Origin of the sequence: Brucella oryzae, assembly GCF_041929965.1 — a bacterium.
Lineage (GTDB): Bacteria > Pseudomonadota > Alphaproteobacteria > Rhizobiales > Rhizobiaceae > Brucella > Brucella oryzae.
The window spans coordinates 1-56,231 of sequence record NZ_JBHEEO010000002.1 but is presented as its reverse complement, the minus strand read 5'-3'; the positions used below and the strand labels follow the sequence as shown (position 1 = coordinate 56,231).

The window sequence follows — 56,231 nt, the reverse complement described above, 5'->3', positions numbered from 1 at the left end:
ATTGCGGGAAATCGCTGCGCTGGTGAAGCCGGAATGTTTCGGCATGGACCCGATTGCCGTATTCGAGGAAATGGCCCGATCCGAAATCGCCTGCTCGCCGCTCATCTATGGCTATGTGAACTATGCCATGCCGGGTTTCCGTGATCGCCTGATCCGCTTTGCCGATATTCCAGCGGGCGCGGCGGGTGTTGCAGGCTCTGCTCTGGGCGGTACCGGCATTGCAGTTTCAGCCTTCAGCAAACATCCTGAAGCCGCTATCGATTTTGCCTATTGGGTGGCAAGCGGTGACGTGCAGAAAGGGCTTTACGCGGCTTCCAACGGTCAGCCGGGACATGCGACAGCCTGGGAAGATGACACTGTGAATGCGGCAACCTCAGGCTTCTACCGCGACACGCGTGCGACGCTGGAGGGCGCATGGGTGCGTCCGCGTCACGATGGCTATATGCCGTTTCAGGAAGCGGCCTCCGAGCGCATCAACAAGGGCTTGCTGGACAATGACAAGGCGGAAGATGTCATCGCCGACCTCAACCGGCTTTTCCGCGAAAGCTTCTGACAGCTGGCAAATCGATACGCTGCCCCCTCAACCCTTCGAGACGCCTCCTTCGCAAGCTCAGGCGTCTCCTCAGGATGAGGGGAGGCGTTGCTGGCTTAAAGTTTCCAGAGACGCGTTGCATTCTCGGAGAGAAGCAGCGCTTTTTCGTCTTCACTGCATCCTTCAAGGAGTGCATGGGTTGTCGCCACCCATGTTGAAAGCCCGGCATCGACATTGCTGGCTAGTGTGCAGACCGGCCAGTCGCTTCCCCACACGATCCGCTCCCAGCCAAATGCATCAATGACATGCTCAACATAGGGGCGCACGGTGTCGACGGTCCAGCTTGCCGGGTCGGCATAGGCGACAACCCCGGAGATTTTGGCGACCACATTCTCGCGCTGCGCAATCTCGCTGATCCCCTTTTGCCAGCTTTCCAGCGCACCTGATTTGATATCCGGCACGCCGCAGTGGTCGAGCACGAATTGCACGTCCGGTGCGAGATCGGCAAGCGCCGTCACCTTGTCGATCTGGTGCGGCAGTGCGCAGAGATCGAAGGTCAGGCCGGTGCCTTCCAGCCGCTTGATATTCTCGCGGAAAAGGGCACCCTCAGAAACGTCGTCAGGCACGACATGCAGCACACGGCGAAAGCCCTTGACGAAAGGATTGCTGCGGCTCTGTTCAAGATACTCGGCAAACTCCGGCTCCTCCGGGCGGCAGGAGGCGATTGCGCCCTTGATGAAGCCGCCCGATCTTCTGGAAATCTCCTGAATATGGTCCGTTTCAGCCTGAATGGCATCGGCTGCCACATCCACTTCCATATGCAGCGCCGCCTTGATGCCGCAGCGCTCAGCCTGCTTCCGATAGGTCTCAAACAGAAAGTCGCGGTCAAGCGCCGGTACATCTCCCAGCCATGGGTAGTTCAGCGCGCTTTTGTCGATCAGATGCAGATGGGTATCGATAATCATGAAAACTCTCCTCCGACACCATTTTTTCAAAAAAGAAGAGAGTTTTCAAATAAGAATTTCGATGATCTTTAATCAGTCGTTCCGATATCGGACCCCACCAGCTTTGAGAGGTCTTTGACAGTTTTTTGCAGCAGGCTGATGGTCTGCGTAATGTCGGGCGCTGAAGCCGAATTGACGAGTGTTACATAGGGACAGGTCAGTGAGGCAATGCATGTGCCGTCCGGACCGAGAATCGGTGCCGAGAGGTTGTAGACGCCCGCCACCTGGGCGCTGGGCATCATTTCATATCCGCGTTCGCGAATCTGGTCGAGGCGCTCGTAGAAACTCTCATCGAGCTTGAGACTTTCCCCGTCTTTCGCATATTCGGCAATCATCATCCTGCGTTCTTCCGGTGACCGGAAGGCAAGAAGCACATGGCCGGAACCGGTGTCGAACAGGCTGATATGCGAACCGACGCGAATTGAGATGCCCCAATAATCCGGAGCTTCCTGCTGTGCAATGACAACAACAGATCCCCGGTCAAACACGGCAAGCTGGTTGGCCTGTTTCGAGCGGTCGGCAAGTTCGCGCATGAAAGGCGTGGCAAAGGATGCAAGCCTGCGCACCGGTGCATGAAGGTGTGCAAGGCCGAACAGCTTGAGCGTCAGTGAATAGCGGTCGCCTTCGAGCTTGGTCACGTAACCGCGCTTCACCAGACGGTCCAGCATCCGGTAAAACTCGTTGGGGCTGCGATCGAGGTGTTTGGCAATTTCCGCCTGCGTCAGGCCGCCATCGACGCCTGCCAGCAATTCGAGGATATCAAGTCCCTTGTCCAGCGCGGGCGCGCGGTAGCGATCGTCTGTTTCCAAGTTGGCTCCCCTTATGAATATGATTCTTCATATACGAACAATACTGAAAGCGAAAGTCGCAAATGTGCGGAAACTCGCCTTGACCGGTTTTGAATAATATGTTTGCATATAAATACCAAATTCACAATTGGGGGCGGACCGGGGAAAAGTCCGTCGTGAGGAGGAGAAGCATGATGAGTTTCAAAGCGTCCTGCCTGGCGGGAACGGCTCTATTGGCATTGACAATGGGGTCCGCTGGTGCCGCCGATCTGCCGGGTAAATTTGAAGGCGTGACGGTAAACGCCAAGCTGATCGGCGGTCAGCAATATGAAGCGCTTTATTCGCGCATTGCCGAATGGGAAAAAGCGACTGGCGCCAAGGTCAATATTCTTTCCAAGAAGAACCATTTCGAACTGGACAAGGAAATCAAGTCGGACATCGCTTCCGGTTCGATCAACTGGTGCGTCGGCTCCAACCATTCGTCTTTTGCGCCGCAATATCCTGATCTTTATGCCGATTTGAATGGTTTGCTTCCTGCGGGCGAAATCGAAGGCTTCGTGCCATCGGTCATCAAGGCTTCCACGCTGAATGACAAGCTGGTCATGCTGCCGCGCGCGCAGTTCGACGTCTCGGCGCTCTACTATCAGAAGAGCCTTTACGAAGACGACGCCAAGAAGACCGCGTTCAAGGAAAAATACGGCTACGATCTGGCGCCGCCAAAGACCTGGAAAGAGGTTTCCGATCAGGCTGTGTTCTTTGCCGATCCACCGAATTTCTACGGCACGCAGTTTGCGGGCAAGGAAGAAGCCATCAATGGCCGCTTCTATGAAATGCTGGTTGCGGAAGGCGGTGAATATCTCGATGGCGAAGGCAAGCCCGCTTTCAATTCGGAAGCCGGTGTGCGTGCGCTCGATTGGTTCGTCAATCTCTACAAGGCCAAGGCCGTTCCTGCAGGCACCACCAACTACCTCTGGGATGAGCTGGGCGCAGGCTTTGCTTCGGGCACCATCGCAATCAACCTGGATTGGCCGGGCTGGGCGACCTATTTCAACGATCCAAAGTCGTCGAAGGTCGCAGGCAATGTCGGTATTGTTCCGCCTCCGACAGGATCTTCCGGCAAGCGCACCGGCTGGTCGGGGCATCACGGCTTCTCGGTCACTGAATCCTGCGACAACAAGGAAGCTGCTGCTTCGCTCGTCTGGTTCCTGACCAACGAGGATTCGCAGAAGCAGGAATCGGCTGCGGGCACACTGCCAACCCGTACCGCTGTCTGGGATTACGTCATCGAGCAGGCTGCGTCCGATCCGTACAAGAAGGAAGTGCTTTCGGTGTTCCAGGAAACGGCAAAGACCGCTTTCCCGGTTCCGCAGACCCCCTCATGGATCGAGATTTCCAACGCGGTCTATCCTGAACTTCAGGCAGCAATTCTTGGCGACAAGACTTCGCAGCAGGCACTTGACGATGCAGCCAAAAAGGCAACGCAGATCCTTGAGGATGCCGGCGAGCTCTGATTTCGCTTCGTGAACATACGGCCCGCCTTGAGAACCATCTGGCGGGCCATCCAAGCGCAAGATGCGCGTGTGCCTTGCTGCCAGTTCCACCGCTTCGGAAGAACAATGTTTAGACGAATTTCTCCACCGGTTATGCTTCTGCTTCCGGCTATCATTATCCTTGCAGCGGTGGTTCTGTTTCCCCTCGCGCTTTCGCTTTATTCAAGCTTCACGCCGTTTCGGCTGACGCGCCCTGACAGCCTGTTCAAATTCATCGGCCTGCGCAATTATCAGCGCATCATGAGCGACTGGGTGTTCTGGGCTGCATTCATTCGCACGGTGATCTTCCTCACCATCGCGCTCAATCTGGAAATGCTGCTCGGCCTTGGTCTGGCGCTGCTCATCAACAAGGCGACCCACGGCCAGCGCGTTTTGCGCACGCTGATGATGTTCCCGATGATGTTTTCGCCGGTTCTGGTCGGCTTCCAGTTCAAATTCATGTTCAACGACAATATCGGTCTTGTGAACAATGCGCTGCAGTCGTTGGGTATCACCGATACCGCCATTCCATGGCTGATTGACGGCAATCTGGCGCTGTTTGCGATTTTGCTGGCAGAAGTCTGGATGTCGACCTCGGTATTCGCAATCCTCATTCTGGGCGGTCTTCTGTCCATGCCGCAGGATCCGGTGGAAGCGGCTCGTGTCGACGGCTGCACGCCATGGCAGACCTTCCGCTATGTCATCTGGCCCTATCTAATGCCCTTTGCCTTCATCGCAATGACCATTCGTTCGCTCGACGTGGCGCGCGCCTATGACATCGTGAAGATCATGACCGATGGCGGACCGGCACGCCGCACCGAGCTGATCTGGACGCTGGTTGGACGCACCGCCTATTCGGATGCGCAGATGGGCCTCGCCAATGCCATGGCCTATGTTGCGATCCTGCTCTCGATCCTATTCACCGTAATGTTCTTCCGCAAGCTTGCAGCCGCACGCGCGCAAATTGGAGCGGAGTGGTAATCATGGCAACAACAACGCTCTCCAACAGCCAGCATCGCCTGCTGCGCCGCGTCAAAAAAGTCGCCTATCTCGTCGGCCTGTTTCTGGCGATGGCGATCATCTGCCTGCCCGGCCTGTGGATCGTGCTGTCCTCGCTGCGCCCGCCGGTCGAAATCATGGCAAAGCCGCCGGTCTGGATTCCGCAGGAAATCACGCTCGATGCCTATCGCGCCATGTTCTCGGGCGCAGGCGGCGGCGGTATTCCGGTCTGGGATTATTTCCGCAACTCGCTCATCATCTCGGTCACGTCCACCATCATCGCGCTGGTTGTCGGGGTTTCGGGCGGCTATGCCTTTGCGCGCTTCCGCTTCTGGGGCAAGTCGACCACCTTCCTCGGTCTCATGCTGACGCGCTCGGTGCCGGGCATCGCGCTTTCGCTGCCGCTCTTCATGGTCTTTTCCCGTATCGGCATCATCGACACGCATTTCGGCCTGATCCTCACCTATGTGGCGCTGAACGTGCCGTTCACGATCTGGTTGATCGATGGCTTCTTCCGTCAGGTGCCGAAGGATCTGGCAGAGGCCGCACAGATTGACGGTTGCACGCGCTGGCAGGCTTTCTGGCAGGTGGAATTTCCGCTGGCCGGTCCCGGCATTGCGACCGCAGGCATCTTCGCCTTTCTCACCTCATGGAACGAATATGCGCTGGCTTCCCAGCTCACCCGTTCCGTCAATTCCAAGACCCTTCCTGTCGGTCTTCTCGATTACACCGCTGAATTCACCATCGACTGGCGCGGCATGTGTGCGCTGGCGGTCGTGATGATTATTCCGGCGCTGACCCTCACATTCATCGTCCAGAAGCATCTTGTTGCTGGTCTGACGTTCGGCGCGGTTAAAGGTTGATAGAACAATGGCTCAGCTTTCCATTAAAAATCTCGTCAAGCGCTACGGCAATGTCGAAGTGGTGCATGGCATCAATCTCGAAATTGCCGACAAGGAATTTGTAGCGCTGGTCGGTCCGTCCGGCTGTGGCAAGTCCACGACGCTGCGCATGATCGCAGGTCTTGAAAGCATTTCCGACGGCGCGCTCGAAATTGGCGGCAAGGTTGTGAACGATCTGCCGCCGCGTGATCGCAACATCTCCATGGTGTTCCAGTCCTATGCGCTTTATCCGCATATGTCGGTGCGCGAGAATATGGGCTTTTCGCTGAAAATCGCCAAACAGCCGCAGGCGGAAATCGACCGCCGCGTCAACGAGGCTTCGGCGATCCTCGGTCTGGAAGCGCTGATGGAGCGCCGCCCGGCGCAGCTTTCGGGCGGCCAGCGCCAGCGCGTCGCCATGGGCCGCGCCATCGTGCGCAACCCGGAAGTGTTTCTGTTCGACGAACCGCTGTCGAATCTCGATGCGAAATTGCGCACGCAGATGCGCACCGAGATCAAGAAGCTGCACGCCAAGGTGCAGTCCACAGTCGTTTATGTGACGCATGATCAGGTCGAGGCCATGACGCTTGCCGACCGCATCGTCATCATGCGCGACGGCCATATCGAACAGGCCGGAACCCCGGATGAAGTCTTCAAGCGCCCGGCGACGCAGTTCGTCGCCGGTTTCATCGGCTCCCCGCCGATGAATATGGGCGAGGCGACGGTCACGGGTGGCGATCTGGTCTTCGCAAACGGCGACCGCCTGCCGCTGCCTGCGCAGTTCCAAGGCAAGGCCAAGGACGGTTCCAAGGTGACGTTTGGCCTGCGCCCGGACGATATCTTCCCGAAAGGTCACGGCATTTCCACTAGTGACGCCGTGCATGAAAAGGACATGCGCGTTTCGATCACCGAGCCGCTCGGCAATGAAACGCTGGTCTTTGTCGAATTCGCGGGCAAGGAATGGGTGGCACGTATGCTCAACCCGCGTCACTTGCAACCGGGCGAAACCATCACCATGCAACTTGATCTGTCGCAGGTGCATCTGTTCGATGCGGCAAGCGGCAAGAGTTTGGCGGTTTAAACATGGCGCGTATTGAAAAAGTCGAACTGCGCATGGTCGACCTTCCGCCGAAGGTCAAGCGCACCGACGCGATCCAGAGCTTTGTGAGCCAGGAAACGCCGATTGTCACCATCACCGACAGTGATGGGGCGGTGGGGACGGGCTACAGCTACACCATCGGCACGGGCGGCTCATCCGTCATGCGGCTATTGAACGACCATTTGGTGCCGCTTATCCTGAATGAGGAAGCAGATTGCATCGAGGCGATCTGGCGTAAGCTCGAATTTGCAACCCACGCCACGACTATCGGGCCGATCACGGCTTTGGCGCTTGCGGCCATCGACACGGCATTGTGGGACTTGCGTGCGAAGAAGCAGAACCTACCGCTGTGGAAACTTGCGGGCGGTGCCAAGGATCGCTGTCCGCTTTACACGACCGAAGGTGGCTGGCTGCATATCGAGAAAGAAGCGCTGGTCGAGGATGCGCTTGCCGCCAAGGCCAAGGGCTTCTCCGGCTCCAAGGTGAAGATCGGCAAGCCGCATGGTTCGGAAGATTATGCGCGTCTTTCTGCCGTTCGTGCAGCCGTTGGTGACGGCTTTGAAATCATGACCGATTGCAATCAGGGCTTTACGGTGGATGAAGCAATCCGTCGCGCCGAGCGCCTGAAGGAACTTGATCTGGCATGGATCGAAGAGCCGCTTCCGGCTGACGATCTCGACGGTCATATCCGCCTGACCCGCTCCACACCGACACCGATTGCGGTGGGTGAATCGATCTATTCGATCCGCCATTTCCGCGAATATATGCAGAAGGGCGCTTGCTCCATCGTACAGGTGGATGTGGCGCGCATCGGCGGCATCACGCCATGGCTCAAAGTGGCGCACGCCGCAGAAGCCTTCGACATTCCGGTTTGCCCGCATTTCCTGATGGAGCTGCATGTCAGCCTCACCTGTGCCGTGCAGAACGGGCGCTATGTGGAATATATCCCGCAGCTTGATGACCTGACCACCAAGGGCATGGAAATTCGCGATGGCCACGCCATTGCGCCGTCCGAGCTGGGCATCGGTATCGAGTGGGATTGGGACGCCGTGCGCGCCCGGTCGATTTCGGAATTCACCCGCGAGATCGTGAGGGCGTAATGGTTCAAAGCCAGAAACAAAGAATGGGCATGGTGATCGGGCTTCAGCCTGAAAAGATCGCAGAATATAAGAAGCTGCACGCTGCCGTGTGGCCGGAAATTCTGGCGCTCATCTCGGAATGCAACATCACCAATTACACGATCTTTCTCAAAGAGCCGGAGAACCTGCTGTTCGGCACATGGGACTATGTCGGCACCGATTTTGAAGCCGACATGAAGAAGATGGCCGATAACCCGAAAAATCAGGAATGGTGGTCCGTCTGCATGCCGTGCCAGAAACCACTTGAAACCCGTAAAGAGGGTGAGTGGTGGGCGATGATGGAGGAGGTGTTTCATCATGACTGAGCTCTTTGATCCGAAAACCCTGCGTCAATGGTGGCCGAAGCCGAGCACACCGAAACCAATCGTGATTTTCGGCGCGGGCAGCATTGTCGGCGACGCGCATCTGCCCGCCTATAAGAAGGGCGGCTTTCCGGTTGCCGGCATTTTTGATCCCAATCTGGACAAGGCTAAAGAGCTTGCCGACCAGTGGGGCATCAAGGCTTTTGCCAGCGCTGAGGAAGCGATTGCCGTCGAAGGCGCGATCTTCGATCTTGCTACGCCGCCTTCAGCCCATGCTTCGATCCTCGCGCAATTGCCGGAAGGTGCGGCGGTTCTGATCCAGAAGCCGATGGGCAGCGATCTGGCCGCGGCAACGGAAATTCTAAAAGTCTGCCGCGCGCGCAATCTGAAAGCAGCGGTGAATTTCCAGCTGCGTTTCGCGCCGATGATGCTCGCCCTTTACGACGCGGTCGATAAGGGCTGGCTGGGCGAAGTCGTGGATTTCGACGCATGGCTGGCGCTTGCGACCCCTTGGGGACTGTGGCCTTTCCTCAAAGGTTTGCCGCGTATCGAAATCGCCATGCACTCGATCCATTATCTGGATTTCGTGCGTGGTTTGCTTGGCAATCCGCAAGGCGTTCACGCCAAGACCATCGGCCATCCGAACCATGAAGTTGCACAGACCCGCACCGCAGCGATTCTCGATTATGGCGATCGTGTGCGTTGTGCTCTGTCGGTCAATCACGACCATGATTTCGGCCGCAAGTTTCAGGCTTGCGAGTTTCGCATCTGCGGCACCGAGGGCGCTGCCTATGTGAAACTTGGCGTCAATCTCGATTATCCGCGTGGCGAGCCGGACGAACTCTGGATCAAGCCCAAGGGCGGTGACGATTGGGTTTCCGTGCCGCTCGAAGGTGCCTGGTTCCCGGACGCATTCTTGAACCGCATGGCGCAGTTGCAGCGCTTCGCGACCGGCGAAGATGCAGAGCTGATCGGCTCGGTCGAAGATGCCTGGCACACCATGGCGCTGGTCGAAGCGGCCTATCAGTCGAGCGCAGCCCCCGCCACGCCGCTTGCCGCAAAACCGGAGGTCTGATCATGGCCGAACAGAAAATCTACTACGAAGACTATGAAATGAACCATGTGCGCCTAACCTCAGGCCGCACGATCACCGAAACCGATTTCGTGGTTCACGCCGGCCATACGGGCGATTTCTTCCCGCATCATATGGATGCGGAATTCGCCAAGATCCTGCCGGGCGGTCAACGCATTGCGCATGGCACGATGATTTTTGCAATCGGTGTCGGATTGACCGCGACGCTGATCAATCCGGTTGCATTTTCCTATGGTTATGATCGTCTGCGGTTTATTCGTCCGGTACATATTGGAGATACGATCCGCACGCGGGTTACGATCAGTGCGAAGGAAGACGATCCCAAGCGCGCCAATATGGGACGCGTGACGGAGCGGTGCGAAGTGCTTAATCAGCGGGATGAAGTGGTGCTCGCTTGCGACCACATCCTGCTTGTCGAACGGAAGGCTTGAACATGACGATACGCTTTGATGGAAAAACCGCGCTGGTGACAGCCGCAGCACAAGGCATAGGCCGCGCCAGCGCGCTGGCTTTCGCGGAAGCGGGTGCCAAGGTCTATGCGACTGACATCAACATGGATGCTCTCAAGGAAATCGAAGGTGTCAACGGCATCATCACCCGCAAGCTCAACGTGCTTGACGAGGCTGAGGTGAAGTCGCTTGTCGCTGAGATCGGCCAGGTGGACATCCTGTTCAACTGCGCAGGCGTGGTCCATGGCGGCTCCATCCTCGAAATGAAGGACGAAGACCTCGACTTCGCCGTCAATCTCAACATTCGTTCGATGATCCGTACCATCCGCGCCGTGCTGCCGGGCATGCTGGAACGCAAGGACGGTTCTATCGTCAACATGGCGTCCGTCGCGTCGAGCGTGAAGGGTGTGCCGAACCGCTTTGCCTATGGCGTCACCAAGGCCGCTGTCATTGGTCTGACCAAGGCTGTTGCTGCCGACTATATTACCAAGGGCATTCGCTGCAACGCCATTTGCCCCGGCACGGTTGAAAGCCCGTCCTTGCAGGATCGTCTGCGTTCGCAGGGCGATTATGAAGAACAGCGCGCAGCCTTCATCGCCCGTCAGCCGATTGGCCGCATCGGTCAGCCGGAAGAAATCGCCGATCTCGCGGTCTATCTCGCTGGCGCGACCTATACGACCGGACAAGCTTACAACATTGATGGAGGCTGGACGATTTAGGGCAGTCGATATTCAGGCTCTGGCGGCCTGCAAATGGCATTTTTCTTCGCTTGCCTAGGCTCATGTACCTTTAAGTACACTCCGCTCCGGTTCTCGAAAAACACCATTTTCGGCACGTCATAGCCAGAATCTCAACCACCCTCAGCCCCATCTTTCATCCCTTTAAAGGAGTAAACTCATGAAATTTCTTCGTTACGGTGAAGCCGGTCAGGAAAAGCCTGGCATTCTCGATGCCGATGGCGCAATCCGCGATCTTTCCGCCCATGTAGGCGATCTTTCCGGTGCGGCCCTTGCCCCCGATGCGCTGGCCAAGCTTGGCGCAATCGACATCAATTCGCTGCCGAAGGTCGAAGGCAATCCGCGCCTTGGCCCGTGCGTTTCAGGCACCGGCAAGTTCATCTGCATCGGCCTCAACTATGCCGATCACGCTGCCGAATCCGGCATGGCCGTGCCGCCGGAGCCGGTCATCTTCATGAAGGCCACATCCGCCATTGTCGGCCCCAATGATGACCTGCTCATCCCGCGCGGCTCTGAAAAGACCGACTGGGAAGTAGAGCTTGGCATCGTCATCGGCAAGACCGCGAAATATGTCTCGGAAGAAGACGCGCTGGATTATGTCGCCGGCTACTGCACGCTGCATGACGTTTCCGAACGCGCTTTCCAGATCGAGCGCGCCGGTCAGTGGACCAAGGGCAAGTCCTGCGACACGTTTGGCCCGACCGGTCCATGGCTGGTGACGAAGGACGAAGTTGCCGACCCGCAGAATCTCAAAATGTGGCTCACCGTCAATGGTGAAACCATGCAGGACGGCTCGACCAAGACCATGGTTTACGGTGTTCGCCACCTCGTTTCCTATCTCTCGCAGTTCATGTCGCTTCAGCCGGGCGATATCATATCCACCGGTACGCCTCCCGGCGTCGGCATGGGCATGAAGCCGCCGCGCTACCTCAAGGCTGGCGACGTTGTCGAACTGGGCATTGAAGGCCTTGGTTCGCAGAAGCAGAACGTACGCGCTGACATCTAGGCTCTTTAAGCATGATCCCAAAACCGCTTGCCGCCTTTTGGGATCATACCCTGATCACGGATATATCATGACGAAAATCACTGACCTGCGCGTCTTCGATCTGCGTTTCCCGACTTCGCAAAGTCTGGACGGCTCGGATGCCATGAACCCGGACCCGGATTACTCGGCGGCCTATGTCATCCTCGATACGGATGATGCGTCGCTGAAGGGCCACGGCCTTACCTTCACCATTGGACGCGGCAACGACATTTGCTGTCAGGCGATTCTCGCCATGCGTCATCTGGTCGTGGGCGCTTCGCTGGAAGATTTCCGCGCGGCTCCCGGCAAGTTCTGGCGCTACCTGACCGGCGACAGCCAGCTGCGCTGGATCGGCCCGGACAAGGGCGCCATGCATCTGGCCACCGGTGCCGTCGTCAACGCCTTCTGGGACCTGGCTGCAAAGCAGGCTGGCAAGCCGGTATGGCGGCTTGTGGCCGACATGTCGCCCGAAGAAATCGCCGACATTGTCGATTATCGCTATCTCACCGATGCGCTGACGCGTGACGAAGCCGTCGCGATCCTGCGCAAGGCGGAAGCCGGTAAGGCGGAACGTATCGCCACGCTCGAAGCGGAAGGTTACGCCTGCTATACGACCTCGGCTGGCTGGCTCGGCTATGACGACGACAAGCTGCGCCGTCTTTGCCAGGAAGCCATCGATGAAGGTTTCGACCACGTCAAGATGAAGGTCGGCCGCGATCTCGAAGACGATATCCGTCGCCTGACCATCGCGCGCGAAGTGATCGGCCCGGATCGTTATCTGATGATCGACGCCAATCAGGTATGGGAAGTCGATCAGGCCATCGAATGGGTCAACAAGCTTGCCTTTTCCAAGCCGTTCTTCATCGAAGAACCGACCAGCCCCGACGATGTGGCAGGCCATCGCAAGATTCGCGAAGCCATTGGTGACGTGAAGGTTGCGACCGGCGAAATGTGCCAGAACCGCATCATGTTCAAGCAGTTCATCGCGGAAGGCGCTATCGACATCGTGCAGATCGATTCCTGCCGCATGGGCGGTCTGAATGAAGTTCTGGCTGTGTTGCTGATCGCTGCCAAGTTCGGCAAGCCGGTCTGGCCGCATGCGGGTGGCGTTGGCCTGTGCGAATATGTGCAGCATCTGTCGATGATCGATTATCTGGTCGTTTCGGGCACCAAGGAAGGCCGCGTGATCGAATATGTCGATCATCTGCACGAGCATTTCGTCGACCCGTGCGTCATCAGGAACGCGGCCTATATGCCGCCGTCTCTGCCGGGCTTCTCGATTGAAATGAAGCCGCAGTCGATTGCGGACTATACGTTCAAGGGTTGAGAGCCATCATATTCAAATGCAGAAAGGCCGCGCCGAAAAGCGCGGCTTTTTGCTTTACAGAAAGCGGATCATGAGCGCGCCGGTCAGCAGCAAAACGGCACCGGCGACGCGTCCCGCAGTGATTTCACGCACGGCAACGCCCATGAAGCCGATACGGTCGGCAGCCAGCCCGGCCATCAATTGTCCAGCAACAGCAAGCCCCATCACGGCAGCAGCCCCGATGCGTGGCGTCAGCAACACCGATGCGGTCACATAGATACAGCCAAGCGCACCGCCCACGACAAAGAGCCAGCCCGCAGGAACATTGAAGGCTGGCATTGCACCCGTCGCGCGCGCTGTAATTCCGGCAATAATGGCAAGGATGACGGCGCCGGACAGAAATGAAATTGCAGCCGCCGTTACCGGCGATCCCAACCCGCGAGCCAATGCCGCATTGATGGGAGCCTGAATAGCAATACAGGCACCGGAAAGGATGCCGAACAACGTCCAGAGCATGGATATTTCCTCGCTGGGTGAAGTGCTTGAATAAGAATTTGTCGAATGACCAGTCCTTGCAGAGGAAAACCGTCAGGTCAATATTCGAGCACGTTCATGTTGTCAGCGCATATTGGAAACAGTTTTGCATAGATGAGACCTAACAAAACGCAACAGAGCTGTTCAGCGACTTCGCTTTAACTGGAGAAGCTCCAGAATAAAGAGCGCACAAATCTGATCAACAAACATCATCATTGGAGGCTGTAGAAAACTGAATGGTGCCCGGAGGCGGATTCGAACCACCGACACGCGGATTTTCAATCCGCTGCTCTACCAACTGAGCTATCCGGGCATCCGTAACAAGCATTTGCTTGTTCGAGGCGGTGTTGGTTCCCGCCGGAAGTGGGTGGGTTATAGCATTAAATTCCGCGCTGTCCAGCACCGTATCGCAATTTTTATCAGCTTTTCTCACAGTTTCGATAAATAGCTGATTTTATTGCAAGAAGATGCTTTGAAACCGTCTAGTTTCCCTCTTCTTCCTCTTCATCAAGCGGCTTTCCCGGCAAGACATAGCTGCCCGACAGCCAGCGATTGAGGTCGATGCTTTTGCAGCGCGGCGAACAGAACGGATAGGATTCGCGTGATGAAGGCTTTCCGCATTCCGGGCAGGGGCGCGTCGGACGCAAGGGCGTCACGCGGGCGCCCGCTGCTGCTGATATGTCCTTCTTGTCGCTCATATCTGTTCTCAGACTTTCCCGCTATTCCAGTTAGCATAAACCGGATAGTCGACGTCGCTCAGCAGGCTTATGGCCTCCTGCAGCGGCAGCCCCACCACATTGGTATAGGAACCGACCAGCTTCACGACAAAACTGCCCGCCAGTCCCTGAATAGCATAGCCGCCCGCCTTGCCCCGCCATTCACCGGATGAAAGATAGGCATCCATCTGTTTTCGGGACAGCCGCTCGAAACGCAGCCGTGTTTCAACCAGCGTCTGGCGCAAGTTCCCGTTCGGCAGGACAAGACTCACCCCGGTGAAGACCTTGTGCGTGCGCCCCGAAAGCAGACGCAGGCATTCCCTTGCTTCGTCGGCAATCTCCGCTTTGGGGAGAATGCGACGGCCAACCGCCACAACAGTGTCGGCTGCAAGAATGAAGGCACCCGCGAAACTCGCATCGTCCTTCAATTGCTCCTGCGCCTTGCGCGCCTTTTCCCGCGACAGACGTTTCGCCAGCGAGCGCGGATGTTCGCCACGCTGCGGCGTTTCATCTATATCAGCCGGATAAATATGGTCCGGTTCGATGCCTGCCTGCCTCAGAAGCTCGATCCTGCGTGGAGAACCGGAGGCAAGAACCAGCTTGTGTTGCGCGCTCATCGAATAGACATTTCCTGGAACGGGAACGGACTGCTTACTTGAAGCGGTAGGTGATGCGGCCCTTGGTCAGATCGTAAGGGGTCATCTCAACCAGAACCTTGTCACCGGCCAGAACGCGGATGCGATTCTTGCGCATACGGCCTGCCGTATGGGCGATGATTTCATGTTCATTTTCGAGCTTCACGCGGAACATAGCATTGGGCAGCAGTTCCGTAACAACACCCGGAAATTCGAGGACTTCTTCTTTCGCCATGCGATACCTGTTTCTTTCTTTGGTAAAATGCCGCTCTCAAGCGGTCTTTAGGTCTGAATTTGCGCGGAACCTATATGATTAGGCGGCATTTGTGAACAACGGAATTCCGCGAACTTATTGCTTATGGAAACGCTGCGTGATTTGCCGCTTCAGACGGTCCCGCACATCGCGATATGCCGCCAAGAGCTGCCCCCTGCTGCCCGTTACAAGCGTGGGGTCCGGCGTCGGCCAATATTCGACATCAACCGAGAAACCCCGCATGCGTTCCAGCACAGTATGATGGGCAAGCGGTGTCAGCGTTACGATCAGGTCGAAATAACCGTCCGCCAGTTCTTCGAGGCCGCGCGGCTGCCGGTTATCGAGTGATAGGCCCTCTTCCTGAAGGACGGCATCGACAAACGGATCGCGTTCGCCTCGCATCACGCCTGCCGACGCTACATAAATATTGGGTGGCAGGGCTTTTCTTGCCAGTAATTCCGCCATGGGCGAACGAATTGCATTCTTGCCGCAGACGAAAAGCAGCGATTTTGGCAAGCGCTGTTTATGATCTTCGTTGTCATCGGTATTCACACTTGTCGAGGGGGCATCGGTGATGACCATCAATGATCAGCCTCTCCAGTGCAAAACGCAGACAAGTGTGAAAAGCCGCCGTGCCGTGTTGAAATCAACCTCGATCTTACCTTTTAGCCGGGCCTGCAGCGTTTGCGATCCTTCATTGTGCAGGCCGCGCCGTCCCATGTCGATTGCTTCGATCTTGCTTGGGGTCGCGGATCGGATCGCCTGATAATAGCTTTCGCAAATCATGAAATAATCACGCACCACACGACGCAAAGGCGTGAGGGAGAGGATATGGGTCGCGACGTCTTCGCCTGTTTCCCGTGCAATAGCGAAGATCAGCCGTGATTCCATCAGTGAAAGTTTCAGCCGGTATGGCCCACCCGTATCGTCTCCGATGGGATGGAACGAGTTTTCTTCGATGAGGTCAAAAATGGCCACCGCACGCTCATGCTCGACGTCAGGCGTCGAACGCCCGATGGACTCATCGAGCTCGACGTCAACAAGGCGGGCATTTGGAACACCGGCAGTCATGTCACCTCATAGATTCAACCGGATGGCGACAGACTGCGCGTGAGCATCGAGCCCTTCGGCGCGGGCAATCTCGATTGCAGCGGGTCCGAGAACACGCAGTTGGTCAGGGCCGAGCTTGAGCAGCGATGTGCGCTTCATATAATCGAGAACGGATAGGCCGGATGAAAAACGCGCCGAGCGCGCCGTCGGCAGAACGTGGTTACAACCGCCGACATAATCGCCAATCACTTCCGGCGTATAACCGCCGATGAAGATCGATCCTGCGTTGCGGATTTTTGGCAGCAAGGCTTCCGGATCTGCGGTGGCGATTTCCAAGTGCTCGGCTGCAATGCGGTTGGCAAGCGGAATGGCTGCCTCGAAATCCTCGACCAGAATAACCGCGCCGAAATCACGCCAGCTCGCGGCGGCAGTTTGCGCGCGCGGGAGGTTGCGAAGCTGCCGTTCGACAGCTTCTTCGACAGCCTGTGCGAGCGTTTCATCATTGGTCATGAGGATCGATTGCGCCGCTGTATCGTGCTCCGCTTGGGCGAGGAGGTCGGCGGCGATCCAGTCGGGATTGTTATCCTTGTCGGCAATGACCAGCACTTCCGACGGGCCGGCGATCATGTCGATGCCGACCGTGCCGAAGACGATGCGCTTTGCCGCCGCCACATAGGCGTTGCCGGGGCCCACGATCTTGGCAACGGGGCGAATGGTTTCGGTGCCATAGGCAAGCGCCGCAACAGCCTGCGCGCCGCCAACACGGTAGATTTCGGAAACGCCAGCCAGACGGGCAGCCACCAGAACCAGTGGATTGAGCACACCATCGGGCGCCGGAACCACCATGACGATGCGCTCCACGCCCGCCACCTTGGCGGGAACAGCGTTCATCAAGACAGAACTGGGATAGCTTGCCGTGCCGCCGGGAACATAAAGCCCCACAGCCTCGATAGCAGTCCAGCGCGAGCCAAGCTCCACGCCAAGCGCATCCGTATAGCGGTCATCCTTCGGCAATTGCCGCGCATGGTGTTTTTCGATGCGCTCACGGGCAAGCTTCAGTGCCTCGACCGTCGATGCCGGAGCCGCTTCGAAAGCCGCGTCGATTTCGGCCTCTGTGACCGCGAGGCCGGTTTTATCGAGATCGATCCGGTCGAAGCGGCGCGAATAGTCGATAAGCGCGCTGTCGCCTTCCCGGCGCACGCGGTCGACGATTTCGCGAGCCGCGCGATCGACATCCTCGGATGCCTCGCGCTTGCCTGCCAGAAATATCTCGAAATTATTCTCGAAATCGGGATCGGTTTGTCTGAGCGTCTTGACCACGCTTCTGTTCCTTCAAATATGCTTGCCGGACTTGGGTGCCCGGCTGACGAAAGATGGTTGTGCAGAACCTTCTCTCAGACGTTATGGCGAGGAAGCGATTCTGTTTCCCATGCCGCGCCAAGGTCCGTCATTTGCGCTTCGATACATTCTACCTCAAGACGGATAGCCGCATTTGCCGAGAAAGTCAGTTCTATTGTTCCGGCGGGTGTTTCGCCGGCAGTGAACTGAATGGCCATCAGGGAAAGCACTTCATCCGGCTTATGGCGGTCAATCCCGGTGGCCTTGGCTGCAATCACGCGATTGAAGTGCAGGGCCGTTTTTCGGCGCTGATATTTCGGCTTGCGCAGGAATTTCGGCTTGCTTTCTTCCCAGACGAAGCGGTTTGCCGTCAGGATGAAGCGCTTTTCATTCCCGATGTACTGGAGATCGGATACTTTCAAAACTGCGTCCTGAAGATGAGCGGACAGGACCTGCAAATCCTCCTCATCCAGCGCCACAAGCTTCAACATATCCATACTCCAGCACCACTTTCCCATTATTGGTCAATAACAGCTCCCGACAGGCGGAAAATCAATCGCCCGCTTGGCCGATTATCAACTTGGCATGTCAAAACAAAAAAATCGACAGGCTTTTCAAGCCTGTCGCCCTTTGAATTGGAATCTCAAACGCTACGCAGGAAAAAGCCGGAACACTGAATGTCACTCCGGCCTGTTCTGATCAGCCACTGATACGTTCTACTGTCGCGCCGCAACGGGACAATTTTTCTTCAAGACGCTCGAAGCCGCGATCCAGATGATAAACGCGGTTGACCAAGGTTTCGCCCTCCGCGGCGAGCCCAGCGATCACAAGCGAAACCGAGGCTCGAAGATCCGTTGCCATCACCTGTGCGCCTTTCAGGCGCTCCACGCCCTCGACGGTTGCAGTCTGGCCGGAAAGGGAGATTTTTGCGCCGAGACGTGCCAGTTCCTGCACGTGCATGAAACGATTTTCAAAAATGGTTTCCGTGATACGTGAAGTTCCCTTTGCCTTGGTCATCAGGCCCATGAACTGTGCCTGCAAGTCGGTCGGGAAGCCGGGGAAGGGGTCGGTCGTGACGTCGACGGGGTGGATGCCGTGGCCGTTACGCACCACACGCAGGCCGCTATTGGTCTCGGTGATTTCAGCGCCAGCCTGGCGCAGCGTTTCAAGAGCGGCGGAAAGCTGGCTTTCCTGCGCGCCTTCCAGAAGCACGTCGCCGCCCGTCATGGCGACGGCCATGGCATAGGTTCCGGTTTCAATGCGGTCCGGAATGACGCGGACCCGCGCGCCGGAAAGGCTGGTGACGCCTTCCACATGAATGGTGCCGGTTCCAGCACCGGTGATCTTTGCGCCCATCGCATTGAGGCAGTCGGCAAGATTGACGACTTCCGGCTCGCGAGCGGCATTTTCGATGATCGTTTCGCCCTTTGCGAGCGTTGCTGCCATCAGCATGACATGGGTCGCGCCGACAGAAACCTTCGGGAACTTGTAGCGCGCTCCGACGAGACCATTTCTGGCCTTTGCCTTGGCATAGCCGTTTTCGATTTCGATATCGGCTCCAAGAGCTAATAATGCTTCGAGGAGAAGATCGACCGGACGCGTGCCGATGGCGCAGCCGCCCGGCAGGGAAACATTGGCTTCACCCATACGGGCGAGAAGAGGCGCAATCACCCAGAAACTTGCACGCATCTTGGACACGAGTTCGTAGGGTGCTGTGGTGGTGACGATGTTGCGGGCGGTGAAATGGATCGTACGCGAATAGGCTCCATCCTGATGCTCGCGGCGTCCATTGACCGAATAATCGACACCATGATTGCTGAGGATGCGGATCAACTGTTCGACGTCGGCCAGATGCGGCACATTTTCGAGCGTCAGCGTATCGTCGGTCAGAAGCGAGGCGATCATCAACGGCAGAGCAGCGTTTTTTGCGCCGGAGATTGGGATGATGCCGTTGAGCTTGTTGCCGCCGACGATTTTGATGCGATCCATACTGTGTCACCTTCTGGGCCGATGCCTTGCCCGATAAAATTGCGCCAAATCCGGCAGCCCTTGTGGCGCGGTGGCGCTGCGTCATGAAATTACGAGTCTTGCGGCCAAATTACGTCAAAAACGAATCACAATGGGACGATATCGCTGCAAAGGACAGAAATGAGCTTTTACCGCAGAGCCCCCCTATCTTCAAGGAAGGCTTTGTTGCTGTGGTGCTCAGTCGGTATTGTCGCTTGCCGCAGTGATCCCGTCGTTTCGTTCATCCGCTTCGCCTGCGCGACGCGATCTGGATTGGGCTTTGCGGCGCATCAGATTCGCGCGCAACTCCTCGGCCCGGCGCTTTTTGCGCTGGTCCGACTGGGTTTGTTTCTCTTTGTTGGTCGTATTTTCGCTCATAGCGGTCTTTTACTACGGGAGAAAGCGCCGGAAAAGCGGCTTTCAAATGCGTGTTCGGCAGATTTCCACATTATGTGAAAAGAAATGCAATTGCTTGCTTGCGATTTGCGTAACGATGTGGCAGAAGTCCGCCGCACTCAAGAGATTGCTGCGGTAGCTCAGTGGTAGAGCACTCCCTTGGTAAGGGAGAGGTCGAGAGTTCAATCCTCTCTCGCAGCACCATTATCCTCCGATCAAAATCTAAAAAATTGGTTTTCACGTGGTTTCCGGTAGTGCTGGTTATCATGGAGAGCGTGTTATTTCTCGATTTTGTTCAAGCCGTTTCAAGCGCATGTTGTCGCTTTTCTTTCGCAGTTGATCTTTTCGATGTATACTCATCGGCAGACCGTCAGGCTCTGGCGGATGAATTATTATCACAGAAGCGCGGATCTATTCGCTAATCGTGCGGAAGCCGGAAATTGCGTGCAGGCCATGTCCTGACCGCCGCCTTTGTCGTCAGGACTGCCTAACTAGCAGGAGGAGCGTCATGGCACAGTTTCATGTTATCGCGGGACGAGACCAGTCGATCTTTTACCCCGAAGTTAAACGTATCCGCATGGCGGATGTATTTGATGCCTTGCGTCTGGGGTTTAACGATTTCTGGGCAAAGCCTTCGCATTATGTTTTTCTTTGTCTCATATATCCGTTTGCGGGATTGCTCATTACCTATTGGAGCACGAACGCAAACGCGCTGCCGCTTTTATTCCCTTTGATGTCCGGTTTTGCTTTGATCGGACCGATTGCTGCGTTGCCGCTTTATGAGATGAGCCGACGCCGTGAAGAGAAGTTGGATACGTCGTGGAAACGTGCGCTGGATGTGAGCCATTCTCCGGCATTGCCGTCTATCATGGCTGTCGGCGCTTTTCTCTTCGCAATCTTTGTCGCATGGTTGCTGGTGGCCCAGAACCTCTATGTTCACTATTTCGGTCCGATGCCGCCCGAAAGCTTCTCCATGATGATGAACCAGATATCGTCAACTGAAGAAGGGCGTAGTCTGATCTTCACTGGCTGCGGGATCGGATTGCTTTTTGCAATCGTGGTCCTGTGCTCGACGATTGTGACTTTCCCGATGCTGCTTGATCAGGATTGCGGTGCGGCGGCAGCGGTTGCGACATCGTTGCGTGTCGTCATGCGCAACCCCGTGGAATCGCTGCTCTGGGCTGCAATCGTAACCGCGATGCTGATCGTCGGTTTTGCCACGATGTTTGCCGGATTGGCAGTAGTAATACCCATCCTTGGGCATGCGACCTGGCATCTCTATCGAAAGACGGTTACGCACCCGGCAGCAATGCGTAAAAATAAAGAGACAGAGCATTTCCGATGATTCAATCAAAACAGGAAATGCTCTGGCCGGAGAAGCTGATCGGTCAATCCCCTTCCAAAGCAACGTCTTGAAGGGGATTGCCACGGTTCTCGATGAAACAATTTCAAGCTTTCCAAGGTGTGGCGGCGTCCTGCCGCACCCCCACCCCCTTTATTCTGCGGTCGTTTCTGTTTTAGAAGAGCGGTACGAGATTCGCGCAGATGATAATAAATAACAATAAGTTAGCGGAGCTCTCCTCGCAGCGCGTCAACGGGCTGGGTGGGCTTTCGATACATTTCAAGGACGGGCGTTCGCGCATTTCCAGGCTTTACCAGGAAGGCGCGGCCAAGATTCGCATGCCGCAGGTCGGAAACGATCCGCTGGAAGCAATCCTGATCAACACATCAGGGGGGCTGACAGGCGGTGACCGACTGCGATGGGATGTGGAGCTTGGCGAAAACGCTTCGGCTGTCATCACCACGCAAGCCTGTGAGCGTATTTATCGCTCCGGGGGCGGCGAGGCGCGCATTGCCACGCGTTTGAAAATGGCAAAAGGCACGCATCTTGCTTGGCTTCCGCAGGAAACCATTCTGTTCAATCAATCCGTGTTGTCACGAACGCTGGATGTCGAGTTGGAGGAAGGGGCAGAAATCCTGGTGGTGGAGGCGACTATATTCGGGCGCCTTGCCATGGGGGAGCGGGTTGATGAAGCGATGTTCAGTGACCGTTGGCGTGTGCGGTTGGGTGGGCGGCCCGATGGGAGGCTTGTGCATGCTGAAGAATTTCGGCTGGGACCGGACCTTGGAGCTGAATTACAGGCGCACGCGGTAACAAATGCGGCCCTTGCAGTCGCTACGGTGCTTTTGATTTCGGGGAACGCCGGGAAACATCTGGAAGCTGCCCGGCAGATCATTGGAGAGGAGGGCGGCGCCAGCCTCTGGCAGGTTGGTGCGGCAACCAAACTGGTGGTGCGGCTTTACGCGCCGGACAGTTATGCCTTGCGCAAACGTCTGGGGCCATTGCTTGCCCTGCTTAATGGCAAGGCAGGACTGCCTAAAGTTTGGACATTTTGAGTTCGCGGCAATCCCGCCGCTTTTAACGCCAGCGGAATGAAACCCGCTTTGAAGTTTGGAATGAAGTCATGAATTTGACGCCCAGGGAAAAAGACAAGCTTTTGATCGCCATGGCCGCCATGGTTGCCCGCCGCCGTCTGGAGCGTGGGGTAAAACTCAATCATCCGGAAACGATCGCGCTGATCAGCGATTTTGTCGTTGAAGGTGCCCGCGATGGGCGCACGGTCGCCGATCTTATGGAAGCAGGCGCGCACGTCATCACCCGCGAACAGGTGATGGATGGTGTGCCCGAAATGATCCACGACATTCAGGTCGAAGCCACATTTCCCGATGGCACGAAGCTCGTCACAGTTCACGAGCCGATCCGCTGATTTTCAGGTTTCGCCAAGACGAACCTGTTTTTTGAAAGGTACGATAATGAAGAAAACTACGGTTCTCGCCGCAGTAGCAATGACGCTCACCGCAAGCCCTGCCTTTGCCCATCTTAATCCGGCTGAACACGGGTCGTTCGCGGCGGGCTTCACACATCCGCTCTCCGGCGCGGATCATATTCTGGCAATGGTTGCGGTAGGGCTTTGGGCCGCCATGCTCGGTGGACGAGCACTCTTCGTCGTGCCGGCTGCATTTGTCGGCGTGATGCTGCTCGGCTTTGTGGCGGCGCTTCTGGGCATGCCGCTGCCCTTTGTTGAGCCTGTCATTCTGGCTTCGGTCGTCGTGCTGGGCCTGCTGGTGGCGCTTGCTCTGCCCGTTTCCCCGGTCGTGGGCGCCATCATCGCGGGCTTCTTTGCCTTCTTCCATGGCCATGCCCATGGCGGTGAAATTGGCGGCGCAACCTTCTTTTCCTATGCGGCGGGTTTCGCATTGGCGACGGCGCTTCTTCACGCGGCGGGTATCGGCCTCGGTCTTGGCGCGGGTCGCCTGATGACAGGCAAGGCGGGGCGTCTCGCCATGCGTGTGGCTGGCGGTGCGACGGCGCTTGGCGGCCTTATGCTGATGGCCGGTTGAGGTGTGACATGATCCCCGGCGAAATCATTACGCAGGACGGCGACATAGAACTCAATCAGGGACAGCCGACCGTCACGATCAAGGTCGCCAATACCGGCGACCGCCCCATCCAGGTCGGTAGCCATTTTCATTTTTATGAAGTGAATGCGGCCCTTTCTTTCGAACGCGACAAGGCGCTCGGACAGCGGCTGGACATTGCGGCGGGTACCGCCGTGCGCTTCGAGCCCGGCCAGGAACGCGACGTGACTTTGGTTCCCGTGAGCGGCAAGCGCGAGATCTACGGATTTCGCCAGATGGTCATGGGAAAGCTTTAGAACAGGTGACGGAGACATTTCATGCCAGCCAGAATTAGTCGCGCCACCTATGCGCAGATGTTTGGCCCCACAGTCGGCGATAAGGTGCGCCTAGCCGATACGGAACTTTTTATCGAAGTCGAACGCGATCTTACCATCTACGGCGAAGAGGTGAAGTTCGGCGGAGGCAAGGTTATCCGCGACGGTATGGGGCAAAGCCAATTGTCCCGCGCCGATGGCGCGATGGATACAGTTATCACCAATGCTCTGATCCTTGATCATAGCGGCATCTACAAGGCGGATATCGGACTTCGCGACGGGCGCATCGCCCTCATCGGCAAGGCGGGCAATCCCGATACGCAGCCGGGCGTCTCGATCATCATCGGCCCCGGCACGGAGATCATTGCAGGCGAGGGCAAGATTCTCACCGCAGGCGGGATCGATACGCATATCCACTTTATCTCGCCGCAGCAGGTGGACGAAGCACTCAATGCAGGCATTACCTGCATGGTCGGTGGCGGCACCGGGCCGGCCCATGGCACGCTTGCAACCACATGCACGCCCGGCCCCTGGCACATTGCGCGGCTGATCCAGTCGTTCGACGGCCTGCCGATGAATATCGGTGTGTTCGGCAAGGGCAATGCCTCGCTGCCGGGCGCGCTGGAAGAAATGGTCCGCGCTGGTGCCTGCGGCTTGAAACTGCATGAGGACTGGGGCTGCACACCGGCGGCCATCGACAATTGCCTTTCGGTCGCCGATCAGTTCGACGTTCAGGTGGCGATCCACACCGATACGCTCAATGAGGGCGGCTTTGTCGAAGATACGCTCAATGCCTTCAAAGGGCGCACGATCCACTCCTTCCATACGGAAGGTGCGGGCGGTGGCCACGCGCCGGATATTATCCGGGTTTGCCAGTATCCGAATGTGCTGCCCGCTTCGACCAACCCGACCCGGCCCTACACGGTCAATACGATCGCAGAACACCTCGACATGCTGATGGTGTGCCATCACCTGTCTCCGGCAATCCCTGAAGACATTGCCTTTGCAGAAAGCCGCATCCGCAAGGAAACCATCGCTGCGGAAGATATCCTGCACGATATGGGGGCGTTCTCCATCATTTCCTCCGACAGTCAGGCGATGGGCCGTGTCGGCGAAATGATTATTCGCTGCTGGCAGACTGCGGACAAGATGAAGAAGCAGCGCGGCAGTCTTCCGGACGACAAGCCGGGCAATGACAATTACCGGGCACGCCGCTACATTGCGAAATACACCATCAATCCAGCTATCGCCCATGGCATGGCGCATGAAATCGGTTCGGTGGAAGTCGGAAAGCGCGCTGATCTTGTTTTGTGGAACCCTGCATTCTTCGGAATGAAGCCGGAAATGGTGCTGCTTGGCGGCTGGATCGCCACCGCGCCGATGGGTGATCCGAATGGCTCGATACCAACGCCGCAACCGATGCATTACCGTCCGATGTTCGGCTCATTCGGGAAAGCCCGCACCAATACCTCCATTACCTTCGTCTCACAGGCTGCAATGGATGAAGGGCTTCGAGAGAAGATCGGGGTGGACAAACAGATGGTTGCAGTAGCCAATACCAGAGGCGGTATCGGCAAGCATTCCATGATCCTCAACAATGCGATGCCGCAAATGGAAGTTGATCCGGAAACCTATGAGGTGCGGGCGGATGGCGAACTTCTCACCTGCGAGCCTGTCGACGTCGTGCCGATGGCGCAACGCTACTTCATGTTTTGAGCTTGAAAGGCAAACAAATGTTTCGTGCCACTGCCATTATTCGTGCGGATAAGGTGATCGATGCGGTGCCTGCAGGCCATGCCGTTCTTGAGCGTGATGAGCGTCATCTGCGGCGCAAGGCCATCGCGCTGGAAGGCGGCGAGAAGGTGCTTGTCGATTTTGCAGAGCCGGTTGTGCTTGAGCACGGCGACCGGCTTGTTCTTGATGACGGACGTGAGATTGAAATCCGCGCCGCAAGCGAGGACCTTTACGAAATCCGCGGGCGCGATCCGCTGCACATAGCCGAGCTTGCCTGGCATATCGGCAACCGGCATCTTGCCGCTCAGATCGAGACCGACCGTATCCTCATTCTGCGCGATCATGTCATCAAGGCGATGCTTGAAGGGCTTGGTGCGACGGTTACGGATGTAACGGCTATTTTCAGTCCGCTGCGCGGTGCTTATTCTGGCGGCCATTCGCATCATGACCATGACCACGATCATCATCATGGTCATCACGAACACGATCATGAACATCATCACCACCACCACGACTGACACCACCACCGCTTTGCTGCGGTTGATGGCGTGGCTGTCGCCCGTCTTTCCGGTGGGATCGTTCAGCTATAGTCATGGACTGGAGCGTGCAGTCCATGACGGCTATGTCACAGATGTCGCTACCATGGTCGATTGGCTGCGCTGGCTTGTGACGCGTGGCTCCGGGTGGAACGATGCCGTGCTTTGCGCTGAAAGTTGGCGGTGTGCAATTGGTGAAGACGATCTTGCAGAGGTTGCGGAACTGGCCGAAGCGCTGGCCGGTTCGCGTGAACGTCACATGGAAACGATGCTGCAAGGTGGTGCGTTCATGGCTGCGGCGCGAAGCTGGCCCAGCCCTGTTTTCGACCGCCTGCCAGCCGATTGTCCCTATCCGGTGGCAGTCGGTGCTGTAGCGGGCGGCAACGGAGTATCGCTTGGATTGACGCTCGCCGCCTTTCTGCAAGCCTTCTGTATCAATCTTTTGCAGGCATCCATCCGTCTTTCGGTCATGGGGCAGAATGGCGTGACTGCAACCATGTCAGACTTGGAGCCGGTTCTCGCCGAAACGGCGGCGCGAATAGAAAAAACTTCATTGAGTGACCTTGGCTCTGCGACTTACGTGAGCGACATCGCGGCCATGAAACACGAAACCCAACATTCGAGGCTCTTTCGCACATGACACAGAAAAACGGACCCTTGCGCATCGGTATCGGTGGACCGGTGGGATCGGGAAAGACGACACTGACCGAAAAGCTATGCAAAGCGCTGCGTGACAAATATTCGGTCGCCGTAATTACCAACGACATCTACACGCAGGAAGACGCCCTCATTCTGGCACGTTCTCAGGCTTTGTCCGAAGAGCGTATCATGGGTGTCGAAACGGGAGGCTGCCCGCATACGGCAATCCGCGAGGATGCCTCGATCAATCTTCAGGCAATTGCGGAAATGAACCGGCGATTTCCGGATCTGGATATCGTGTTCATCGAATCCGGCGGTGATAATCTCGCAGCCACTTTCTCGCCCGATCTGGCCGACCTGACGCTCTATGTCATCTCTGTTTGCCAGGGCGAAGAAATCCCGCGCAAAGGCGGTCCGGGCATCACGCGGTCGGATTTTCTGGTCATCAACAAGAGCGATCTTGCCCCTCACGTTCATGTCGATCTCGATGTTATGCAAGACGACGCGGCCCGAATGCGCGGCAAGCGCCCGTTCGGCTTCACCGATCTCCATCGCGGCAAGGGCGTGCCGGAGATCATCGACTTCATCGTCGAGAATGGCGGGCTGGAACCGCGCTGATTACGGTTTGCGGCAAGTGCGGTTCCAACGATTCAGTTATAACTGGAACCGCTCTGGCAGAATTGTTCAATTCCGAAGATATGCGAAAGACGCGCAAAGCAATTTTGCGATGGCAGCCTCATCACGTGAGCTATGTGTTACCGCGCCGGAATCGCCGGAAAACGAATTCGCAATCTTGATGCCGATGCGCGCTTGATAATTCGGCCAAGACCAAATTTTTGACACCGATGGAATCGAATTGCCCGCCACCGAGCGGGCTTTTTGTTATCCACAGAGGGGATCGCCGTTCTTGAAGAAAAAAGCGAAAGCTACCAGTATGCTACCACGGCGCCGAAACAGCCACGCAAACGCTGTCACGTCGATGCCGAATTATGTAGGAAAATCAAATAGTAAGGAAATGGCGCACCCGAAAGGATTCGAACCTCTGACCCCCAGATTCGTAGTCTGGTGCTCTATCCAGCTGAGCTACGGGTGCTTGCCTTGGTGCCGCTCGCTGCGGCGATGGGCGGTTGATAATCGGACCGATCACTAAATGCAAGCGTCTTCTTAGAAAAAAATGTGGTTCTGTGAAGATTTCTTGTCAGTGCCCGCATTTCCGGGCTTTTCGGTCAGAAATCCGTGCAGCTGCAGATTGTTTAAGCGTTTTCTTCAGTGCGCTGGTTGTTGCGGTCTTCACGCCGGGGCGGCAAATCAGGAATGCGAATCTCGAAATGCGCGCCAACGGGACGATCTTCCCGAAGCTCGATTGTTCCGCCGTGCGCTCGGATCAGCTCTTGCGCGATTGCCAGTCCGAGGCCGGTACCGTCGCTGCGTGTCGATCCCTTGAAAGCCGTAAAAAGATTGTCGCGTGCCTTTTGCGGCAGACCGGGGCCGGTGTCCTCAACGCCGATGATTGCAGTTGTTCCTATTCTGCCGGCTGAAATCGTAAGCCGCTTGATGGTGGCGTCATCATTGGTCTGGTCACGTTCCATCGCTTGTACAGAGTTTCGGCAGAGATTGCTCAGCACACGGAACAGCTGTTCCGAATCGACATTCAGCTCGAAATCCTCCGGAACGAAATTCTCGAACTCGATGTTGCTTTCTGAATTGGGGCTGAGCGTTTCCTGCACGTCTGCAATAATCGTATGAAGCAGGACGCGGCGTGGACGCGGAGGCGCTTCTTGGGAACGACCATAGGCCATCACGCTTTCGGAATAGCTGATTGCGCGGCTGAGGGTGCGGATGAGTTTGGGTGCGAACCGCTGCACCATCGGGTCTTCGGTATCGGCAAGCCTGTCCGACATCAATTGCGCGGAAGCCAGAATATTGCGCATGTCGTGGTTGATTTTGGAGACGGCCAGACCGAGATCAGCAAGATGTTTCTGTTCCTTGAGCGTTCGCTGAAGATCGCTTTGAATATGGGATATCTGGCGCTGCGCGACGCCGAACTCGTCCTTGCGGTTTTCCGGAACGAGAATAAGCGCAGGATTGTCAGGAGACGAGGCGAAATCGATCATGTTGCGATGCATGATGCGCACCGGTCGCAGCAGCATCTCGTGAATAATCAGATAGATCAGGCTTGCCGCTATCACTGAAATAATCAGCGAGATGAAAGTCACATTGCGGGCATAGACAAGCATGGCATGTCGAAGGGGTGCATCCGAGGTCACGATTTCAATGATACGTCCTGGAGAACTGGATGGGGTAACCGAACCGTAGATTCGCAGCGTTCTGTCTCCGCCATTGAACAAGGTTCCGAATGCATCCCAAATGGCACCGGCTTCGCTGACATTGTTGAGATCAATGACCTGATCGATCTTGCCGGGAACTTCCGACATGGCGAGCAGGCGCGATGCCCCAGCCTCACGCATGGCAATGGCTTTCGTGCCCGTTGCCAGAAGTACTTTGTCCTGAATATCGCGCGGCACATCCATATTGCCGCCTGCGGCGAGAACCTCGCTGACAGCGCCGACTGTATCCAATCTAGAGCTCATCCAGCGCACGCGCATATTGGCAACGGAGGGGACAAAGATCAGAACTTCGGTGATCAGCACGGCAAGTGCGGTTAAGAGCAATAGCTTGCTCGAAAGCCGGTTGCGCCAGGGTAAACGCGTGAACTGGGTTGACGAGAGCCTTTCCGTGGCCGCAGCTTGGGAGACTGCTTCAGAGGAAGGCCCGCCCGTATCTGAGGTCTTTTCAACAACCGCCATAACCTGCTTCCAATTCGAGGCGGGCCGGCCTAATTGCCGCGGAGCCTCAACCGGTGTGCCGTCGAAACGCAATTCATAAAGGTAGCCTCCTATATAAGCAGCCGACCGATAAATCCAACAACCTTTGTTCAATCGGTTAAAAACGCATTCGTTTATGTTATCTTCCAGCGTAGCATTACCGAAATTTAACTCGACGCTTTAAGATTGTGCGTGCAAAGTCTTGGACGGAAAAATCCATGCATCCTTATGGGATGTGTGATTTGCGCAATGTGAAGACAATCATCACTCTGATACTATTTGCTGGCATTGTCCGCGCCCGACATAATGGTTTCGAATACGAGGTCCGTCAGGGTGACGGGTAGACCTTGCCGGAGAGCTGAATGAAATCCTGGAAGCAGATTGCCTTGTGCCTGCTCATAGCTGCGGCCGCCATCGGCGGTTGGTATGCATACAAGAACAAGAATGATGTGGCGAAGACCGCTGCGACGAGCGAAGAAACGCCAAAAAACGGAAGCGAACGTTCAGCGCCGCTTGTTGTCGTTGAAGCGGCGGGTGAAGAAACGATCAACAACCGTTTGACCGCTATCGGTTCGGCACGGGCTCTCAGCACCGTATCGATAACCCCATACTCCAGCGGTTACATGACGAAGCTTTACGTTAAGGCTGGCGATAGTGTGAAGGAAGGTGATCCGGTTGCCGAACTTGATGCCGAGACGGAGAAGATCGCTGTCTCCAAAGCCGAGATCGCGTTGAAGGATGCGCAGACGACACGCCAGCGCATTGCAAAATTGCGGGCGACAAACACCGCAACGGAAGTTCAGGCGGTCGAAGCGGAACTGGCAGTCGCGAATGCGCAGCTCGCTTTGCAGGATGCGCAGCTTGCGCTGAGCCGCCGTACGGTTCGTGCGCCGATCGCTGGTATTGTCGGCATTCTTCCTGTCAATGTGGGTAACTACATTACCGCGCAGACATCCATTGGCCGTATCGACGACAGGTCGAAAGTTCTGATCGATATATGGGTGCCGGAACGCTTCGCACCGCAAATCAGGGTCGGCCAGCCATTAACTGCGGAATCGACTGCCTTTCCGGGTGAGACCTATAACGGCGAAATCAACGCGGTTGACAATATGCTGGACGAAGCCAGCCGTACGCTGCATGTCCGTGCAGAAGTGCCGAACACACAGGATCGTCTGCGTGCAGGCATGTCGTTCTCCGTCACGGTGCTGTTTCCGGGTGATCGCTATCCTTCGGTCGACCCGCTGGCTATTCAGTGGGGAGCGGACGGTTCCTATGTCTGGCGCATTGAAAACGGTGTCGCCAAGAAAATCGACGCTCGTATTGTTCAGCGCAATTCAACCAACATTCTGATCGATGGCCCGGTAAAGCAGGGAGACATGATCGTTACGCAGGGTGTCCAAACCGTACGGGATGACGCACCTGTGCGCGTAAAGAACGAACGAGGCACGGTGCTGGCTGACCCTGCTTCGGTAAAACCTGCTGCAGGATGAGGGTAAAGGCGTGACAAGTCACAATTCCCCATCCGGCAACAGCGGATCGACCGCACTGTTCATCCGTCGTCCAGTTTTTGCTTTCGTTATCAACGTTCTGATCGTGGTTGCGGGACTTGCAGCATTCGCAGGCGTCGATATTCGCGAACTGCCTGACGTTGACCGGCCTGTCGTGACAATCAGCACAGATTTCAGTGGCGCATCTGCTGAAACCATCGATCGTCAGTTGACACAGGTTCTGGAAAACGCTGTTGCGCGAGTTTCGGGCGTGAAGTCGATTTCTTCCACATCGTCGTTTGAGCGCAGCCGTGTCACGGTAGAGTTCAACGACGGCGTGGACCTCAATGTTGCAGCCGCCGATATGCGCGATGCGATCTCCCGTGTTGCCAATGACGTGCCGGAAGAGGCGGATCCGTCACGCATCATCAAGGCGGATTCCAATGCCGATCCGGTGATGCGTCTGGCGGTTACGTCCGATACCATGTCGGTCGATGACATGACGGTGCTGGTCGAAGACCAGATACAGGATATCCTGTCAGCCGTACCGGGTGTTGCTGACGTCCAGATCAATGGTGACCGCGACAAGATTTTCCGCATTGATATTAATCAGGCGCGCCTTGCGAGCTACGGTCTGACTATCGCCGATATAACCAAGGCGCTGTCCTCCATGGGACTGGATGCTCCTGCCGGTTCCTTACGTAGCGCCGATCAGTCCATTGTTGTCCGTGCTACAGCCAATCTTGAAAAGCCTGAGGATTTCGAGAACGTCTACATCAACGGACGTACGCAAATCCGCGATGTCGCAACCGTGACGCTTGGACCGGACATCGAAAGCTCGGCAGTTCGTTCCAACGGCAAGACGGCGATCGGCCTTGGTATCGTGCGTCAGGCACAGTCAAATACGCTCGACATTTCGGAGGGCATCCGCGCAGCGGTTGCCAATCTGCAGAAGACATTGCCGGAGGGCGTCAATATTGCTGTCACCAGCGACGATGCGAATTTCATCAATGGTGCAATCCACGAGGTGGAAATCGCTCTGATCGCGTCGGTGATCATCGTCGTAGCGATTATCTTCATGTTTTTGTGGGATATACGCGCCACGCTCATTCCGGCCTTGTCGATGCCCGTCGCGCTTATCGGGACAATTGCAGCCATCTATCTGGCGGGGTTCTCAGTCAACATTCTTACCCTGCTGGCGTTGGTGCTCGCGACGGGTCTCGTGGTGGACGATGCCATTGTGGTGCTGGAAAATGTTGTCCGGCGACGCAATCAGGGCATGGGGCCGCGCGCGGCGGCAGTGCTCGGCACGCAGGAAGTCTTTTTTGCCGTCATCGCCACCACGCTGACTTTGGCGGCGGTCTTTGTTCCGATTTCGTTTTTGCCGGGGCAGGCGGGTGGTCTGTTTCGTGAATTCGGCTTCGTGCTGGCGATTGCGGTTCTTCTGTCATCGGTTGTTGCGCTTACGCTTTGCCCGATGCTTGCTTCTCGTTTCCTCAAAGAGGGGAGTGGTGAAGATGGCGGCCATGGTCCGCTTTTCTTGCGCCGTATCGGCGGGGGACTCGCGACCTTTTATCGAAAGACCCTGCATATCTGCCTGTCGGCGCCGTTCGTTGTTGTGCTCGTGGCGATTCTGTTCGCAGGCGCGTCCTATGTCGGCTACGGTCTGATTCGTCAGGAACTGACGCCGTCGGAAGACCGCGCCGTCGCACTGCTGCGTATCAACGGGCCGCAGGGCATCAGCGTGGAATTTCTCCAATCGCAGCTCGACAAGATTGAGGACGCGGTTCAGCCTCTGCGCGATAGCGGTGAAATCATTACCACCTATGCCATCGCGGGCTCCGGCGGATCGTCCAATAACGGCTTTGTTGTCTTGACGCTGGCGCCCTGGAAGGAACGCGCACGCAGCCAGCAGGAAATCATGGCTGACATTACCCAACGCATCAAAGGCATAACGGCGGTGCGTGTCTTCACCACCCAGCCGAACAGTCTTGGTATTCGCGGTGCGGGTAATGGTTTGCAGTTTGCCATAGTCGGTAGTGATTATGCCAAGCTACAGCCTGCTGCCCAGGCGGTCGTTGCCGCGCTGGAAAAGGATCCGCGTTTTGTCCAGCCGCGACTTTCCGTCGAACCGACCCAGCCGCAGCTTTCCGTCGAGATTAATCGCGAACGCGCCTCCGATCTGGGTATAGACATCACCGGGCTGGCGAATGCCGTGCAATCAGTACTCGACGGTCGCAAGATCGGATCGGTCTATGTAGGGGATCGCAGTTTCGATGTGAAACTCGTTGCCACCACAAATCCAATCAATGATCCGACCGATCTTGAGAATGTATTCATGAAGACGACAGACGGTCGCTACGTACCGATGTCATCCATCGCCACAGTCGTTGAGAAAGCGGTCCCGCCACAGCTCAATCGCGAGACACGTCAGCGTTCGGTTTCTATAACGACAAATCTGCGCGACGATTTTGCGCTGGGCGATGCCTATAAGGCCGCGCAGGAGATCGCCGCGCCGCTTCTGCCGCCTGGCAGCCACATCATCCCGCTGGCGGAAGCCTCGACGCTCAGCGAAACTTCGAGCGGTCTGGCAATGGTGTTCGGTTTTGCCATCATCATCATTCTTCTGGTGCTGGCAGCGCAGTTCGAAAGCTTTGTCAGTGCGCTGATCGTGATGGCGACCGTTCCTCTCGGGCTCGGCTGCGCAGTCTTTGCCATGCTGCTCACCGGCACGAGCCTGAACGTCTATAGCCAGATCGGGCTTGTGCTGCTTGTCGGTATCATGGCCAAAAACGGCATTCTGATTGTCGAATTCGCGGACCAGTTGCGCGATAAGGGCTTGAGCGTTCGTGAAGCAATCGAAGAAGCATCCAATATTCGTCTTCGCCCTGTCTGCATGACGATGATATGCGCCGTGCTTGGCGGCGTGCCGCTGATTTTGGCAAGTGGCGCTGGCGCAGAAGCCCGTGTGGCTCTGGGCTGGGTCATTGTTGGTGGCCTCGGCCTTGCGACGATTGCCACACTCTATGTAACGCCGGTCGCCTATCTGCTGCTGGGGCGCTTTACACAGCCAAAAGCCGAGGAAGAAGCCCGGCTTGAAAGAGAGCTAAACAATGCTCTCAAAGAAAAGTCGCAAAGAGGCGGCACGGCTGAGCCAGCAGAGTAAATTCAGAACAAAGAAACCGGCCTTTGAGGCCGGTTTCTTTTTCTCATTTTGAGTACAATCACTTCTTCATTGCGTCGGTTATCTTCGCGGTCCACGCACCTTCCGGTTTCTTGGTGATGACCGGGTCGGAACCGCCGCCAAGTAGTGTTTCCACCGTGCGGTCCGCAGCTGCTACGTCGAGAGTGCCATCGGAACCGTCAACCAGTTTGCCGATTTCCTTGACCATACGTTCCTGAACTTCCTTGGTCTGCGCACCGGAAGCATCATTATCGAGTATGATATCCGCTGCTTCCCCTGGATTTTCGGAGGCATACTGCCAGCCCTTCATCGAGGCGCGAACAAAACGGGCGAGCTTGTCGACCATTGCCGGATCGTCGAGGGTCTTTTCCAACACATAGAGTCCGTCTTCGAGAGTGGCGACGCCTTGCTCTTCATATGGGAAGACGACAAGCTGATCGGCTGGAATGCCTGCATCAATCACCTGCCAATATTCATTATAGGTCATGGTGGAAATGCAATCGGCCTGCTTCTGGATCAGCGGATCGACGTTGAAGCCTTGTTTCAGAACTGTCACGCCATCCTTGCCGCCTTCGGTCGGAATTTTCAGATGGCTCATCCATGAAAGAAACGGATATTCGTTGCCACCGAACCACACACCAAGCGTGCGGCCCTTGAAGTCTTCCGGCTTGGTGATGTTGGTGTCCTTGCGGCAGGTCAGCATCATGCCGGATTTCTTGAAAGGCTGGGCGATATTGACGAGCGGAACGCCTTTTTCACGGGTAGCAAGTGCTGACGGCATCCAGTCAACAACAACATCTGCGCCGCCACCGGCAATCACCTGCGGCGGAGCGACGTCCGGTCCGCCCGGTTTGATCTCGACATCGAGATTCTCTTCCTCATAGAAGCCCTTGTCCTTGGCCACATAATAACCGGCAAATTGTCCCTGCGTCACCCATTTGAGCTGCAAGGTCAGCTTGTCGGCTGCCATTGCCGAACTGCTCATGAGCGCGAGCGCCAGTCCTGCAGTTCCAAGGCATAAAGAAATTGCCTTTTTCATTTCAGTTCTCCTCTGGTTATTAGCTCCGTCTTATGGTGACGGATGCCAAATCGTTCCGTTCAACCCCGCCTGTAAGACGGGTGCCAGAATGTCAGTCTGCGCTCGATCAGCGCGATCAGCCCGTAAGAGAGCGATCCCGCAAGAGCGGCTACGAAGATTTCAGCCCAGACCATATCCACATTCATGCGCCCGATTTCCGCTGAGATGCGGAAGCCCATGCCGACAATTGGCGTGCCGAAAAATTCTGCCACGATCGCGCCGATCAGCGCGAGGGTGGAATTGATCTTGAGAGCGTTGAATATGAACGGCATAGCCGCTGGAAGACGCAGCTTGAACAAGGTCTGCCAGTAGCTTGAACCGTAGGTCTCCATCATGTCCCGTTCCATCGCCCCGGTACTGGCAAGGCCTGCAACCGTGTTCACCAGCATAGGAAAGAAGGTCATGATGATGACCACCGCTGCCTTCGATTGCCAGTCGAAGCCAAACCACATCACCATGATTGGCGCGACGCCCACGATAGGAAGTGCTGCAGCCAGATTGCCGAGCGGCAACAACCCCTTCCGCAGGAATGGAATCCGGTCCGCGATGATGGCGGTTATGAAACCGAGACCGCATCCGGCGACATAGCCGATAATGACCGCCTTCAAAAAGGTCTGTCTGAAATCCGCCCAGAGAATTGGTACGGACGCCGCTATGCGTGCCCAGATTGCCGATGGTGCTGGAAGAAGAACCTGAGGAATAGCGAAAAGCCTGACGGTTACCTCCCAGAGCATCAGCATTGCGATGCCGAACAGCGCCGGCACTGCGATATCCAAAAGCTTTTGGCCCAAAGGGTTGCGGGTCTTCAGACTTGCGACCCAACCAACAAGCAGCCATGAAACAGCGATGAGCGCTATGACGGAAAGAATGCCTGTCATCATGTGGCTGCCCTTTCCGGCTTTACGCCCATGCGTCGGTTCACAAGCTGTGCCGCGACGCCAATCAGCGCAACCAGCACCGCAGCCATCAGAGCGGCTGCAACGAGTGCTGCCCATATCTGCACGGTCTGGCCGTAATAGGAACCTGCAAGCAATCTCGCTCCGAGGCCGGCAACTGCGCCGGTTGGCAATTCACCGACAATCGCGCCAACGAGGCTGATCGCGACGGCGATCTGCATCGATGTGAAGAGGAACGGCATGGCCGCAGGCCAGCGCAGTTTCCAGAACACCTGTGATCTCGATGCATTGTAGGTACGCATGAGGTCGAGATGCATTACATCAGGTGACCTCAGCCCCTTCACCATGCCCACCGCCACGGGAAAGAAGGAGAGATAGGTCGAGATGATGGCTTTGGGCAGCAAGCCCGATATGCCAATGGCATTCAGCACCACGATAATCATCGGCGCGATGGCAAGGATCGGGATCGTCTGCGAGGTGATGATCCACGGCATGAGGCTCTTGTCGAGTGTGCGGGAATGAACAATTCCCACAGCGAGAAGAACACCGAGTGCCGATCCAAGCACAAAACCGAGCAGGGTAGACGATAATGTTACCCACCCGTGATAGATCAGACTGCGTTTGGAACTCGGTTTGACTCCAAAGACGGTTTTCCAGATTTCTTCAGCCACCTGATGCGGTGCGGGCAAAACAGGTCGGTCCTGATGCATCGTATTGGCGACAAGCGTCGAGAAGGGGATTTCTGTTCCCGCGCGTGTCGCCTGATCCCGCTCGAACGGCGCGTTGAGCACCACCGCGAGGCCGTACCAAAGCGCAATAATGACGGCAAGTATGGTTGCCACCGGAATGAATCTGTCGTGCAGAAAGCCTTTCATGGGCGATCTCCAGCACGATGCGGTTTCTGAGTATCCTCAATCATGGATATGCCCCAGACGTAACCCCTCACGAACCCGATGGGCAATTTTCAGGAATGCTTCAGATTCGCGAATCTCAAGCGGTCTGTCAGGACCAAGATCGCAATCGATGATTTCATGAATGCGGCCCGGTCGTGGGCTCATGACAACGATCTTGGTCGAGAGAAACACCGCTTCCGGGATCGAGTGTGTGACGAAAATCACGGTTTTGCGGGTCGCGGCCCAAAGCTTGAGAAGCTGTTCATTGAGATGGTCACGCACGATTTCGTCCAGAGCGCCGAAAGGCTCGTCCATCAGCAGCATATCCGGGTCGAAGGAAAGTGCGCGAGCTATCGATGCGCGCTGTTGCATGCCGCCCGAAAGCTGCCAGGGATATTTTTTGCCGAAGCCTGACAGGTTGACGAGTGCGAGGTTCTTTTCGATCCGCTCGCGTCTTTCTGCCTTGGAAAATCCCATAATCTCAAGCGGCAGGCTGACATTGTCTTCGATGGTACGCCAGGGAAACAAAGCGGCTGCCTGAAATACATAACCGTAGGATCGGTCGAGGCGGGCTTGTTCCGGCGTTTTTCCGTTCACCGTTACGGAGCCTGATGTCGGCTGCTCCAGATCGGCCACGACGCGCATCAATGTGGTCTTGCCGCATCCCGAAGGTCCGATGAAGGAAACGAACTCGCCGCGCTTGACGGCAAGATCAATATTGGACAGCGCATGGACCGGCCCATCATTCGTCTCGAAGACGAGCGACAAGTCTTTGATGTCGATCACTGTCTGCGCATCTGCTTCGCCCCGCTCCGGGGCCATGCTGTCATTCAAACTCATGCGCGGTTCCCGAAGCTGGACGATGGCCATGTCTCAGACCCCTATCGGCATATGTTCGGCGCTGCGCTCCACTTTGCGCGGCGCAACGATTTCCTTCCATTGTGACAGCGCCCGATTGACGGCACCGTTCGGCTCGCGCTCGATGAAGCGTCCGTCACCGGGCTCTGCCGTGACATGTCCCTTGTCGAATGCGATACGCCCGCGTGAAAGCGTCATTTTCGGCAGGCCCTTGAGTTCAAAGCCTTCGAACACGTTGTAATCAATGGAGGAATGCTGTGTTTTTGCAGAAACCTTCTTGGTGGCCTCCGGGTCCCATATGACAAGATCAGCATCCGCGCCCGGCAGCACAGCACCTTTCTGCGGATAGATGTTCAAGATCTTGGCAATGTTGGTCGAGGTGACAGCCACGAACTCGTTTGGCGTCAGGCGGCCAGTGCGCACGCCGCGCGACCACAACACTGGCATGCGTTCTTCGAGGCCGCCCGTTCCATTCGGAATCTTGGTGAAATTGCCGATGCCGTAACGCTTCTGCTCGGTGGTGAATGCGCAATGGTCTGTTGCGACGCATTGCAGGCTTCCAGCCGCAAGACCGGCCCACAGACTATCCTGGTTGACCTTGTCACGGAATGGCGGAGACATTACCCGGCGTGCAGCATAATCCCAGTCCTTGTTATGATATTCGCTCTCGTCAAGCGTCAGGTGCTGGATCAAAGGCTCGCCGAACACGCGCATACCCTTTTGCCGGGCACGGCGGATCGCTTCATGGCTCTGTTCGCAGGAAACATGCACGACATAAAGCGGCACGCCTGCCTGATCGGCGATCATGATGGCGCGGTTGGTCGCTTCTCCTTCCACTTCCGGTGGGCGCGAATAGGCGTGGGCTTCCGGCCCGTCATTGCCTTCGGCCATCAGCTTGGCCTGCAACTGCGCAACGACGTCGCCATTTTCAGCGTGAACGAGCGGCATGGCGCCCAGTTCCGCACAGCGCTGGAACGAGGCGAACATCTCGTCATCATTCACCATCAGCGCGCCCTTATAGGCCATGAAGTGCTTGAAAGTATTGATGCCGCGCTTCACCACTTCGGCCATCTCGTTGAATGTGCGCTCGTTCCAGCCGGTGATCGCCATGTGGAACGAATAGTCGGTGCGCGCCTTGCCCGCCTTCTGGAACCATTCCTGAAGTGCGTCGAGCAGATTGCCTTCGGAATCCGGCAGCACAAAATCGACGACCATCGTCGTGCCGCCGGAAAGGGCGGCCGCAGTTCCGGTATCGAAATCGTCGGAAGAGTAGGTTCCCATGAAGGGCATTTGCAGATGGGTGTGCGGGTCGATGCCACCCGGCATAATATAGCAGCCGGATGCATCTATGACTTCATCGCCGGAGAGATTGTCGCCGACAGCGACAATCTTTTCGCCTTCGATGAGAACATCGGCTTTAAAGGTGCGGTCAGCCGTGATGACGGTTCCGCCTTTGATGACCTTTGCCATTGTTCGTCGTTCCCCTTTTTGGTTTTGTTGCGAACAGTAGCAGTAGTGGATGGTTGTGAAATCAGCTTACAATTTCAGCAGTCTCCAATACCGCATGCAGAAGCACGTCGGTTCCCGCCGACGCCCATTCCTTCGAAATATTCTCGTCTTCATTATGGCTGAGCCCGTCCACGCATGGACACATAACCATGGCGGTTGGTGCGACGCGATTGACCCAGCATGCATCGTGGCCTGCGCCGGAAACGATGTTGCGATGGCTATAGCCAAGTCGCTCTGCTGCATTGCGGATCGCCACCACACAGCCATCATCAAAAGTCACCGGGTCGAAATGTCCGGCCACCTCGATCTCGATGCCGATGCCCAGTTCTGCGGCAATCTTCGGCGCTTCCTTTTCAAACCGCGTTTTCATGTCGTCCAGCACATCCTGGTTGGGCGAGCGGAAATCCACGGTGAAAACGATCTGGCCCGGAAGCACGTTGCGTGAATTGGGTGAGACGTCGATATGGCCGACACCGCCCACCGCATCCGGCTGGTGCGCCATGGCGATTTCGTTGACGAGCTGCAGCATCTTGCCGAGGCCAAGGCTTGCGTTCTTGCGCATCTTCATGGGCGTAGAGCCGGTATGCGCTTCCTTGCCGGTCAAGGTCACCTGCAGCCACCACAGCCCCTGGCCGTGTGTGACGACACCGATATCCTTGTGCTCCGCTTCGAGGATCGGCCCCTGTTCAATATGGAGTTCGAACATGGCGTGGATTTTGCGTTGCCCAACCGGTTCATCGCCTTTCCAGCCGATGCGCTCCAGTTCGTCTCCGAATTTCTTGCCTTTGGCATCGGTGCGCTGATAGGCCCAATCCTGCTCGTGGACACCGGCAAATACGCCGGACGAGAGCATGGCTGGGGCAAATCGGGTGCCTTCCTCATTCGTCCAGTTGACGACGACGATGGGCCGCTTCGTCTTGATATTCATGTCGTTGAGCGTACGCATGACTTCGAGGCCGCCGAGAACGCCCAGCACGCCATCGAATTTACCGCCTGTCGGCTGCGTGTCGAGATGGCTGCCCATATAGACCGGATCGGCGTCGGAATCTTCGCCGGGGCGTAGGAAGAACATGTTCCCCATCGTATCCACGCCCATGGTAAGCCCGGATTTTTCGCACCAGCTCTGAAACAGTTTGCGGCCTTCGCCGTCTTCATCGGTCAAGGTCTGGCGGTTATTGCCACCGCGCACACCAGGCCCGATCTGGGCCATGTCCATCAGACTGTCCCAAAGACGATCGCCGTTGACTCTAAGATTGCTGGTGAGCACCATGCGCTCTGCCTCCGCATTATGTATGTACGTTCAGATTCGAGCCATCACACCGCTAGCCCGCATCCACCCGCCAATATATGTTCCCACGACCTAGCTCTTTGGCCACAATATTCTTGCCTTGCTGGCAAAAACTTGACTAGTTGGTCAAATTGCAGGCTAGAAGAGCGTTTGAATATGGTCAAGCGCTTTTGAAAAATTCTACACTGCTGAAAGGTGTCAAATGGCCACAGCTCCTTCAGACTCACGGACCGACATGGTCGAAAACGAGAAAATGTCGAACGAGAAATCGGAAGGTGCGACGCGCATTCAGGGTATAAATCGCAGGCTCATCCTCGACGCAGCACTGGAGGTTTTTTCCGCATACGGCTTTCGCGGCTCGACGGTCGATCAGATCGCGGAGAAGGCAGGCATGTCGAAGCCGAACCTGCTTTATTATTTCCCGCGCAAGCAGAACATTTATGTGACCGTGTTGGAAGATACGCTCGCCACCTGGCTGGAGCCTTTCGAACACATCGATCCGGATGGCGATCCGCTGGAGGAGTTGCGCCGCTATATCGCCTTGAAGCTGGAAATGTCGGCAAAAAAGCCTGAAGCTTCGCGCCTTTTCGCCAATGAAATTCTACACGGCGCTCCGGCAATTTCCGACTTCCTGAAAGGACATCTGAGGCAGTTGGTCGACGAAAAAGCGGCGGTCATTCATCGGTGGATAGCTGAAAAGCGTCTGGCTCCGGTCGATCCCTACCATCTGATTTTCACCATTTGGGCGGTAACACAGCATTACTCGGATTTTTCCGTGCAGGTCAGTGCCGTTCTCGGTTCGCGTTCGGAGGAGGCTGGGTTTTATGGTGAAACGGCCAGAGCGGTGAGCGCCATCATTCTTGACGGCATTCGCCCACGCAACGAGAATTCGTCATCATGAAAACGATTCGAATTTCTGCAGCCATTGTCCGCGACGAGGCGGGCCGTTTCCTTCTCGTGCGCAAGCGCGGCAGCGAGATTTTCTTCCAGCCCGGCGGTAAGATCGATGCGGGCGAGCAGCCTCAAATCGCACTGATCCGCGAAATCGAGGAGGAGCTCGGCATTCTGATTGACGAGAGCCAGTTGCGCTATGCGGCAAAGATGTCGGCGCCCGCCGCCAACGAAGTCGACGCAACGGTTGAGGCGGAGTTGTTTCACCTCACACTGAAAGACGGTCAGGTTCCAATTGCATCCAGCGAGATCGAGGAACTTCTATGGAACCCGCCAGGTGACGCGACGCGCCCGGTCGCTCTGCTCTCGCAGAGCATTCAAGCGCGTTTTGCTACGGATTACTGAACTGCTCGCGGCTCCACCCGGTTTCCGTCGCTGTCGAAAAGGTGGAGGTGCTGTGCCGGAAAGCTCACCTGAATAGAACCCTGCGCGTGAAGCGCATCGCGATCCAGTGTAAAAATCTTGAACGGCAATCCATGCAGGCTGAGATGCAGGATAATGCCGAAGCCGGTCGGCTCGACCAGATCGACATCAGCCGTCAGGCCCGCTGAATTCTCGATATGCACATGCTCGGGACGGATGCCGAGCGTGGCATTCGCGCCATTCTTGAGTTTTACGGGCTGCGGCAATGCGATGAGCGTGCCGTCCATGAGTTTCAGACGCGGACCACCATCCTGTTCTAGATAGGTCACATCGAGAAAATTCATGGCGGGTGATCCGATGAAACCGGCCACGAAGAGATTGGCCGGACGGTCATAAAGCTCCAGTGGAGACCCGACCTGCTGCACCACGCCGCCATGCATGGCGACAATACGGTCGGCCAAAGTCATGGCTTCGATCTGGTCATGTGTCACATAGATGGATGTGGCTTTCAGCTCACCATGCAGCTTCTTGATTTCGGCACGCATCTGCTCGCGCAGGCGCGCATCGAGGTTGGAAAGTGGCTCGTCAAAGAGGAAGGCCTTGGGCTGACGCACAATGGCGCGGCCCATGGCAACACGCTGACGCTGGCCACCCGAAAGCGCCTTCGGGCGACGTTCGAGCAAAGGATCTAGGCCGAGCTTGGCGGCGGTCGATTTGATGGCGCTTGTGATCTTTTCTTTCGGCGTTTTGCGCAGCCGCATACTGTAGCTCATATTGTCGGCGACACTCATATGCGGGTAGAGCGCGTAGGACTGAAACACCATCGCAATATCGCGGTCTTTGGGTGCGAGTTCATTGACGCGCTTGCCACTGATCTGCACCTGACCAGCGGTGATGTCTTCAAGGCCCGCAATCATGCGCAGCAATGTGGATTTGCCACAGCCTGACGGGCCGACCAGCACAATGAATTCGCCATCTTTGATCTCAAGATCAACGCCGTGCAGAACAGCATGTTCGCCATAGCTTTTGCGGACTGACTGAATATCGATGGAAGCCATAGGGAAAAATCCTTTCAGCCTTTGACCGCGCCAGCCGTGAGGCCCTGCACGAGATATCGTTGAATGAGGAAGAAGAAGAGACAGGCCGGGATCAGCGCGAGCACGCCCGCTGCCATCATCTGTCCGAAATCGACCGAGAACTTTGAGACGAAGCTTAAAAGTCCGACCGGGAATGTGGCTGAATCATTGCCGGAAATCAGCATCAGCGCGAACAGAAGCTCGCTCCACGCTGCGGTGAAAACAAAGCCGAGCGTTGCAGCAATACCGGGCAGGGTCAGCGGCAGAATGATCTGGCGGAAAGCCATGAACTGTGTTGCGCCGTCGATCTTGGCAGCTTCTTCGAGATCCTTCGGAATGCCGTCGAAGAACGATTGCATCAGGAAGGTGGCAAAAGGCACATTGAATGCCGAATAGACGATGATGAGGCCGATCAGACTGTTGGTGAGACCGAGCGGTGCCATGATCTTGTAGATCGGTGCGATCAGCATCACGAGCGGGAACATCTGAGTCAGCAGCATCAGCGCCACAATCCAGTATTTGGCGCGGAAGTTGAAACGTGACAGCGCATAGCCGGAGAGCGATGCGAGCAGCGTAACGATGATGGCGGTTGAGCCGGATACGATCAGGCTGTTGCGGAAGAACAGCGGAAATGAACTGTTGTTCAACACATGGCTGAAGTGATCGAACGTCATGCGCGATGGCCAGAGCCGTACGCCTTCGCTGTAAAGCAGATCATTGGGCGTGACGGAAACCTTCACCAGCCAGAAGATCGGAAACAGTGCAAACAGGACGAACAGAAGAATTGCAATGCGATGCGCGCCAACAAGGAGGAGCTTACGGTTGGTCATGGCCTCAATCCTTGTTCAGAAGCGTCTGGCGCAACAGCACGATGAGCATCGAGTAGACCATCAGCAAGACGAGCAGGACCATCGCAATCGCCGAGGCATAGCCGAAATCGAGCCGTTTGAAGGCTTGTGTGAAGATATAGCTGGCGACGATCTGGGTCCGGTCGGCAGGGCCACCGCCGGTCATCACGACGATCAGATCGGCACTGTTGGCAATCCAGACGGTGCGCAGCAAAATGGTGATGGCCATGGTTGGCGCAAGATAGGGAAGTGTGATCGAGAGGAAGCGCTGGAGGGGGCCAGCGCCATCGATCGCTGCTGCTTCATAAAGATCGCGCGGGATAGCCTGCAAGGCGGCCAGCATGGTGATGGCAAAGAACGGAATACCCCACCACACACCGGCGGTAATGATACCCCACATGGCCAGATTAGGGTCGGACAGGATGTTGTCTGGTGCGCTCAGAATGCGGATTGCATGTAGCCAGTGCGGCAGCGGGCCGATCACCGGATTAAAAAGCCACGCAAAGTTAAGACCGGTGAGGAAAGTCGGCACGGCCCATGGCAGGAAGATCAGCGCCTGTGCCAGCCCACGTCCGGCAAATGGCTTGTCGAGCAGCAGGGCAAGAATAAGCCCGAACATGAATTGCAGCAGCACCGAGCAACCGGTCCACCAGAGCGTGTTTTTCAAGGAACGATAGAAAGCCTGATCGGTCGCAAGCTCGCGGAAGTGATCGAGTCCGACAAAGCCGCCGGAAAACGGATTGAGCAACTGGATATCGCGAAAGGCATAGGAGACGCCGAGGATCAGCGGAACCAGCATGATCGCGCCGATGAGGATCAGTGCGGGGGCACTGTAGAGATAAGGTTCGGAGGCGTGCGCAAGTCGCTGCAGAAGGCTGCGGCGGTCCTGCCTTGGCACGTCGTTGCGCACCGGGGCCTTTATGGAAGCGGTGTCGTTCATCGTTTTTCCCTTCGCGGGGTTGCATCATTCGCTTTGCAGGCGCGGTTGTTCCACGCCTGCAAGCCGTTCATGGTGCTATTGCTTTGAAAGGTGCTTCTGCTGTGCCTTGGTGAGATATTCTGCCCACTGGTCGGCCAGCTGATCTGGCGTGATGTCGCCGAGAAGCGCTTCCTGCGAGGTCTTGATGACGAGCGAATCCTTGAAGAAGGCAAATTCTTCCAGATAGGTCGGCATGACGGTTGGAACGACGTTCTTGTCAGCCAGTTCATCGAACCAGCCCTTGAACTGCTCGCCGCTATAGAACGGATCGTTCTGAGCGGATTTGAGAACCGGCAAGGCGCCGGTGCGCTTGTTCCATTCGATGTTGCCTTCCGGGCCTTCCAGCATCGAGATCAGCTTCCAGGAAAGATCCTTGTTCTTGCTGGCGCTCATCATCGACCAGCCGGCAAAGCCGATGGTGGGGAAGGTCTTGCCGTCCGGACCCTTCGGCATGATGGTAACGCCGAAATCTTCCGGCTTCATGCGCTCGGCAATGGCGATCAGCGCATCCGGGTCCTGGTTGAGGAAGGCACAGGTGCCGCTATAGAAACCGGCGACAGTTTCATTGAAGCCCCAATTGACGCTGTCCTTCGGTGCAAGGCCGTTCTTGTAAAGATCGACCATCCAGGTGATGCCCTTTTTCCAGCCTTCGCTGTTCATGGTCGAGGTGCCGTCTTCGTTGAAGAACTTATTGTCACCTGCCATGGATGCGGCAAAGATCACCCAGCCATTAAGGCCGCCGGGACCACCACGCATACAGAACCCGGACTTGCCGGGAAGGGCGGCAATCTTCTTGGAGGCTTCGACAAATTCGTCCATCGTCTTCGGTGGCTCGGACACACCAGCCTCAGACAGCAGCTTCTTGTTGTAGAACATGGCGTTCAGATAGAAGCCGTAAGGCAGCGTATAGGCTGTGTTGTTGACGCTTCGGCCAAGCTCAAGCGCACGTTCGGTCAGGTCTGGCGTGGTTTCCCATTTTTCGAGATAAGGCTCGAGGTTCTCCAACATGCCGTTGTTGCCATAGAGCGAAACCCAGGTGTCCGGCATTTCCATGACGTCGGGAATTTCACCAGCTGAAACCATGGTGGCGAATTTCTGGAAGGATTCGCCCCATGGCAGCGAGATGATTTCGACCTTGGTGCCCGGATTGGCTGCCTCAAACTTGGCAACGATGGATTCGAGCGTCTTTGTGCGCTCCGGGCTGGTGATGACTTCAACAAGCTTCAAAGTGGTATCGGCAAGCGCCGTACCGCTCAAAAGCATGGTTGCGAATGCGGCTGCTATTAGTTTTTTCATTGCAGTTCCCCTTATTGCTCCTCACTGGATTTTCGTTATTCGGTCGATGCTGCGAGCGCTCCTTCGATATCCCGCCACAGCGCTTCCGTTCCTTCCAGTCCGACATGCAGGCGCACGGAGCGCGGGTCGATGCCGAACGTATGTGCTGAGTTTGGCTGCGCCTTCTGCTGCAGCACGACTTCGCCCGGCACGATCAGGCTTTCATGTCCGCCCCAGCTCACGCCAAGCTTGAACAGATCAAGATGATTGCAGAATTCGCGAATGTTCACACCTTCCCGGAAGATGACCGAGAAGAGACCGGACGTACCCTTGAGGCCCGCAGGCAGACGATTGGCAAGTGCCGGGTGGCAGACGGTCTCAACCACATCCAGCGCCTGAAGACGCTTTGCGATTTCCAGCGCAGAAGCCTCATGCGCCTTCATGCGTGTTGGCAAAGTGCGCATGCCACGCACCAGAAGCCACGCATCAAATGGTGAAAGCTTGCCGCCGAGATATGGATAGGTTTCCGCACGGATCGCGTTGATCAACTCTTTCGAGCCGGACACGACACCGGCCACGACATCGCTATGACCGCCAAGATATTTCGATGCTGAATGCACGACGAGATCAACGCCAAGTGACAGCGGACGCTGGAAGATCGGGCTGGCCCAGCTGTTATCGATGATGCTAAGCACGCCATGCTGCTTGGCAATCGTTGCCAAGGCGCCGACATCATGGGCTTCCATGACCCAGCTCGTCGGGCTTTCCATATAGAAGAGCTTTGCACCGGGCAGAGCTTTTGCGACCGCTTCCTCGTCGCGGCCGTCGACGTAGTCAACCTGTACCTGCATGCGCTTCATAATGGTGCCGAACAGACGGAACGCATCTGGATAGACATGGCGCACCGCAACGATGCGATCACCCGGATTGACAAAGGCCAGCACGCTTGAAGAGATCGCCGCCATGCCGCTGGCAAAGCCCAGCGCGTCTTCGCCGCCTTCAAGTTTTGCCAGCATTTCTTCAAATGCCCGTACGGTCGGATTAAGGCCGCGTGTGTAGATCGGGCGAACCTTTTCGCCACGATAGGAGGCGACCATGTCGTCATAGCTTGGGAAGGTGAAAAGCGATGTCTGCACGATGGGCGGAACCACGGCGTCGAAAGCATTGCCTTCATCATGGGCAACCGTAAGCGCTGCGAAATCCAGCGGATCCATCCCGTCAGTCATTTGGACATTTCCTTGATGTCTTCCTCGACAATGTCGAGGATTTTGAGTGTTTCCTGCCGAGCGGCTTCAGGGTCCTGAGCCACAATGGCGTTGAAGAGCGTGCGGTGGAACGGAAAGGTCCGCCGCGCGAAGTCGATCCGCTCGAACGGATGATCCCAGAAGTGCAAAAAGGCTTCGCGCATCTGTTCAAGCAATTGTCTGAAAAGCGGATTGTGGGTCGCGTCATAAATGGCCAGGTGAAACGCCAGATCTTCCGGGCCTGACGTGCCTTCCGCGATATGAACGCGCTCCATCTCATCGAGATTGCGTTCAATGATAACGAGGTCTTCTGCCGTGCGTTTGCGGGCGGCGACCATGCTGGCCTCGGCTTCGATGCCGCGGCGTACTTCAAGCGATTGCAGCAGAGCATCGCGCAATTGCGCAGGATCGAATGAAAGCGGCATGTGGATGGTTGCCGCCGAAATCGGCTTCAGCAGATACGTGCCGCTGCCTTTGCGGGCTTCGATAACACCCAGGGCCTGAAAGTGTCGGATTGCTTCGCGAATGGTGGAACGACCAACCGCGAGTGCTGCCATCAATTCACGTTCAGCCGGGAGGCGGTCTCCGGCTTGAAGATGCGCTGTCGCGATATAATTGGCGAGCGCGTCCGTTACCTGCCGGGCGCGATCCATCGGCGGTAGTGGCGCAATCTGCAGCAGCCTGCGATCTTTCATCCTGCCTCCACTTCACAGATTGGCCTAGAAACTTGAAGCGCAATCAGATCAGACCTGGTTCCCTTATTGGTTTTAAAATTGGTCTGACATCATAGTAATATCGGCTGAAATTGACGGCTGTCAAGAACGGTTTATTTGCAAGTGAATAGACTGTTCGCATGCGCATGCTTTTCCGATTGCGCTTCGGCAAGCTTGCTCCTATCAATCGCTGGAAGAGGCAGCGCATCCCGAAAAGTGCGAAGCGGTTTTTGAATAAGATGCGCTGAAAAAGGAGTGCGGCATGCTGCATGCCGCGATGGAGGAGATATCCATGCAATTGAAGGCATCTGAGAAACGGGCGCTTGGCCGTACAGGTCTGACCGTAACCGCGCTTGGTCTGGGCACCGCACCTTTGGGCGGGCTTTATGCGCCCGTGTTGCGTGCTGATGCGGACGCGTTGCTGGAAGCCGGTTGGGACAGCGGTATCCGCTATTTCGACAGCGCACCGATGTATGGTTATGGCCGATGCGAACATCTGCTTGGTGATATGCTGCGCGAAAAGAGCGAGCGTGCCGTTGTCTCAACGAAGGTCGGGCGCCTGATGGCTAATGAGCGCGCTGGTCGTACCTTACCGCCGCCACTGCCGAAAAATCCATTCGATTCGGGCTGGCACAATGGCCTCAATTTTCGTGAGGTTTTTGATTACAGCTATGATGGCATCATGCGGAGCTTCGATGACAGCCAGCAGCGTCTCGGCTTTCCGGAAATTGATCTTCTCTATGTTCATGATATTGGCCGCGTGACCCATGGTGACAGACACGAGCGTCACTGGAATGCACTGACCAAGGGTGGTGGTTTCCGTGCGCTGACCGAGTTGCGCGCGGCAGGCAATATTAAGGGCTTCGGTCTTGGTGTGAACGAATGGCAGATCATTCGCGATGCGCTTGAAGAGGCTGATCTTGATTGTTCGCTTCTGGCTGGCCGTTATTCGCTGCTCGATCAGGTTTCGGAAAAGGAATTTCTGCCGCTGGCACAAAAGCGTGGCATGGCGCTGGTGATTGCCGGTGTGTTCAACTCCGGCATTCTGGCGGCACCGCGCGGCGGCGAACAGAAATTCGATTATGCCGATGCGCCTGCAGAAATCATTGCTCGCACCAATCGCCTACATGATATTTGCGATGAGTATCATGTGCCGCTTGCCGCTGCCGCCATGCAGTTTCCGTTGATGCATGAAGCGGTCAGCTCCATTCTGATCGGTGTGCGTTCGCCAGAACAGATCACGCAGAATGTCGTCTGGTTCGAGCAGTCTATCCCGGGCGAATTCTGGACGACGCTTCGCTCGGAAGGTCTCATTTCCTAATCATGACTTCCAAAATTCTCTGCGTTGGTGCCCTCACCATGGACACCATTCTCCGCCTTGATGAACTCCCACACGCGGCAGGTAAATATCTGCCGCGCGAAGCCGTTGAAATCGCAGCCGGCATGGCTTCTAGTGCGGCTGCCGCTATTGCCCGGCTTGGCGGCGATGTGGCGCTCTGGGCTTCTGCGGGGATTGATCCGGTGGGTGATCGTGCCGTTGCAGAACTGGAAGCCGAAGGCATTGATTGCAGCCATATTCGGCGGCTGGAAGGCGCGCGCACGGCATTTTCTTCGATCCTTGTCGATGCGAATGGTGAACGCATCATTGTGCCTTTTTATGATCGCAGGCTTGCAAGTCCGTCTGATCCGGTGCCGCCGATTACGGCAGGAGCCTATGCTGCCGTCATGACCGATGTGCGCTGGCCTTGGGCAGCTGAAACTGCGCTGCGTGCTGCGTGCGATGCAGGTATTCCGGCCATCCTGGATGCCGATACCGCGCCTGTCGAATTGCTGGAAACACTGCTGCCGCTTGCAACTCATATTGTTGCATCGGAGCCTGCCGCGATCAGCGTTGCGGGCACTACGGATTTGCGTGAATGCGTCCGAATTCTCAGCAACCGCTATGATGTTTTCACGTCTGTCACGGCTGGCGCAGACGGCTGCTATTGGGCGGAAGGCGCTGGCAAGCCGGTTTCCCATGTTGCGGGTTTCAAGGTCAATGCAGTCGATACGCTGGCTGCAGGCGACGTGTTCCATGGCGCTTTCGCGCATGGTCTGGTGGAAGGCAACGAGATGACCGACATCATCCGCTTTGCCAATGCCGCTGCCGCCATCAAATGCGCGCGCTTTGGCGGACGTGCCGGCTCGCCAGGCGAGGCCGAAGTTATCAGCTTTATCGAAAGCGGTATCGTTCCCGCTCAATAAGCATCGAAACGCTCTTCAAAAAAAGTGCGATTACGTACTGAACCCGGATTGACTCTTTACTAACATGTTAGTATGTGCGAACTTAAAGTTCAAATTTGGGAGGAGCCAGTTTTGGCGCACAATCATTCAGGGCAGGAGCGCTTTGGGCTCTCTGCAGCGCTTACGACGCCATTCGATGCAGATGGCAAGATTGATGTCAGCCGTGCGCTGAAGCACGCACGCGCACGCCTTGATAATGGCTGCTCAAGCGTAACCCTGTTCGGCACCACCGGCGAAGGTTCGTCGATTGCCGATGCCGAGCGCGCCGCACTTCTTGATGCGTTTATCGCGCAGGGCTTTCCTGCCGCCAATATCGTTGTTGGCGTTATGGAGAACTCGGTTGCCGATGCGGTTCTTCAGGCAGGCGATGCGTTGCGTCGCGGCTGCAAGGCCATCCTTCTGGCGCCGCCTTCCTATTTCAAGAACCTCTCCGATGAGGGCCTGTTCGACTGGTTCTCGGCAGTCTTCAAAGGTTTGGGCGAAGATGCGCGCAGCATCATTCTCTACAATATTCCGTCGGTGACTGCGGTTGAACTGTCGGTCAATCTCATCGGTCGTCTGCGTGCGGCTTTCGGTGACATTGTTACGGGCGTGAAGGATTCGTCCGGTAATTGGGCCTATACGGAAAAGCTGCTTGCAGCCCACAAGGACATTGCGATCCTGATCGGCGATGAGCGCGATCTTGCAGCTGGTGTTCGTCTTGGTGGGCAAGGCGCAATTTCCGGCATGGCAAATCTGTTCCCGCACCGCCTGCTGCGCATGATCAATGACGGTCAGGATGATGCCGAACTGGTCGATGCCGTGCAGCAGTTGCTGAACTATCCCGTAACGCCTGCGGTCAAGGCCATGGTGGCGCGTCATACGGGTGACAAGGAGTGGCGTCGCGTACGTGCACCGCTGATATCGTTGAATGATGCGGAATTCGATGCAATTGGCAGTGTATTCGACCGTTTGCATATGGCAAAAGCGGCTTAAGGGCGGCATAAGCAAGCGGGACTAAGAGGGGACAGGCTTTGGCAGACGATCACAACGAACCGGTGAAATTGCGGGATAAGGCTTATCAGAGCTTCACCCGGCATTTGCTGGCGCGTGATTTTCATCCGGGCCAGTTCGTTTCGCAGCGCCAGCTCGTCACCATGACGGGCTTGACGCTGGGGGCGATCCGCGAACTGATCCCGCGTCTTGAAGCGGAAGGTCTTATCAAGACCGTGCCGCAGCGTGGGCTCCAGATCGCCCATATTGATCTCAATCTGATCCGCGAAGCGTTTCAGTTCCGCCTTTTCATCGAAAAGGAGTCGATTGCGATTTTCTGCCAGTCGGCTTCCGATGAGTTGCTGCGCTCATTGCGTGCGGAACATGAGGAAACTCTGGAGCGTGCAAAGGCAGAAGGTGAAACGCCGGAGCTTGAAGAACGGGCGCAGAATATCGACTGGAGCCTGCACGATACGATTGTCGGCTCGCTCGATAATGAAATCATCTGGCGCGCCTATCAGACCAACACCATCAAGATGCGCCTGATCAATCAGGAGCGATTCCGCATCACCGGACGTGTTATCCCGGTCATGCAGGAACATCTGGCCGTCCTCGCAGCAATCGAAACACGCGATCCGCAAACAGCCATGGATGCCATCGCCGTTCACATCAACAATGCGCGGAAGCTGGCTTTGCAGATTTAACAACTAGGGCCGGGCAAGAGGAGTTGCCAGGTCGGAAGAAGGATAGGGGAGGAGCATGCAATGAATTTATTACGTCCAACACGTCGCCAGTTCCTGGCGGGGTCAGCAGCAATTGCTGCATCTGGTATGACGGGCATCAGCCCGTCTTTCGCACAGTCGAAAGTTGACTGGAAGAAGTTTGCCGGCACCACGCTTGAAGTAAACCTCATCAAGAGCCCGCGCGGTGAAATCCTTCAGAAATACCAGAAGGAATTCGAGGAACTGACCGGCATCAAGGTGCATTCCGAGCAGATGCCCGAACAGCAGCAGCGCCAGAAGGCGGTGATCGAGCTGACGTCCGGTCGCCCGAGCTTCGACGTCATCCATATCAGCTATCACGTTCAGAAGCGCCAGTTTGAAAAGGGTGGTTGGCTTGCCGACCTCAATCCGTTCCTGAAAGATCCGACGCTGACCGAGGCGTCGCTGACGGAAGATGATTTCGCAAGCGCTGGTCTGACATTCGCGAAGGATGCCAATGGTCGCTTTGGCGCGCTGCCTTTCTCGGTCGATTACTGGATCATCTACTGGAACAAGGACCTGTTCGCGGCTAAGGGCATCGAATTCCCGAAGACTTTTGAAGAATTGGTTGCCGCTGCAGAAACGCTCACCGATCCATCAACCAGAACCTATGGTTTTGTCGCTCGCGGCATGAAGAATGCCAATGCGCCGGTCTATACCAGCCTCCTGCTCGGCTATGGCAAGCAGTCGGTTGATGCGGACGGCAACCTGCAGACGGATTCAGCTGAAGGCATCGAAGCTGCCAAGCTCTATCAGCGTCTGATGACCAAATCGGCACCTCCCGGTGTTGCAGGCTTCAACTGGGCGGAATGCCAGTCGAACTTCCTGCAGGGGCGCGTCGGCATGTGGCTCGACGGCATCGGTTTTGCCCCGCCGCTCGAAGACCCGAACAAGTCGCGTGTTGTCGGCAAGGTTGGCTATGGCGTCATGCCGGCAGGCCCGAATGCACAGGCAGCACCGACGACCGGCGACGGCATCGGCGTGACTGAAGCCTCCAAGAACAAGGAAGCGGCATATCTTTACTGCCAGTGGGCCATTTCCAAGGAAATGGGTGCCCGCCTGTTGCAGTCGGGATCGGGCGTTCCGTTCCGCAAGTCGGTCATCGACGATGAGGCCGTGCGCAAGGGCGTCACCATGCCGGAAGGCTGGGTGGAAGCTCTCTCGAAGTCTGCCCCGATCAGCCAGCTCTGCTTGCCGGTCATCGTACCTGTCACGGAATTCCGCGACATCATTGGTGTCGGTCTCACCAATCTTCTGAATGGTGCGGACGCCGAAGCTGAAATGAAACGCGCGACGGAGGAATTCCGTCCGGTCCTCGCACGGAGCGAAGGAAAATGACATCTGTCGCCCCGACAGGAGCAAAAACGGGAGCTGCTGCCAATGCAGCTTCCTCCACCAGGACTGGCAAGAGCCGCTTGCGGCCGAGTTACTGGCCGTTTGTTCTTCCAGCCTTGATCACCGTCGGGGCGGTGATCGTCTTCCCATGGGTATTTACGCTCTGGATGAGTGCCAACCAGTGGCAGCTTGGTGGAGAGCAGAGCTTTGTCGGCTTCGACAATTATCTGCGTCTTGCAGCCGATATGCGCTTCTGGGAATCCATGTGGCATACGGTTGTCTATACGGTCCTGTCGGTCGTAGCTCCGATGGTTTTAGGCACGATCGCAGCGCTGGTCTTTGACAGCAAGCTGCCAATGCGCGGGCTGTTGCGCGGCATCTTCGTCATGCCGATGATGGCGACGCCGGTTGCCGTCGCCCTTGTCTGGACGATGATGTATCACCCGCAGCTGGGTGTGCTGAATTATCTTCTGTCGCTGATCGGCATTCCACCGCAGGAATGGATATTCAACCAGAACACGGTTATCCCGTCGCTGGTGGCTGTTGAAACCTGGCAGTGGACGCCGCTTGTCATGCTGATCGTGCTGGGTGGCCTTGCCTCCATGCCGCGCGATCCGTTTGAGAGCGCGGAAATCGATGGTGCAAATGGCTGGCAGAAATTCCGCTACATCACCCTTCCGATGATCCTGCCCTTCATCATGGTGGCTGTCATCATCCGCTCGATTGATGCGCTGAAAAGCTTCGACATCATTTATGCGATGACGCAGGGCGGTCCCGGAACAGCGTCGGAAACGATCAATATCTATCTCTATAACGTGGCGTTTTCCTATTACGACATTGGCTACGCATCGGCGATTGCCGTGGTGTTCTTCATTGTCATTATCGCCATGTCACTGGTTCTTCTGGCGCTGCGCCAGCGGACCAAGTGGAACGCTTAAGGACCGGTCATGGCAAGCAAGTCTATTCTTTCAAAGCTTGGCACTGCACTTCTTGTGTTCATCATCGTGTCGCCGGCAATCTTCTTCTTCGTCTGGATGCTGTCGCTTTCGTTGAAATACGAAATCGACAACGGTGCTTATCCGCCGATCCTGATACCGGAACGCTTTGCCTGGTCGAACTACACCGATATCTTTGCGGCCAACGACTTCCTGCTCTACTTTTGGAACAGCCTTCTCGTGACCGGTATGGCGACATTGCTTGCGCTGCTGGTTGGTGTTCCGGCGGGCTATGGCATCGCACGACTCAAGGCGCATAAATCGGCAATCGTCATCATGATTGCGCGTATGACACCAGGCCTTTCTTACCTGATCCCGCTGTTCCTGCTGTTCCAGACTCTGGGTCTGCTCGGCACACTCTGGCCGCAGATCATCATCCATCTGGTCGTTACCGTTCCAATCGTGATCTGGATCATGATCGGTTATTTCGAGACGACACCGTTGGAGTTGGAGGAAGCAGCCATTATCGATGGCGCATCCTCGTGGCAGGTGTTCATGAAAGTTGCACTCCCGATTGCCAAGCCGGGCGTCGTGGTGTCGCTGATCCTTGCGGTGATCTTCTCGTGGAACAATTTTGTCTTCGGCATCGTGCTTGCAAGCCGCGAGACGCGCACCCTGCCGGTCGCAGTTTACAACATGCTGTCCTTTGAACAGGTCAGCTGGGGGCCGCTTGCCGCCGCGGCACTTGTGGTGACATTGCCGGTCCTGTTGCTAACCGTTTTCGCACAGCGCCAGATCGTTGCTGGTCTGACTGCAGGTGCCGTCAAATAAGAGTTGAGGTTCAAGATGGCATCTGTATCCATCCGAAATGCGATCAAAAAATATGGCAATGTCGGCGTGTTGCACGGCGTGTCAGTGGATATTCAGGACGGCGAATTTGTCGTACTGGTCGGCCCGTCGGGCTGTGGAAAATCCACGCTTCTGCGCATGATCGCAGGGCTTGAGGAAATCAGCGATGGTGAAATCGCCATTGGTCCGCGCGTGGTCAATGATCTGCGCGCCAAGGAACGCGATATCGCCATGGTGTTCCAGAACTATGCGCTCTATCCGCATATGACGGTGGCCGACAATATGGGCTTCGCACTCATGCTGAAAAACGCACCGAAGGAAGAACGCGACAGCCGTGTCAATCGTGCAGCGGAAATTCTCGGTCTCAACAAGCTGCTCGACCGCTTCCCCCGCCAGCTTTCCGGTGGTCAGCGCCAGCGTGTGGCCATGGGCCGTGCGATTGTTCGCGATCCGCAAGTGTTTCTGTTTGACGAACCGCTCTCCAACCTTGACGCCAAGCTGCGCGTGCAGATGCGCGGTGAGATCAAGGGGCTGCATCAGCGTCTCAAGACCACCACGATCTATGTGACCCACGATCAGATCGAAGCCATGACCATGGCCGACAAGATCGTTGTCATGCGCGATGGTCTGGTGGAGCAGATCGGCGCGCCGCTCGATCTTTATGATCGTCCGGCCAATATGTTTGTCGCGGGCTTCATCGGTTCTCCATCGATGAACTTCGTCAACGGCAGGATCGAGGAAGGTTCATTTGTGGCCGAAGGCGGCTTCCGTCTGCCGCTTCCTGAAGGCGAATATGTCAGCCTATCGAGCAAGGCCGTTTATGGTATGCGCCCTGAGCATATGAAGATTGCCGACAACGGCGTGCCGGTCGCAGTCGAAATCGTTGAGCCTACCGGTTCGGAAATCATGGTTATGGGCAAGCTCGGCGATCAGCCGGTTACCTGTCTATTCCGTGAACGCCTGACGGTGCGTCCGGGCGATGTGCTGACCATTGCTATTGATCCGGCAACAAGCCACGTGTTTGAGCCGGAAAAAGGCATGCGCGTTAGTCGCTAAATCATCTGTCAGCAATGAAAAACGCCGGGGTTTTCCCCGGCGTCAGGCTGCTGACAAACCCGTTGATATTTTTCGGCGGGTTTTGTTTTTTAGGAGGGGCCGCGTTTTGCGACAGCGTT

Annotated in this window: 58 protein-coding genes and 3 tRNA genes (1 of these 61 running past the window's edge); 34 read left to right on the top strand and 27 right to left on the bottom strand. The window is 56.4% G+C overall.

The features are described 5' to 3' along the window. Window positions 1-553, top strand: partial view of an extracellular solute-binding protein gene (locus JNC70_RS02170; protein ID WP_104754665.1) — the 3' portion only. 566 nt of this gene lie to the left of the window's left edge; only the last 553 of its 1,119 coding nucleotides appear in the window; the start codon falls outside the window, past its left edge; its stop codon occupies window positions 551-553. Window positions 554-648: 95 nt separating this feature from the next. On the opposite strand, the gene JNC70_RS02165 is transcribed toward JNC70_RS02170, so the two are convergent. Continuing rightward, a complete protein-coding gene (locus JNC70_RS02165; protein ID WP_104754664.1) occupies window positions 649-1,497 on the bottom strand; it encodes an amidohydrolase family protein in 849 nt (282 codons plus the stop codon). A 68-nt stretch (window positions 1,498-1,565) separates the two neighbouring features. After that, window positions 1,566-2,360, bottom strand: a complete 795-nt coding sequence (locus JNC70_RS02160) for an IclR family transcriptional regulator (RefSeq protein ID WP_167394028.1) — start codon at window positions 2,358-2,360, stop codon at window positions 1,566-1,568. Window positions 2,361-2,518: 158 nt separating this feature from the next. On the opposite strand from JNC70_RS02160, the gene JNC70_RS02155 reads away from it, so the two are divergent. The 11 genes from JNC70_RS02155 to JNC70_RS02105 all read left to right on the top strand — a co-directional run bounded on the left by JNC70_RS02155 (window position 2,519) and on the right by JNC70_RS02105 (window position 12,903). Further along, a complete protein-coding gene (locus JNC70_RS02155; protein ID WP_374788544.1) occupies window positions 2,519-3,835 on the top strand; it encodes an ABC transporter substrate-binding protein in 1,317 nt (438 codons plus the stop codon). Between the two features lie 105 nt (window positions 3,836-3,940). Continuing rightward, a complete protein-coding gene (locus JNC70_RS02150) occupies window positions 3,941-4,834 on the top strand; it encodes a carbohydrate ABC transporter permease (protein ID WP_104754661.1) in 894 nt (297 codons plus the stop codon). Between the two features lie 2 nt (window positions 4,835-4,836). Continuing rightward, on the top strand, window positions 4,837-5,715 hold the full coding sequence (locus tag JNC70_RS02145; RefSeq protein WP_104754660.1) for a carbohydrate ABC transporter permease: 879 nt from the start codon (window positions 4,837-4,839) through the stop codon (window positions 5,713-5,715). A 7-nt stretch (window positions 5,716-5,722) separates the two neighbouring features. Then, window positions 5,723-6,814, top strand: coding sequence for an ABC transporter ATP-binding protein (locus tag JNC70_RS02140; protein ID WP_104754659.1), 1,092 nt, complete (start codon window positions 5,723-5,725; stop codon window positions 6,812-6,814). A gap of 2 nt (window positions 6,815-6,816) precedes the next feature. Continuing rightward, window positions 6,817-7,932 (top strand): mandelate racemase/muconate lactonizing enzyme family protein, encoded by a 1,116-nt coding sequence (locus JNC70_RS02135; RefSeq protein WP_374788538.1) that lies wholly within the window; start codon window positions 6,817-6,819, stop codon window positions 7,930-7,932. Further along, a complete protein-coding gene (locus tag JNC70_RS02130) occupies window positions 7,932-8,276 on the top strand; it encodes an L-rhamnose mutarotase (RefSeq protein ID WP_104754657.1) in 345 nt (114 codons plus the stop codon). Before JNC70_RS02135 ends, JNC70_RS02130 begins: the two co-directional genes overlap by 1 nt. Then, window positions 8,269-9,348 (top strand): Gfo/Idh/MocA family protein, encoded by a 1,080-nt coding sequence (locus JNC70_RS02125; protein ID WP_104754656.1) that lies wholly within the window; start codon window positions 8,269-8,271, stop codon window positions 9,346-9,348. The genes JNC70_RS02130 and JNC70_RS02125 overlap by 8 nt, the downstream gene beginning before the upstream one ends. Before the next feature lie 2 nt (window positions 9,349-9,350). Next, a complete protein-coding gene (locus JNC70_RS02120; RefSeq protein ID WP_104754655.1) occupies window positions 9,351-9,797 on the top strand; it encodes a MaoC/PaaZ C-terminal domain-containing protein in 447 nt (148 codons plus the stop codon). Between the two features lie 2 nt (window positions 9,798-9,799). Beyond that, entirely contained in the window at window positions 9,800-10,534 is a 735-nt protein-coding gene (locus JNC70_RS02115; RefSeq protein ID WP_104754654.1) for an SDR family oxidoreductase, read from the top strand. Between the two features lie 178 nt (window positions 10,535-10,712). After that, window positions 10,713-11,558, top strand: coding sequence for a fumarylacetoacetate hydrolase family protein (locus tag JNC70_RS02110; RefSeq protein WP_104754653.1), 846 nt, complete (start codon window positions 10,713-10,715; stop codon window positions 11,556-11,558). A 67-nt stretch (window positions 11,559-11,625) separates the two neighbouring features. Then, the gene (locus JNC70_RS02105) at window positions 11,626-12,903 is read left to right on the top strand and encodes an L-fuconate dehydratase (RefSeq protein WP_104754652.1); all 1,278 of its coding nucleotides are present in this window, start codon (window positions 11,626-11,628) and stop codon (window positions 12,901-12,903) included. A gap of 54 nt (window positions 12,904-12,957) precedes the next feature. Here JNC70_RS02105 and JNC70_RS02100 read toward each other — a convergent pair whose 3' ends face one another. The 11 genes from JNC70_RS02100 to JNC70_RS02050 form a co-directional block, all read right to left on the bottom strand. Further along, window positions 12,958-13,398, bottom strand: a complete 441-nt coding sequence (locus tag JNC70_RS02100) for a DMT family transporter (RefSeq protein WP_104754651.1) — start codon at window positions 13,396-13,398, stop codon at window positions 12,958-12,960. 255 nt (window positions 13,399-13,653) lie between these two features. Then, window positions 13,654-13,729 (bottom strand) — tRNA-Phe (locus JNC70_RS02095). A gap of 169 nt (window positions 13,730-13,898) precedes the next feature. Continuing rightward, window positions 13,899-14,114, bottom strand: coding sequence for a DNA gyrase inhibitor YacG (gene yacG, locus JNC70_RS02090; RefSeq protein WP_104754650.1), 216 nt, complete (start codon window positions 14,112-14,114; stop codon window positions 13,899-13,901). An 8-nt stretch (window positions 14,115-14,122) separates the two neighbouring features. Further along, on the bottom strand, window positions 14,123-14,749 hold the full coding sequence (locus JNC70_RS02085) for a Maf-like protein (protein WP_104754649.1): 627 nt from the start codon (window positions 14,747-14,749) through the stop codon (window positions 14,123-14,125). 34 nt (window positions 14,750-14,783) lie between these two features. After that, a complete protein-coding gene (gene infA, locus JNC70_RS02080) occupies window positions 14,784-15,002 on the bottom strand; it encodes a translation initiation factor IF-1 (RefSeq protein ID WP_002965531.1) in 219 nt (72 codons plus the stop codon). Window positions 15,003-15,116: 114 nt separating this feature from the next. After that, complete coding sequence (locus JNC70_RS02075) at window positions 15,117-15,602, bottom strand: arsenate-mycothiol transferase ArsC (protein ID WP_104754648.1); 486 nt, start codon at window positions 15,600-15,602, stop codon at window positions 15,117-15,119. Window positions 15,603-15,608: 6 nt separating this feature from the next. Beyond that, on the bottom strand, window positions 15,609-16,091 hold the full coding sequence (locus tag JNC70_RS02070; RefSeq protein WP_104754647.1) for a UPF0262 family protein: 483 nt from the start codon (window positions 16,089-16,091) through the stop codon (window positions 15,609-15,611). Window positions 16,092-16,097: 6 nt separating this feature from the next. Further along, entirely contained in the window at window positions 16,098-17,390 is a 1,293-nt protein-coding gene (hisD, locus tag JNC70_RS02065) for a histidinol dehydrogenase (protein WP_104754646.1), read from the bottom strand. Between the two features lie 74 nt (window positions 17,391-17,464). Continuing rightward, window positions 17,465-17,905 (bottom strand): DUF2948 family protein, encoded by a 441-nt coding sequence (locus tag JNC70_RS02060; RefSeq protein ID WP_104754645.1) that lies wholly within the window; start codon window positions 17,903-17,905, stop codon window positions 17,465-17,467. 202 nt (window positions 17,906-18,107) lie between these two features. Next, on the bottom strand, window positions 18,108-19,397 hold the full coding sequence (gene murA / locus JNC70_RS02055; RefSeq protein ID WP_104754644.1) for a UDP-N-acetylglucosamine 1-carboxyvinyltransferase: 1,290 nt from the start codon (window positions 19,395-19,397) through the stop codon (window positions 18,108-18,110). Between the two features lie 216 nt (window positions 19,398-19,613). After that, complete coding sequence (locus tag JNC70_RS02050; protein ID WP_104754643.1) at window positions 19,614-19,793, bottom strand: hypothetical protein; 180 nt, start codon at window positions 19,791-19,793, stop codon at window positions 19,614-19,616. Between the two features lie 147 nt (window positions 19,794-19,940). Here JNC70_RS02050 and JNC70_RS02045 point away from each other — a divergent pair. From JNC70_RS02045 to ureG, 10 genes are all read left to right on the top strand, one after another. Continuing rightward, window positions 19,941-20,015: transfer RNA gene (locus JNC70_RS02045), tRNA-Thr, on the top strand. A gap of 304 nt (window positions 20,016-20,319) precedes the next feature. Next, window positions 20,320-21,156: a DUF2189 domain-containing protein gene (locus JNC70_RS02040; protein ID WP_104754642.1), complete on the top strand. Its 837-nt coding sequence runs from the start codon at window positions 20,320-20,322 to the stop codon at window positions 21,154-21,156. A 200-nt stretch (window positions 21,157-21,356) separates the two neighbouring features. Then, window positions 21,357-22,208, top strand: coding sequence for an urease accessory protein UreD (locus JNC70_RS02035; RefSeq protein ID WP_104754641.1), 852 nt, complete (start codon window positions 21,357-21,359; stop codon window positions 22,206-22,208). Between the two features lie 68 nt (window positions 22,209-22,276). After that, a complete protein-coding gene (locus tag JNC70_RS02030) occupies window positions 22,277-22,579 on the top strand; it encodes an urease subunit gamma (RefSeq protein WP_010658102.1) in 303 nt (100 codons plus the stop codon). 46 nt (window positions 22,580-22,625) lie between these two features. Continuing rightward, window positions 22,626-23,213 (top strand): HupE/UreJ family protein, encoded by a 588-nt coding sequence (locus JNC70_RS02025; RefSeq protein ID WP_104754640.1) that lies wholly within the window; start codon window positions 22,626-22,628, stop codon window positions 23,211-23,213. Window positions 23,214-23,221: 8 nt separating this feature from the next. Further along, window positions 23,222-23,527, top strand: coding sequence for an urease subunit beta (locus JNC70_RS02020; protein WP_104754639.1), 306 nt, complete (start codon window positions 23,222-23,224; stop codon window positions 23,525-23,527). Window positions 23,528-23,548: 21 nt separating this feature from the next. Beyond that, complete coding sequence (gene ureC, locus JNC70_RS02015) at window positions 23,549-25,261, top strand: urease subunit alpha (RefSeq protein WP_104754638.1); 1,713 nt, start codon at window positions 23,549-23,551, stop codon at window positions 25,259-25,261. 17 nt (window positions 25,262-25,278) lie between these two features. Continuing rightward, complete coding sequence (ureE, locus tag JNC70_RS02010) at window positions 25,279-25,797, top strand: urease accessory protein UreE (protein ID WP_104754637.1); 519 nt, start codon at window positions 25,279-25,281, stop codon at window positions 25,795-25,797. Further along, window positions 25,769-26,455 (top strand): urease accessory protein UreF, encoded by a 687-nt coding sequence (locus JNC70_RS02005; RefSeq protein ID WP_104754636.1) that lies wholly within the window; start codon window positions 25,769-25,771, stop codon window positions 26,453-26,455. Before ureE ends, JNC70_RS02005 begins: the two co-directional genes overlap by 29 nt. Then, on the top strand, window positions 26,452-27,072 hold the full coding sequence (gene ureG / locus JNC70_RS02000) for an urease accessory protein UreG (protein WP_104754635.1): 621 nt from the start codon (window positions 26,452-26,454) through the stop codon (window positions 27,070-27,072). Before JNC70_RS02005 ends, ureG begins: the two co-directional genes overlap by 4 nt. A gap of 398 nt (window positions 27,073-27,470) precedes the next feature. On the opposite strand, the gene JNC70_RS01995 is transcribed toward ureG, so the two are convergent. Both JNC70_RS01995 and JNC70_RS01990 read right to left on the bottom strand, forming a co-directional pair. Next, window positions 27,471-27,547 (bottom strand) — tRNA-Arg (locus JNC70_RS01995). A 160-nt stretch (window positions 27,548-27,707) separates the two neighbouring features. Further along, window positions 27,708-29,261: a sensor histidine kinase gene (locus JNC70_RS01990; protein ID WP_104754633.1), complete on the bottom strand. Its 1,554-nt coding sequence runs from the start codon at window positions 29,259-29,261 to the stop codon at window positions 27,708-27,710. 380 nt (window positions 29,262-29,641) lie between these two features. Between JNC70_RS01990 and JNC70_RS01985 the strand changes: the two genes are divergently transcribed. Beyond that, window positions 29,642-30,769 (top strand): efflux RND transporter periplasmic adaptor subunit, encoded by a 1,128-nt coding sequence (locus tag JNC70_RS01985; protein WP_104754632.1) that lies wholly within the window; start codon window positions 29,642-29,644, stop codon window positions 30,767-30,769. Between the two features lie 10 nt (window positions 30,770-30,779). Beyond that, the gene (locus JNC70_RS01980; RefSeq protein ID WP_104754631.1) at window positions 30,780-33,932 is read left to right on the top strand and encodes an efflux RND transporter permease subunit; all 3,153 of its coding nucleotides are present in this window, start codon (window positions 30,780-30,782) and stop codon (window positions 33,930-33,932) included. Between the two features lie 58 nt (window positions 33,933-33,990). Here JNC70_RS01980 and JNC70_RS01975 read toward each other — a convergent pair whose 3' ends face one another. From JNC70_RS01975 to JNC70_RS01950, 6 genes are all read right to left on the bottom strand, one after another. Beyond that, window positions 33,991-34,989, bottom strand: a complete 999-nt coding sequence (locus JNC70_RS01975; protein WP_104754630.1) for an ABC transporter substrate-binding protein — start codon at window positions 34,987-34,989, stop codon at window positions 33,991-33,993. 59 nt (window positions 34,990-35,048) lie between these two features. After that, entirely contained in the window at window positions 35,049-35,909 is an 861-nt protein-coding gene (locus JNC70_RS01970) for an ABC transporter permease (RefSeq protein WP_104754629.1), read from the bottom strand. After that, window positions 35,906-36,799: an ABC transporter permease gene (locus JNC70_RS01965; RefSeq protein WP_061344944.1), complete on the bottom strand. Its 894-nt coding sequence runs from the start codon at window positions 36,797-36,799 to the stop codon at window positions 35,906-35,908. Before JNC70_RS01965 ends, JNC70_RS01970 begins: the two co-directional genes overlap by 4 nt. A gap of 36 nt (window positions 36,800-36,835) precedes the next feature. Next, window positions 36,836-37,657 (bottom strand): ABC transporter ATP-binding protein, encoded by an 822-nt coding sequence (locus tag JNC70_RS01960; protein ID WP_104754704.1) that lies wholly within the window; start codon window positions 37,655-37,657, stop codon window positions 36,836-36,838. A gap of 33 nt (window positions 37,658-37,690) precedes the next feature. Then, complete coding sequence (gene hydA, locus JNC70_RS01955) at window positions 37,691-39,145, bottom strand: dihydropyrimidinase (RefSeq protein ID WP_104754628.1); 1,455 nt, start codon at window positions 39,143-39,145, stop codon at window positions 37,691-37,693. Window positions 39,146-39,206: 61 nt separating this feature from the next. Next, window positions 39,207-40,454, bottom strand: coding sequence for a Zn-dependent hydrolase (locus tag JNC70_RS01950; protein ID WP_104754627.1), 1,248 nt, complete (start codon window positions 40,452-40,454; stop codon window positions 39,207-39,209). Between the two features lie 220 nt (window positions 40,455-40,674). On the opposite strand from JNC70_RS01950, the gene rutR reads away from it, so the two are divergent. Both rutR and JNC70_RS01940 read left to right on the top strand, forming a co-directional pair. Continuing rightward, complete coding sequence (rutR, locus tag JNC70_RS01945; RefSeq protein ID WP_104754626.1) at window positions 40,675-41,373, top strand: HTH-type transcriptional regulator RutR; 699 nt, start codon at window positions 40,675-40,677, stop codon at window positions 41,371-41,373. Continuing rightward, complete coding sequence (locus JNC70_RS01940; protein WP_104754625.1) at window positions 41,370-41,768, top strand: NUDIX hydrolase; 399 nt, start codon at window positions 41,370-41,372, stop codon at window positions 41,766-41,768. Before rutR ends, JNC70_RS01940 begins: the two co-directional genes overlap by 4 nt. Here the strand turns inward: JNC70_RS01940 and JNC70_RS01935 are convergent. The 6 genes from JNC70_RS01935 to JNC70_RS01910 all read right to left on the bottom strand — a co-directional run bounded on the left by JNC70_RS01935 (window position 41,762) and on the right by JNC70_RS01910 (window position 47,903). After that, window positions 41,762-42,844 carry an ABC transporter ATP-binding protein gene (locus JNC70_RS01935; RefSeq protein WP_104754624.1) on the bottom strand — a complete coding sequence of 361 codons (1,083 nt, stop codon included), beginning with the start codon at window positions 42,842-42,844 and terminating at the stop codon, window positions 41,762-41,764. The two genes, JNC70_RS01940 and JNC70_RS01935, sit on opposite strands and share 7 nt — an antisense overlap. A 14-nt stretch (window positions 42,845-42,858) precedes the next feature. Further along, entirely contained in the window at window positions 42,859-43,692 is an 834-nt protein-coding gene (locus JNC70_RS01930; protein ID WP_010658175.1) for a carbohydrate ABC transporter permease, read from the bottom strand. A gap of 4 nt (window positions 43,693-43,696) precedes the next feature. Further along, the gene (locus tag JNC70_RS01925; RefSeq protein ID WP_167394026.1) at window positions 43,697-44,650 is read right to left on the bottom strand and encodes a carbohydrate ABC transporter permease; all 954 of its coding nucleotides are present in this window, start codon (window positions 44,648-44,650) and stop codon (window positions 43,697-43,699) included. 75 nt (window positions 44,651-44,725) lie between these two features. Beyond that, entirely contained in the window at window positions 44,726-45,985 is a 1,260-nt protein-coding gene (locus tag JNC70_RS01920; protein ID WP_104754623.1) for an ABC transporter substrate-binding protein, read from the bottom strand. A gap of 35 nt (window positions 45,986-46,020) precedes the next feature. Then, the gene (locus JNC70_RS01915) at window positions 46,021-47,190 is read right to left on the bottom strand and encodes a PLP-dependent transferase (protein ID WP_104754622.1); all 1,170 of its coding nucleotides are present in this window, start codon (window positions 47,188-47,190) and stop codon (window positions 46,021-46,023) included. Beyond that, complete coding sequence (locus JNC70_RS01910; protein ID WP_104754621.1) at window positions 47,187-47,903, bottom strand: FadR/GntR family transcriptional regulator; 717 nt, start codon at window positions 47,901-47,903, stop codon at window positions 47,187-47,189. The genes JNC70_RS01915 and JNC70_RS01910 overlap by 4 nt, the downstream gene beginning before the upstream one ends. Window positions 47,904-48,213: 310 nt before the next feature. Between JNC70_RS01910 and JNC70_RS01905 the strand changes: the two genes are divergently transcribed. From JNC70_RS01905 to JNC70_RS01870, 8 genes are all read left to right on the top strand, one after another. Continuing rightward, complete coding sequence (locus JNC70_RS01905; RefSeq protein WP_104754619.1) at window positions 48,214-49,242, top strand: aldo/keto reductase; 1,029 nt, start codon at window positions 48,214-48,216, stop codon at window positions 49,240-49,242. Window positions 49,243-49,244: 2 nt separating this feature from the next. Then, the gene (locus JNC70_RS01900) at window positions 49,245-50,165 is read left to right on the top strand and encodes a PfkB family carbohydrate kinase (protein WP_104754618.1); all 921 of its coding nucleotides are present in this window, start codon (window positions 49,245-49,247) and stop codon (window positions 50,163-50,165) included. Window positions 50,166-50,276: 111 nt separating this feature from the next. Next, the gene (locus tag JNC70_RS01895; protein ID WP_104754617.1) at window positions 50,277-51,179 is read left to right on the top strand and encodes a dihydrodipicolinate synthase family protein; all 903 of its coding nucleotides are present in this window, start codon (window positions 50,277-50,279) and stop codon (window positions 51,177-51,179) included. A 38-nt stretch (window positions 51,180-51,217) separates the two neighbouring features. Beyond that, on the top strand, window positions 51,218-51,880 hold the full coding sequence (locus tag JNC70_RS01890; RefSeq protein ID WP_104754616.1) for a GntR family transcriptional regulator: 663 nt from the start codon (window positions 51,218-51,220) through the stop codon (window positions 51,878-51,880). Window positions 51,881-51,940: 60 nt separating this feature from the next. After that, window positions 51,941-53,275, top strand: coding sequence for an ABC transporter substrate-binding protein (locus tag JNC70_RS01885; RefSeq protein WP_104754615.1), 1,335 nt, complete (start codon window positions 51,941-51,943; stop codon window positions 53,273-53,275). Continuing rightward, window positions 53,272-54,210, top strand: coding sequence for a carbohydrate ABC transporter permease (locus JNC70_RS01880; RefSeq protein WP_104754614.1), 939 nt, complete (start codon window positions 53,272-53,274; stop codon window positions 54,208-54,210). The genes JNC70_RS01885 and JNC70_RS01880 overlap by 4 nt, the downstream gene beginning before the upstream one ends. A gap of 9 nt (window positions 54,211-54,219) precedes the next feature. Further along, on the top strand, window positions 54,220-55,038 hold the full coding sequence (locus JNC70_RS01875; RefSeq protein ID WP_104754613.1) for a carbohydrate ABC transporter permease: 819 nt from the start codon (window positions 54,220-54,222) through the stop codon (window positions 55,036-55,038). Window positions 55,039-55,053: 15 nt separating this feature from the next. Continuing rightward, window positions 55,054-56,112, top strand: a complete 1,059-nt coding sequence (locus tag JNC70_RS01870) for an ABC transporter ATP-binding protein (protein ID WP_104754612.1) — start codon at window positions 55,054-55,056, stop codon at window positions 56,110-56,112. Window positions 56,113-56,231: the final 119 nt, after the last annotated feature.

What these genes read in the sequence shown, in the direction of transcription:
- JNC70_RS02060 (WP_104754645.1), bottom strand. Translation starts at nt 17,905, where the DNA reads ATGGATATGTTGAAGCTTGTGGCGCTGGATGAGGAGGATTTGCAGGTC.
- JNC70_RS02050 (WP_104754643.1), bottom strand. Translation starts at nt 19,793, where the DNA reads ATGAGCGAAAATACGACCAACAAAGAGAAACAAACCCAGTCGGACCAG.
- JNC70_RS02100 (WP_104754651.1), bottom strand. Translation starts at nt 13,398, where the DNA reads ATGCTCTGGACGTTGTTCGGCATCCTTTCCGGTGCCTGTATTGCTATT.
- JNC70_RS02030 (WP_010658102.1), top strand. Translation starts at nt 22,277, where the DNA reads ATGAATTTGACGCCCAGGGAAAAAGACAAGCTTTTGATCGCCATGGCC.
- JNC70_RS01905 (WP_104754619.1), top strand. Translation starts at nt 48,214, where the DNA reads ATGCAATTGAAGGCATCTGAGAAACGGGCGCTTGGCCGTACAGGTCTG.
- JNC70_RS02070 (WP_104754647.1), bottom strand. Translation starts at nt 16,091, where the DNA reads ATGACTGCCGGTGTTCCAAATGCCCGCCTTGTTGACGTCGAGCTCGAT.
- JNC70_RS02125 (WP_104754656.1), top strand. Translation starts at nt 8,269, where the DNA reads ATGACTGAGCTCTTTGATCCGAAAACCCTGCGTCAATGGTGGCCGAAG.
- JNC70_RS01965 (WP_061344944.1), bottom strand. Translation starts at nt 36,799, where the DNA reads ATGAAAGGCTTTCTGCACGACAGATTCATTCCGGTGGCAACCATACTT.
- JNC70_RS01940 (WP_104754625.1), top strand. Translation starts at nt 41,370, where the DNA reads ATGAAAACGATTCGAATTTCTGCAGCCATTGTCCGCGACGAGGCGGGC.
- JNC70_RS02075 (WP_104754648.1), bottom strand. Translation starts at nt 15,602, where the DNA reads ATGGTCATCACCGATGCCCCCTCGACAAGTGTGAATACCGATGACAAC.
- JNC70_RS01870 (WP_104754612.1), top strand. Translation starts at nt 55,054, where the DNA reads ATGGCATCTGTATCCATCCGAAATGCGATCAAAAAATATGGCAATGTC.
- JNC70_RS01915 (WP_104754622.1), bottom strand. Translation starts at nt 47,190, where the DNA reads ATGACTGACGGGATGGATCCGCTGGATTTCGCAGCGCTTACGGTTGCC.
- JNC70_RS02155 (WP_374788544.1), top strand. Translation starts at nt 2,519, where the DNA reads ATGAGTTTCAAAGCGTCCTGCCTGGCGGGAACGGCTCTATTGGCATTG.
- JNC70_RS01935 (WP_104754624.1), bottom strand. Translation starts at nt 42,844, where the DNA reads ATGGCTTCCATCGATATTCAGTCAGTCCGCAAAAGCTATGGCGAACAT.
- JNC70_RS02105 (WP_104754652.1), top strand. Translation starts at nt 11,626, where the DNA reads ATGACGAAAATCACTGACCTGCGCGTCTTCGATCTGCGTTTCCCGACT.
- JNC70_RS02135 (WP_374788538.1), top strand. Translation starts at nt 6,817, where the DNA reads ATGGCGCGTATTGAAAAAGTCGAACTGCGCATGGTCGACCTTCCGCCG.
- ureE (WP_104754637.1), top strand. Translation starts at nt 25,279, where the DNA reads ATGTTTCGTGCCACTGCCATTATTCGTGCGGATAAGGTGATCGATGCG.
- JNC70_RS01880 (WP_104754614.1), top strand. Translation starts at nt 53,272, where the DNA reads ATGACATCTGTCGCCCCGACAGGAGCAAAAACGGGAGCTGCTGCCAAT.
- ureC (WP_104754638.1), top strand. Translation starts at nt 23,549, where the DNA reads ATGCCAGCCAGAATTAGTCGCGCCACCTATGCGCAGATGTTTGGCCCC.
- infA (WP_002965531.1), bottom strand. Translation starts at nt 15,002, where the DNA reads ATGGCGAAAGAAGAAGTCCTCGAATTTCCGGGTGTTGTTACGGAACTG.
- JNC70_RS02025 (WP_104754640.1), top strand. Translation starts at nt 22,626, where the DNA reads ATGAAGAAAACTACGGTTCTCGCCGCAGTAGCAATGACGCTCACCGCA.
- JNC70_RS02165 (WP_104754664.1), bottom strand. Translation starts at nt 1,497, where the DNA reads ATGATTATCGATACCCATCTGCATCTGATCGACAAAAGCGCGCTGAAC.
- JNC70_RS01960 (WP_104754704.1), bottom strand. Translation starts at nt 37,657, where the DNA reads ATGAGTTTGAATGACAGCATGGCCCCGGAGCGGGGCGAAGCAGATGCG.
- JNC70_RS01900 (WP_104754618.1), top strand. Translation starts at nt 49,245, where the DNA reads ATGACTTCCAAAATTCTCTGCGTTGGTGCCCTCACCATGGACACCATT.
- JNC70_RS01975 (WP_104754630.1), bottom strand. Translation starts at nt 34,989, where the DNA reads ATGAAAAAGGCAATTTCTTTATGCCTTGGAACTGCAGGACTGGCGCTC.
- JNC70_RS01930 (WP_010658175.1), bottom strand. Translation starts at nt 43,692, where the DNA reads ATGACCAACCGTAAGCTCCTCCTTGTTGGCGCGCATCGCATTGCAATT.
- JNC70_RS01990 (WP_104754633.1), bottom strand. Translation starts at nt 29,261, where the DNA reads ATGGCGGTTGTTGAAAAGACCTCAGATACGGGCGGGCCTTCCTCTGAA.
- JNC70_RS01985 (WP_104754632.1), top strand. Translation starts at nt 29,642, where the DNA reads ATGAAATCCTGGAAGCAGATTGCCTTGTGCCTGCTCATAGCTGCGGCC.
- JNC70_RS02120 (WP_104754655.1), top strand. Translation starts at nt 9,351, where the DNA reads ATGGCCGAACAGAAAATCTACTACGAAGACTATGAAATGAACCATGTG.
- JNC70_RS02020 (WP_104754639.1), top strand. Translation starts at nt 23,222, where the DNA reads ATGATCCCCGGCGAAATCATTACGCAGGACGGCGACATAGAACTCAAT.
- JNC70_RS02115 (WP_104754654.1), top strand. Translation starts at nt 9,800, where the DNA reads ATGACGATACGCTTTGATGGAAAAACCGCGCTGGTGACAGCCGCAGCA.
- JNC70_RS02110 (WP_104754653.1), top strand. Translation starts at nt 10,713, where the DNA reads ATGAAATTTCTTCGTTACGGTGAAGCCGGTCAGGAAAAGCCTGGCATT.
- JNC70_RS01875 (WP_104754613.1), top strand. Translation starts at nt 54,220, where the DNA reads ATGGCAAGCAAGTCTATTCTTTCAAAGCTTGGCACTGCACTTCTTGTG.
- JNC70_RS01920 (WP_104754623.1), bottom strand. Translation starts at nt 45,985, where the DNA reads ATGAAAAAACTAATAGCAGCCGCATTCGCAACCATGCTTTTGAGCGGT.
- JNC70_RS01970 (WP_104754629.1), bottom strand. Translation starts at nt 35,909, where the DNA reads ATGATGACAGGCATTCTTTCCGTCATAGCGCTCATCGCTGTTTCATGG.
- JNC70_RS02140 (WP_104754659.1), top strand. Translation starts at nt 5,723, where the DNA reads ATGGCTCAGCTTTCCATTAAAAATCTCGTCAAGCGCTACGGCAATGTC.
- hydA (WP_104754628.1), bottom strand. Translation starts at nt 39,145, where the DNA reads ATGGCAAAGGTCATCAAAGGCGGAACCGTCATCACGGCTGACCGCACC.
- JNC70_RS02150 (WP_104754661.1), top strand. Translation starts at nt 3,941, where the DNA reads ATGTTTAGACGAATTTCTCCACCGGTTATGCTTCTGCTTCCGGCTATC.
- murA (WP_104754644.1), bottom strand. Translation starts at nt 19,397, where the DNA reads ATGGATCGCATCAAAATCGTCGGCGGCAACAAGCTCAACGGCATCATC.
- JNC70_RS02040 (WP_104754642.1), top strand. Translation starts at nt 20,320, where the DNA reads ATGGCACAGTTTCATGTTATCGCGGGACGAGACCAGTCGATCTTTTAC.
- JNC70_RS02005 (WP_104754636.1), top strand. Translation starts at nt 25,769, where the DNA reads ATGAACATCATCACCACCACCACGACTGACACCACCACCGCTTTGCTG.
- JNC70_RS02085 (WP_104754649.1), bottom strand. Translation starts at nt 14,749, where the DNA reads ATGAGCGCGCAACACAAGCTGGTTCTTGCCTCCGGTTCTCCACGCAGG.
- JNC70_RS01885 (WP_104754615.1), top strand. Translation starts at nt 51,941, where the DNA reads ATGAATTTATTACGTCCAACACGTCGCCAGTTCCTGGCGGGGTCAGCA.
- JNC70_RS01950 (WP_104754627.1), bottom strand. Translation starts at nt 40,454, where the DNA reads ATGGTGCTCACCAGCAATCTTAGAGTCAACGGCGATCGTCTTTGGGAC.
- ureG (WP_104754635.1), top strand. Translation starts at nt 26,452, where the DNA reads ATGACACAGAAAAACGGACCCTTGCGCATCGGTATCGGTGGACCGGTG.
- JNC70_RS02130 (WP_104754657.1), top strand. Translation starts at nt 7,932, where the DNA reads ATGGTTCAAAGCCAGAAACAAAGAATGGGCATGGTGATCGGGCTTCAG.
- JNC70_RS01925 (WP_167394026.1), bottom strand. Translation starts at nt 44,650, where the DNA reads ATGAACGACACCGCTTCCATAAAGGCCCCGGTGCGCAACGACGTGCCA.
- yacG (WP_104754650.1), bottom strand. Translation starts at nt 14,114, where the DNA reads ATGAGCGACAAGAAGGACATATCAGCAGCAGCGGGCGCCCGCGTGACG.
- rutR (WP_104754626.1), top strand. Translation starts at nt 40,675, where the DNA reads ATGGCCACAGCTCCTTCAGACTCACGGACCGACATGGTCGAAAACGAG.
- JNC70_RS02145 (WP_104754660.1), top strand. Translation starts at nt 4,837, where the DNA reads ATGGCAACAACAACGCTCTCCAACAGCCAGCATCGCCTGCTGCGCCGC.
- JNC70_RS02035 (WP_104754641.1), top strand. Translation starts at nt 21,357, where the DNA reads ATGATAATAAATAACAATAAGTTAGCGGAGCTCTCCTCGCAGCGCGTC.
- JNC70_RS01910 (WP_104754621.1), bottom strand. Translation starts at nt 47,903, where the DNA reads ATGAAAGATCGCAGGCTGCTGCAGATTGCGCCACTACCGCCGATGGAT.